Origin of the sequence: Ottowia thiooxydans DSM 14619, from assembly GCF_000422885.1 — a bacterium.
GTDB classification, from domain to species: Bacteria; Pseudomonadota; Gammaproteobacteria; order Burkholderiales; family Burkholderiaceae_C; genus Ottowia; species Ottowia thiooxydans.
Window position 1 is genome coordinate 343638 of record NZ_KE383943.1, and the last position, 56108, is coordinate 399745.

Genomic DNA, 56108 nt, shown 5'->3' on the forward strand with positions numbered 1-56108 from the left:
GCCGAACGGCTCTGATGCAGATGCCATGGTGGAGCCGCTCGCCGCCGGACTGCGTCAGTTGGTGCCCGGCGAGGCCGTGGATCTGGTGGGATTTTCCTTTGGAGGCATGACTGCAGGCTTGCTACTGGCGGCCCACCCTGAGTTGGCGAGGCGCTTCGTGCTGGTGGGTGCCCCAGCCATGGGCGTGGTGCCGGGGCGGCAATTTGAGCTGAAGGCCTGGCGCCATCTCAAAACGCCGCAGGAGCAAGCGGACATACATCGCCACAACCTGGGTGTATTGATGCTGCATGACCACGATCTGATTGACGGTCTGGCTCTGGAAGTGCATATCGCGAACGTGGTACGAGACCGTTTGCCCAGGCGCCGTTTATCTTCCACAGACATCCTGGCGCGCAGTCTGCCGAAGGTGTCGTGCCCTGTCTATGCCATTTATGGTGCGCATGACGTTCTGTATAGCAAATATCTTCCGGAGCTTGACGCTGCCTTGGCGGCCAGCGCCCCGGATTTTCGTGGCCTCACTCTGATAGAGGGTGCAGGCCACTGGGTGCAGTTCGAGGCCAGCGAAGTTTTCGATGAAACCTTGCTGCGCTCATTAAACGAGAAAGTTTGAATCTATGTCTAAACCCATAAAGATTGATTTTGTCTCCGATGTGGCCTGCCCGTGGTGCGCGGTGGGGCTGGGTTCTCTTCAGCAGGCGTTGGCCAATAGCGGCGATGCGGTGGAGGCTACGCTGCATTTCCAGCCATTCGAACTCAATCCCGATATGCCCCCGGGAGGAGAGGACGTCACCGAGCACCTGACGCGCAAATACGGCGGCACCCCCGAACAATTCGAGCGCAACCGCCAAGCCATTCGTGAACGGGGAGCAGCCGTGGGATTTGCTTTCAATCCAGAAGGTCGCAGCCGTATCTACAACACCTTCAATGCGCATCGACTGTTGCACTGGGCTGGTTTGCAGGGGCCAGCACGCCAGCTTGCGCTCAAGCGAGCGCTGCTGGAGGCCTACCACGGTAGAAGCGAGGCGGTGGAGCAAGACGAAGTGCTGTTGGCTACCGTGCAAGCGGCCGGCCTGGATGTCACGCGTGCGAAGGAAATTCTCGCTAGCGATGAGTACGCTGCGGAGGTTCGTGCGGCAGAGCGCTTCTATCAGCAAGCTGGCATTTCCTCCGTCCCGGCGGTGATCATCAACGATAAGCACCTTATCTCTGGTGGCCAGCCCCCTGAGGTTTTCGAGCGTGCTCTGCGGCAGCTTGCTGCTGAGGCCTAAACGCCCCTGCACCTGCACCTGCACCTGCACCTGCACCTGGGCTGCAAGCGGCCCAGATGCAGCTGAGCTCTGGTGTCCATCAAGGAAATGCCGGTACCCTGGTCAACTCAGGCGGCGTCAGCACACGCTCTTTGATTTCACGGTCAAACGGCAAAATCAATACCGGTGCGTACGATAAGGTCTCATCCCCAAAGCGGCCGGCGGCCTGGTAGGTCCCCAGGCTGCTCAGCCCTGCCACCAGCACCACCGAAAAGCGCTTGTTAAGGGGGTTATCGCCCGCAACCAGGAGTGCGCTTTCGGGGTGAGCGTAGAGTTCATCGCGTATCTGGAATGATCGAATTCCAAAGTCCATGGGCCACTGTGCAGTCAGGCGCTGACTGATGGCATTGGTTGCAGGGCGCCCGATCAGCAGCATGTGATGGTTGCGAAGCTCCTCTTCAGTCAAATCGCGGTCGGCTCGGATGGCAGGCTTGACGTTGTGCTCGCGTCGGCGGAGCGCCGTTTGTAGCAACCGGGCGGCTTCCTGGTTGCCGGCTTCCTCATCTTGAGTACCGTAGACGATGAGGGTTCTTTCCAACTCACTGCCCAGCGTCAGCACAGTGAAGGGCGAGCCGTTGCCACGTGAGGTGGTGCCATGCTTGTCCACCACAATCTTGAGCGGGCGTTCGCTGGTCACGATTTGAATTTGAGCGTTCGCCGCCTGGAATACTGCGCTGCGTGTCGTGCTGCCGCTGACCGTCTCCACGGTGACTGGTACCGAGAGCGCAGGGCCGAGTTGATGAGTATCCAGGGAGACCACGGTTTCCCAAGCTTGGCCTGTCCATCGTGATTCTGCACCGGTGAGCACCAACTCAGGCAATCCCGGCTGGGTAGTCCACCAGGCGAACAGCGGCGCCAGTGGATGGCTCGTACGAGTCTGCAGGAAAGATTGAAAGGCTTGTGTGGAGACCGGCAGGCCGTTGTGCTGCTGACCGAAGTCCCGCATGGCGGCATCGAAGGCCGGTGCACCCACAATCTCTCGCAAGGCATTGAAAAATAGTACGCCCTTGCCAGTAGCCACCTGATACCACGCCGTATTGCTCATGCCGGAGCGCGTGGCGGCCAGCGGGGTGTCTAGCCCAGCGCGCGCTCCAAGGCCATGGAGCGCGCGGTAGTAAGACAACTCCACGCCAAATTTTTCAGCTTCTTCGCGCGGTGTGTCAGCCAAGATTCGCTCAAATTTGGCGAATGCCGTGCTCAACCAGATATCCGCATCGCTGGCGGGCAGGAGCGTACCTTGCCAAACAGGCCTGGGGGCTGGTGCGAGCTGCGGATTTTTTGCCGCGTCGGGGGCTTCCACACCAGGTTTTGGCTTCGCAGATGGACGGTCATGCGCAGTCACCAGAGGCTTTACCGGCGGGGCCTGCAAATCGAGCAATGTCCACGGGTTGTGGATCAGCGGACGGATGGCGCTATGGTCACGGACTTCCTTCGGGGTTGGCAGCCAAAGCTGGCCCACCGGAGGGCCAAACGACGCCCAGGTCTGCAGTTTGGAGGCCAGGCCTGCGTCGGTGAATTTGGCATCGATACCGTAGGCCGATACGATCTCGGGCGTTGTCAGCGCCTCACGTGCGAACTCAAGGTTGATTCGGCCCTTGTGTTCCTTATATTTTTGTAGCCAAACCGCATCTCGCTTGGAAGGCGTGTAAACAGCAGCGGCAGAGGGCCGCCCATCAGGGTGAGCCGTGGCCCGCAGACGAGTGGCTTGGTCCTTGGTGTTGTTGTCGCTCCAGTAGAAGCCTTCGGCGCCCTCGAACCATTCCTGGCGGCTGCTTCGATGCAGGCTGCTGCGGCCGGCACCGAGCGTCAATAACGCGATCTCATTGCGTTTTAGATCGCCCATTAACCACTCAGTGGAGCAAAGGCCGTTATCGCCTTGAGTGAGCATTTCGGTGGCGCTATCGATGCTGTCGGCGTACTGCTGCGCCTGGCGTATGCGTGCGGCAAGTGAAGTGCCGCCCGGCACCATGGGACCTTGGTCGAGCGTGGTCTCCGCGAGCAGCATGCCGGCTTCATTGATCGAATAGTCCATGCTGCTGTGGATTCCGCCCGGTGTTGTTTGCATGACGAAGCGGTAGCCTGTGCTTGGCTTGATTTCCATCCAGACGTTGTAAAAACTGCCGGGATACAGGTCATACATGGTGATATGCCCGAAAACGATCTGGCCATCCGATGTGGCAGGGCCGTTCGCCAGAAAAGCATTGCAGCGTTGCGGTGGCCTTTTCTTCGTTCGAGTCACCCGCAGAAATGGAATGGCCGTGTTTTGGGTCGCTACTTTCAGTTTGGGCGCATGGGGCGTTACGGCGAGCGCGTCGCTCACAGAGTCAATTTCATTGGATGCATTCAGCGTAATGATGTCCAGCACATCGAGTCGCCGCCCGGCCACCCTGGCTCCTTCAGCTGAGGCGCCTTCGGCGATGCCCCTCATCTCTTGCATTTGCTCTTGCGAGAAACCCCGGTAGAAAAGCTGCCGCGCGACCTTGCGGTTTTGCGCCCAGGCGGCAGCGGGCGCACGCGGGCTCCAGTATTCGGAAAGAGCGTGGATATACGCAGAAATCTCCGCCGCCATCAGATGACCGTGCTGCAAACCTCGTTCATGAGGTTCCCCTTCAATATGCACCACGGTCCATCCGGCCTGCGGATAGCGCCATCCTTCGTGCAGGCCTGTCCGCCAACGCTGCACGGTCCTCGGGTCAATACTAGCTTGGGTTGCCGCTATTTCAGCGCCCAGCGCCGGAACCACAGGCCACAGAGTGGCCGCAGTGAATAGCAAGGCAGTCATCAAGCCTTGGCCGAGGGCGACCCAAGAAATAAATGAGAGAGAGGGCATCAGTTCAAGAAGGCTGAAAATGGGTGCAAAGAGCGAGGGTTGCGAAAAGCTTATCTGAACGGGTATCCGTTTTTCTTGGCACTCATCTTGGTTTTGTCACAAAACCGCCATCGTTTGGTCAAAAAATGAAGTTATGTCACATGGTTTCATAGATTCGCCTGAAGGCCTTCGATATGCGGAGCACATCAGTACCCCGTTGCGGTTGTTTGCGGGAGTGATCGGGCTGGCCATGTTGTTGATACCGGTGCCGTTTCTGCTCCATGCCCACCTGGGGCTGCCTTGGTGGCAATTAGTGCTGGTCGCTCTATGCGTGGTGTTCCCCGGTCTTGTGGGGCTGTTGTTTTTGACCATCGCTTTGGGCCGGTGCCTACGATTGCACTTTGACACGCCCAGGCGCCGTTTGACGCGAAACTCCCGCTTTCCGCTTATGACGCGCCTGGCTTTCGTTGCTTACTCACAAGTCGAGCCTCCCACTTTGCAAGAGCGCAGCTCGGAGGACGGCCCGTACTTCGTCATCCGCCTTGGCGTGCGTGGTGAACGCCCCATGCATCTGGGCAGCTTTGAACGGCGAGAGGAGGGTGAGCAATGGCGCGGTCGTATTGCTGGCCAACTGCAGGGCGAGGACTCTGCCGATAGTTTATGAATGCCAGATGGTGGGGCTTGTAGCCTCCACAAACACCTTCTTCGGCCGCTTTTGGCCTGGCTTCCCCACGTTAAAGTCGGTGAAACGGCAAAATTAAGCTAATCGCGTGACAATAGGGGCTCATGAAAACCATCATTTTTCTAATCGTGCTGCTGTTTGCAGCCAGCGCGGCCGTCATGCATTTTCGCGGCCGGGTTCGGTTGAAGGCGTCGCGCCAGGTATTCGATCATTCGACCTTCATGGCACCTATCAACGTGTTCATGTTGGCTTTTTCTGGCGTACCCCGCCAGCCCTATCTGCCGCCCGAACGCTTTCCTGAACTTGCGGTGCTTCAGGCACATTGGCAGGAAATCCGCGAAGAGGCCTTGGCGCTGGCAGAAGCGCAACGCATCCGGGCGGCCGCCAATATGGATGACGCTGGCTTCAACTCGTTCTTCAAGACCGGCTGGAAGCGCTTTTACCTCAAGTGGTACGGGCAAGCCCATCCATCCGCCACTGAGCTGTGCCCACGCACCACCGCGCTTTTAGCGGGCCTGCCCAGTATCAAGGCCGCTATGTTTGCAGAACTGCCGCATGGTGCCAAACTCGGTAAGCACCGGGATCCGTATGCGGGGTCACTGCGCTATCACCTCGGTTTGGTGGCGCCGGGCGATGAGCGTTGCTTTATTGACGTTGATGGCGAGAGATACGTCTGGCACGAAGGCGAAGGCGTTGTGTTTGACGAAACCTATATCCACTACGCGGAAAATCAGAGCGGCCAGAACCGAATCGTGCTGTTTTGCGATGTGGAGCGGCCTATGACGTTCCGCTTTGCGCAATGGCTGAACCACTGGTTCGGTCGCAACGTGGTGGCTGCCGCCAGTTCTCCCAACAGCGAGGGCGATCCAACCGGTGTGATCAGTAAGCTGTTCCGCATTTCGTTCTATGCCGGGAAAGCTCGCCGAGCGTTCAAAGCCTGGAACCCTACCGTTTACAAGCTGACCAAGGTCGGGTTGCTGGTGGGGGTCGTTGCCTTGTTCGTGTGGTGGTAATGCGCTCTGCGCTCTGCGATTAAGCTAGTTGCTCTCGCGGGTGGAAAAGCGCATCGAAAAGCCGCGTCAAGGCCGGCCACTCCTCGGTAAAGCGTGCGCGTTGCACGAAGTACGCCTCGCAGGCTACGGGGAAAAACTCCTCAATCGAAGTGGCGCCATAAGCATCAAGCCAAGGCATGGGCTGGCCAAAGCGCTCAGCCAAGCTGACTTGGTCTCGCAGGGCGAGAAATGCTGGCTCCAGCACGCTGAACCAGGCTGCACGCGCCGAGCGCGCGCTATGGGTGCCCATAAATCCGGGGGGTAGAGGAGGGCAGCCGTCGGCCTCGCCGCCCTTCATATCCATTTTGTGAATGAATTCGTGGATCACCACGCTGAGCCCCAGTCCGTCAGTGTTGCCTGCTTCTTGCACTGCGGGCCAACTGAGCATTACGGGCCCGTGGTCCATCGCTTCCCCGGTGATGACCTCCTCGTAATGGTGTACGACTCCGGCTTCGTCCATCACCTCACGCCGGGCCATCACTTCATCAGGCTGAATGACGATACCTACAAAGTCGTCATACCAGGCGAGGGCAGCTTCCGGCCGGTTTGGTGGCCCCAGGCGCAGCAGCGGAAGGCAGGCCTGTGCGGCGATGGCGAGGGCCATGGCATCTGTGACTACGAGGCCATGGGCGCCGGTGAATTCCTTTTGGTCCAGGAAGTGGGCGGCCAGCAGGCGCAGCCGCGCGTTTTCAGGCTCATAGGCCTGAGGTAAAAACGGATAGTGGGCCAGGGTGGTGAGCCAGAGCGCATCGGGCACAGAGGGTGGAGCGCCTATGCCCCGGGCCCAGCGAGAGAGGCGGCGCACCAGGCTCAGCATGAACCTGGCTGAGGCTCGTTCGGTAGGGCTTCATCCGCCTTTGCACGGGCCTCACCAAGCTCCTCAAGAGGCAAGCGGTACAGGCCGCTGGCATCCAGGCGCAGCACATCCGCACGAGGGCTCGGGTCGTCCAGATGCCAGTCGGAAAGTACCACGCGCCGCAACTGGCGACCCTGGTGGTCAGCACCTAGAGAGTGCTCCGCGGGGCGATGGGTATGCCCGTGGATCATGGTGGTGGCATTCGCGGAGCCAAGCCAGGCTTTGGCGGCGTTGGCATCCACGTCTGCGTATTCGCTTACTTCGCTTTGGCGAGCGGTGCTGGCCTCGCGCATGCCGCGGGCCATAGCCTGGCGTTCAGGCAATGAGCGCGACAGAAACGCTTGTTGCCAAGCCGGGTTGCGAACCTGGCTTCTAAAGCGCTGGTAGTCCACATCGTCCAGGCAAAGTGCGTCTCCATGCGAGAGCAGCCAGCGCTGCCCGGCGAAGTTGAGAACCGTGGGGTCGGGTAGGTCACGCGCTCCGCTGGCATTTAGAAACCGCGAGCCCACCAGGAAATCGCGGTTGCCGCGAATAAAAAAGACCGCGCACCGAGAGGCCGCTTCTCGTAGAAGTTCACCGCAGTGCGCTTCAAAGCTGCCAGGCTCGGCGGCATCATCACCTACCCATACTTCGAACAGATCGCCGAGTATGAAAACGCCGTCGGCCGGCGTATGGCGCAGGTACTGAGCAAAGGCCGCCACGGTGGCGGGCTCAGTGGCCTGCAGATGCAGATCAGAGAGAAAATCCAGCGCCCGCCACTGGGGCGGGGCAGTCAACTCAAAAGCTGCGGTCTCCAAAATTCTTGAAAGGCTATTTACAGCGCGACCGCTTTCTCGATCACCACGTCGACTTTAGGCACGTCATCATGACCGCCGTTGCGGCCAGTAGCAACGCCCTTGATGCCGTCGACCACGTCTTGGCCTTTCACAACTTTACCCACCACGGCGTAGCCCCAGCCTTGAGCAGTAGGTGATTTGAAGTTCAGGAAGTCGTTTTTGGCAACGTTGATGAAAAACTGTGCCGTGGCCGAATGCGGGTCAGAAGTACGCGCCATGGCGATGGTGTACTCGTCGTTTTTCAAGCCGTTGTCCGCTTCGTTGGTCACGGGAGCTTGGGTAGATTTTTGTTTCATACCTGGCTCAAAACCACCGCCCTGGACCATGAAGCCTGGGATGACGCGGTGGAACACCGTGTTGTCATAGTGGCCGCTCTTGACGTAGGAGAGGAAGTTGGCGGACGATTTAGGCGCTTTGGCTTCATCCAATTCAATGGTGATGACGCCGCGGCCGGCAATGTGCAGTTCGACTTGGGGGTTAGACATTTTTTTTACGTTTTCTCTTGGTTGATTCGAAAGATTATTGAATTCTCGCGGATTCAATCATCACCATCTTTTTGGGAACATCCGTTGGGAACTGGCCACCGGGGCCAGTAGGGGTATTGCGAATTTTCTCAACCGTATCCATGCCGCTCACGACTTTGCCGAACACGGTGTAGCCCCAAAGCTGCGAATGGTTGATGGCGTTCTTGCGAGGAATATCCTTGTGGATTTGGCCCTGATACTCAAAGGTGACCGGGTCACCCGCGGGAATGAGGACTGGATCAAGACGGGCGTTGTCCACCACGTTGATAAAGAATTGCGAACTGGCCGAATGCGGGTCGCCAGTGCGTGCCATGGCCACGGTGCCCACTGCGTTTCGCAGGCCCTTGGCAAGCGCATCGCGGCCTTCGTGCGCGATGGCTGGGCGCGTAGGTTTTTGCTTGTAATCCTTATCGAAGCCGCCGCCTTGCACCATGAAACTAGGAATCACGCGGTGAAAGATGGTGCCGTCGTAGAACTTGTCTTTGACGTACTGAAGGAAGTTTTCAACAGTTTTGGGTGCTTTGTCTGGGTAAACCTCGATCACGAACTCACCTTCTGAGGTGACGAACTTCACTTTCGGCGCACTGGCGGCCATTGCGGGAAGAGCCACAGACAGGGATAGGGCGGCAGCCAAGGCTGCGGTGCGCCTTCTGGAAATCAACATGTATGAACTCCTGAAAAACAGCTAAAAGATGTAGGTGTCACTTGGTTCTTTTATAGGGCCGCAAGTTCCTGCGACCGCTAAAACGAGCAGTAAGCCTTCAGCCGCCACGCAACCGCCTGTGCGGTCTTGCGGGGCTGGTTTCGGGTGCGGCCGGGGTGGCGCTGGAGCTGCCGATGCGTAGCATGGTGTCCAGCGCTTCAATCTTGGGGCCCAGGCGAGGATTGTCGCCATTGAGCTTGCGCGCCTTTTCATACGACTGGCTTGCCAGGCGAGCCTGCACGTCGCCCAGGTTTTCTAGCGCCGTGGCGTAGTTTGGATCTTGGCGCACGGCAATTTCGAGGGCTGCACGAGCCTTTTCCAATTCGCCTCGCCCCGCATGGAGCACGGCCAGATTGTTCCAGGGTTCAGCCAGTTCCGGATAGTCCTGAGTGAGTTGGGTCAGCACCGCTTCGGCGTCACCGGAGCGGCCGCTTTTCTGCAGAACCTGGCTCCTGACGAACCGCATTTGCGGATCGCGCGGGTTGGCGGCGATGTATTTGTCGGCGCGCGCGAGTGCTTCCGAGGTCTGTCCGGCATTCAGCAGCCGATTGACTTCGGTGTATTCGTCTGCCCAGGCCTGAGAACCCAGTGCGCTCAGGCAGCCGAACAGAACCATGGTGCGAAACCACCGCGGTAGGGAAGGGATAGGGGACAGCCGCGAATTCATCTCTGAGGAAATGCTGGCGATGGGCGGGTGCTTGGTATGAGCGTCCAAAATGAGCGTTCAAAGAAGTTTCACGCACCTCAGGTGCGCCTTATACTGCGGGTCATTGTAGCCATGCGGCCCGCCATGCCCGTTAGTCGCTGGCCGTACCCCCTCCCGCGCATACTTTTTTAGGCAGGTTGAGCACCTCGGTCGTGAACCGCTGTCCGCCCTGCGCTTATTTCCGATGACATTGAAGATATACGACACGCTTTCGCGTGGGTTGCAACATTTTGCGCCAATCGAACCCGGCCATGTTCGCATGTACGTGTGCGGCATAACCGTGTACGACCTCTGCCACATTGGGCACGCGCGCTCCGCAGTAGCCTTTGATGTGGCACGCCGTTGGCTCGAGGCTTCGGGGCTGCGGGTCACGTTCGTGAAAAACATCACGGATATTGAAGACAAGATCATCCGCCGCGCACTGGAAAACGGCGAGACCATTCGTGCGCTCACTGACCGCATGATCGCAGAGATGTATCGTGATTTCGATGCGCTCGGCGTTGGACGGCCTACGCATGATCCTCGCGCCACCGACTATGTGCCCCAAATGCTCAATCTGGTGCAAAAACTCCAGGATAAGGGCCTCGCGTATGTGGCCCCTAGCGGTGATGTGAACTACGCCGTGCGAAAGTTTCCGGGCTATGGAAAGCTTTCGGGGAAATCGCTGGATGAACTGCACTCAGGCGAACGAGTCGCCGTAGATGGTGACAAGCGGGATCCGCTCGATTTTGTATTGTGGAAATCTGCCAAAGCCAACGAGCCTGAAGGCGCCAAGTGGGAAAGCGCCTATGGCTTGGGGCGGCCCGGTTGGCACATTGAATGCTCAGCCATGAGTTGCGCGTTGCTCGGCGAAACCTTCGATATTCATGGTGGCGGCGCAGATTTGCAGTTTCCGCATCACGAAAACGAGATTGCCCAAAGTGAAGGTGGTCACGGAGTGCCGCTGGCTCGCCTGTGGATGCATAACGGCTTCGTGAACATCGACAACGAGAAGATGTCCAAGAGTTTGGGCAATTTTTTCACTATTCGAGAGGTTCTCGAGCAATTCGACGCCGAGACCATTCGATTTTTCATTGTTCGCAGCCACTACCGCAGCCCGCTCAATTACAGCGACACGCACTTGCAAGACGCGCGCGCAGCCTTGAGACGCCTGTATACCGCGCTGGATGGCGTGCCGCTCATCGAAGATGCACTCATCGATTGGACCAACCCCTACGCGGCGCGCTTCAAGGCAGCGATGGACGAAGATTTCGGCACACCTGAAGCGGTGGCCGTGCTGTTTGATCTGGCTGGAGAAACCAATCGCGGTAAATCAGCGCAGGATGCCGCCTTGCTCAAGGCGCTTGGCGCTTGCCTGGGCCTGTTGCAAACAGATCCCAAGGCGTACTTGCGTGCGGGCGCTGCACTGGATGAGGTCGCCATCGCTTTGCGCATTGAGGCCCGTGCGGCAGCCAAGAAAGCCAAGGATTTTGCCGCTGCGGACAACATTCGTGCTGAGTTGCTGGCAGCCGGCATCGTCTTGAAGGACTCTCCTACTGGTACCACTTGGGAGGCCGCGCCGTGATGAGCAGGAAAATTAGAAGTGCCAAGAGCGTGGCTAAGCTGGAGCTCCTATGGCGGTGAAGGCCTCAAAGAAGGAAAAAATCGGACCTAGCACGCCAGCCTACTGGGCTGAAGCTTGCGAGCATCTGGCCAAAAAAGATCGCGTGATGAAGCGACTCATTCCGCAGTTCGGCGACGCATGCCTGGAATCGCGCGGCGATGCATTTGTAACGCTGGCGCGCAGCATCGTGGGGCAGCAAATTTCAGTTAAGGCGGCCCAATCGGTATGGAACCGCTTTGAAGTCCTTCCTAAGCGTATGGCACCCGCCAGTGTTCTGAAGCTGAAAGTTGATGACATGCGCGCCGCCGGTCTTTCTGCGCGTAAAGTGGAATATTTGGTTGATTTGGCCCTGCATTTCAGCAGCGGCCAGATCCATGTCGGCCAATGGGACGAAATGGAAGACGAGGCCATCATTGCCGAGTTGGTGGCCATTCGCGGTATTGGCCGCTGGACCGCAGAAATGTTCCTGATGTTCCATTTGATGCGCCCGGATGTCCTGCCCCTGGACGACGTGGGGCTCATCAACGGTATCAGTCTTAATTATTTCTCTGGAGAGCCGGTCAGCCGCAGCGATGCACGGGAGGTGGCTGACGCCTGGCAACCATGGCGCAGTGTGGCCACCTGGTACATGTGGCGCTCCCTGGAGCCCATACCAGTGGCGTACTGATTGGAACGATAAAGTTCGCTGAACGCTGCAGTCTGCCTGGCACTCCTGTCAGGCGAGTAACCGTATCTTTAATATGGTTTTTAAGTCAGGCAGACGGGGTAAAGTAGGTTCGGTGATGGCTAGCTGAATTGGCCCTGACGCCAGACAAAAAGGCAGTTGGCGGCATCCGGTAATATTGCTGCATACAGGCAGTGGGAGAAAAATTTGGCAAAAAAGACATTTCTTGATTTTGAACAGCCGATCGCCGAGCTGGAGAACAAGATCGAAGAACTGCGCTATGTGCAGACCGAGAGCGCGGTCGATATCTCTGAGGAAATCGAGCAACTCGACAAAAAGAGCCTGCAGCTCACCAAAGATATCTACTCCGATCTGAGCCCTTGGCAGATCACCAAGATTGCACGTCACCCCGAGCGGCCTTACACGCTCGACTATGTACAAGGCATCTTCACTGATTTCGTGGAGCTGCACGGCGACCGGCATTTCGCGGATGACCAAAGTATCGTGGGCGGACTGGCCCGCTTCAACGGCAATGCTTGCGTGGTGCTGGGCCATCAGAAGGGTCGAGACACGCGTGAACGCACGCTGCGCAACTTCGGCATGACCAAGCCTGAGGGTTACCGCAAGGCGCTTCGGTTGATGAAAACCGCCGAGAAATTCAAGCTGCCAGTGTTCACCTTTGTGGATACACCGGGCGCATTCCCCGGCATTGACGCCGAGGAGCGCGGCCAGTCAGAAGCCATTGGCCGCAACATCTACGAGATGGCGCAACTGGAAGTTCCGATCATCACCACCATCATCGGCGAAGGCGGCTCCGGCGGTGCGCTGGCGATCGCTGTCGCAGATCAGGTCTTGATGCTGCAATACTCCATCTATTCGGTCATCAGCCCCGAAGGCTGCGCTTCCATTCTCTGGAAGACGAGCGACAAGGCGCAGGAGGCTGCAGATGCACTGGGCATTACTGCGCACCGCTTGAAGGCATTGGGCCTGATCGACAAGATCGTCAGTGAGCCTGTGGGCGGTGGTCACCGCGATCATCGGCAGATGGTTGCTTTCCTGAAGCGCGCTTTAGGTGACGCATGGCGTCAGGTGAGCGATCTCAAGGGCAAAGAGCTACTGGATCGCCGCTACGACCGCCTGCAAAGCTACGGGCGCTTCACAGACACGAAAGCGGAGCGCTAATTTCCGGGGCGGCTCAAGCCGCCTTGGCCTTGATTTTCGAGCTGAGGGCGGCGTGCAGATCAGCCGGGAGAAACTTGAAGGCCGCTTGCAGCAAAAGATAAGCGATCAAACCATCATCCAGCCACCCAAGGATGGGGATGAAATCGGTCACCAGATCAATGGGGCTGATCACATACACAAGAGCCAGCACAACGGTCAGTTTGGCTGCCATCGGCGAGCGCGGATCACGCAGCATGGCCCATGCCAGGAGTAGCTCCTTGCGGAACATGGCGATAATTTTTCCCAGCTTCCACATGACAAGTCCTTCGTACCGTGTATTCGGTCTGATGTACTAACGTGGGTCCTCTCATTGGGATGACAAGACCGCCCCTAGAAAATAGGCTCTTAGACCGTTTTCTATGAAACTGTTCACGCTTTTACTGCGCTATGTCCACTTCATCGTCACCTGACCACATCGCCGCTCGCGCTGTCGATGAGGCCATGGCTCGTTTCGCAGCCACCAAACCCGCATTACCGCTGGCTGTGGCGTTATCGGGAGGAGCGGACTCCACTGCGCTTTTGCTAGCCTGCGTGGAGCACTGGCCTGGCCAAGTAGTGGCCTTGCATGTGCACCATGGCTTGCAAGCCGCTGCCGATGATTTCGAGCGCCATTGCCTTGCGCTTTGCACGCATCTGGGCATACCTCTACACATTCGGCGGGTGGATGCCCGCCATGCGAGCGGTGAAAGCCCGGAAGCGGTGGCGCGCGAGTACCGCTACGAGGCATTCGATGCCCTGACCAGTGGTAGTGGAGACCTGGTGGCTGTGGGCACGGTCGTCATTGCACAGCATGCAGACGACCAGGTGGAAACCATTTTGTTGGCTCTCTCTCGGGGCGCTGGTCTCCGTGGATTGGCCGCCATGCCAGCGCGATGGACGCGCAAGGGCATTGCCTATGCCCGCCCGCTGCTCACAGTACCGGGAGCAGCTATCCGTTCATGGTTGCGGCTGCGTGAGCAGACCTGGATAGAAGACCCCAGCAATGCCAACGAGCAATTTACCCGTAATCGCATTCGTATGCGTCTTCTGCCCGTGCTGGAAGCAGCGTTCCCCCAGTTTCGGAGTACTTTCTCTCGAAGTGCTGCGCATGCGGCGCAAGCGCAGCAAGTGCTCGATGAGGTGGCTAATAATGATCTGACCAGCGCCGGCCTGCCACCGCGCATCACGGCCATTCAGGCGCTTTCACGACCACGCCAAGCTAACTTGCTGCGGTATTGGCTTTGGGGGCAGTACGCTGTTACGCCCAGCAGCGCACAATTGGGGGAGTTGCTGGACCAGATTGCAGCCTGCACCACGCGGGGCCATCGCATGCATTTGAAGGTCGGTACAGGGTTCGTCCAACGTGAGGGGGCTGCCCTGATTTGGCGCGCTCCCACGGCTATTCATGGTGGTGGTGCGCAATGACCACAGGACCTCGCCGGGAGACTTTCTCCAGTCACTTTTCTTAAGTAGCTAAAATGCTGGGTTTTGCGGGGTAAGCCCAAAACAGATTTTCCTTCGTGTCTTCTTTTTCCTTGTGCCCATGCGGGCTCGGATTTTGGAGCTCGATCATCTTATTCTTGCCATGGCATTGATTGTTCACAAATACGGCGGCACCTCAATGGGTTCGCCAGAGCGCATCCGCAATGTTGCCAAGCGCGTTGCTAAATGGGCGCGCGCCGGTCATCAGATGGTGGTAGTACCCAGCGCCATGAGCGGTGAGACCAACCGCTTGCTAGGCTTGGCCAAGGAATTGGCGCCGGGCAAGCACACTGCGGCCTATCGCCGCGAGTTGGACATGCTGGCCGCTACGGGCGAGCAAGCCTCCTCAGCGCTTTTGGCCATCGCGCTTCAAGCCGAGGGTATGCAGTCCGTCAGCTATGCTGGCTGGCAGGTACCCATCAAGACCAACAGCGCCTATACCAAGGCCCGCATTGACAGCATTGATGACAAGCGCGTACGCGCTGATCTTGACGCTGGCAAGGTGGTGGTCATCACCGGTTTCCAAGGCGTGGATGAAGGCAGCAACATCACCACACTGGGCCGGGGAGGCTCTGACACCTCAGCGGTTGCCATCGCAGCAGCCTTGAAGGCAGCTGAAGCGCTGATCTACACCGATGTCGATGGCGTCTACACCACCGACCCACGCGTTGTTCCAGAAGCGCGCCGCCTGCAGACCTTGAGCTTCGAGGAAATGCTGGAAATGGCAAGCCTGGGCAGCAAGGTTCTGCAAATCCGCTCAGTCGAATTTGCTGGCAAATACAAGGTTCCCATGCGTGTGCTGTCCAGCTTCACGCCCTGGGATATCGATCTCGCTGAAGAAGCCAAATCCGGCACCCTGATCACTTTCGAGGAAGACGAAAAAATGGAACACGCCGTTGTCTCCGGCATTGCCTTCAACCGCGACGAAGCCAAGGTTTCCGTGCTGGGCGTGCCTGACCGTCCAGGCATTGCCTACCAGATCCTGGGTACCGTGGCGGATGCCAACATTGAAGTCGATGTCATCATCCAGAACGTCAGCAAAGACGGCATCACCGATTTCAGCTTCACGGTCAATCATGCGGACTATGCCCGCACCATCGATCTGCTGAAGGAAAAAGTGCTGCCTGAACTGGGCGCCACTGAAGTGGAAGGCGACCCCCGTATCTGCAAGGTCAGCATTGTCGGTATCGGCATGCGCAGCCATGTGGGCGTGGCGGCAAAGATGTTCCGCGTGCTGAGCGAAGAGGGCATCAACATCCAGATGATCTCTACATCCGAGATCAAGACTTCCGTCGTGATCGACGAGAAGTACATGGAACTTGCCGTGAAGGCGCTGCATCGTGCATTCGATCTGGATCAGGCTCCAGCCTGAGGTCCAGAAGACGGAACAACCAAGTTCCTGAGTGATACCTGAGGAGGCCAAGGGGCCCTCAGCATCGCAGTGAGAGATGAGTTCTGTATTGGCTCGAGGCACGCCTCGGGTCTCAGCAGAAAGAAGCGGCCACTTTGGAAGTGGCCGTTTTTTTGCCCTATGCTTTATCGGGTCTAGCACGCGCTAGATTGCATTCAGGATATCTTGAATAAAAAAGCAGGGGCAGCAATATGCATCCATGGTTTGTTCGAGCATTGGCGCGGTGGCTGGCAGGAGCCTCGTTGTTACTGGCCGGCGGCTTGGCCCAAGCGCAAAACGACGGGCCCACTTGGCCTCCTGGAATCTCCCAGCTTCGCGCTGGCCCCGCAGAAAGCGCTGTCTCCGCTGAACTGCCACCGGATGTAGCTATTGAAGAGCCTGGCCCAGCCCTGCAAGGTAACCCAGCAGCGCGTTGGAGTGGGGTTTGGCGCGGCTGGGCCTGCCGGTTCGCGCAGTGCGATGTGAAGATCGCGATTGAGAAATTGTCGGTCGACGCGGCCACGGTGGTCTATGCGGGCGCCAATACCACGCAGCGCGTCACTGAACGTGGGCAAGCACAGTTCGTCAACAATGAACTTCAGATGAAACTGAGCAACGGCGCGATCTTGTTGCTTCGCCTGCGCGAGGACGGCGATGTGGATATGCCGCTCTGGAGAAATGTCACGCAACTGATCAGCTATGGTGTGTTGACGCAAAAGCCGTTTCCCTATGCGCGAACTGTCGAGCGCGTACCGACACCCTGGTCAGAGCAGGGGCGTGCACAAACCCTTGAAATGGTGGTTTACCGGCCCCCGGGCCCAGGGCCATTCCCTACCGTTGTGTTCAATCACGGCTCAACAGGGAATGGGGACAAGCCCGAATGGTTCACCTACACATGGGCCAGCCCAGAAGCGGGTCGCTACTTCACTGACAAAGGCTGGCAAGTGGTTTTCCCGCAGCGACGTGGGCGCGGCAAGTCTGATGGGCTCTACGACGAAGGCTTCGAGCCCGATCGTTCGCGCTACGCCTGCGAGGCAGAACGTTCCCTACCCGGCATGAAGCGAGCCATGGCCGATCTTGATGTTGTGATGGGATACCTGCGCACCCGTCCCGATGTGGACATGCAACGCCTGCTGATAGGAGGTGTTTCGCGTGGAGGTATTCTTTCAGTCGCCTACGCGGGTACGCGACCAGAGCTGAAATTTCTCGGTGTACTCAACTTCGTAGGAGGCTGGGTCGGTGATCGCTGCGCGGATGCTGACAAGGTCAACCCCGTATCTTTTCGTCGTGGCGCGGTATTTCCCCGCCCTATGCTTTGGCTGTACGGGTCTCAAGACCCCTTCTATTCGCTGCGCCACAGCCGTAAGAATTTCGATGCATTCATAGCGGAAGGCGGTAAGGGAAGCTTTGTGAGCTTCGATCCACTGCACGGTGCTAGCGGACACGACATCGTTGCCCAACCGGTTCTTTGGGAATCGGCGGTCAGCGATTACTTAAAAAAATTGGAACCGTATTGATCCACCACGGCGGTGTATGAACCGTTCACACCCCCTGAGCTTCCGTGGTTCCAGTCAAGCATTGAAACCGTTCGGGCTGAGCTTGTCGAAGCCTTGCGCAACGCTTCGACCCTTCGACAAGCTCAGCGCGAACGGATTTTTTGAGGTCGAAGCCTTGCACTGCGCCTCGACCTCTCGACGGGTTCAGGACAGGACAAGCTCAATGCCCTTGAAATCAAAAATTGAACCGCGCGCCCACCATCAAGCTTCGACCTCGCAGCGGTGAAGCATCCTTCACGAAGGATGTGTGGTTGAAGGCGAGTTTATCCAGAGCGTTGTTGAGGCTTGCATATAACTCGTAGCCCTGACCCGATGACAGCTGACCCCGCCAAGCCATGCGAAGGTTCACCATGTCGTAGGCGGGTGTGCGGGTCTCGAAGCTGGCCAGGCGGTTTTGAGCAAAGTTTCTATACCATTCGGCCGAAGCTGACCATGGCCCGGAGCGCCATTCCACGTTCATCCCAAAGCGATACGACGGAATGCGTGGCACATTACCGCCGCTCGAGAAGCTGGCCCTGACCAGGTCACCGGATATGCCAACGCGCCACTGCCTGTTCAACTGATGGCTCGCTCGTGCTTCGAGTCCCGTAAAGCTGGCATCACGCTGTCGGTAGTCGACCAGTCGGAAGTTTTCGTAGCGGTCCGTGGTGTCAGCGTAGATGTAGTTGCCAATACGGTTATGGAACGCTGTCAGCTCGTAGCGCGTGTCGCCGCTGGTTTTGCGCAAGCTGATGTCGAGATTGGTCGACTGCTCAGCCTTCAAACGCGCATTGCCTCGCTCCCAGGTGTTGGTCGCCAGGTGGACACCGCCGGCGAACAGTTCTTCGGCCGTAGGCGCACGTTGCGATCTCGATAGGCTCACAGCCAGCGTGTGCCCAGGGGTGAAGTTCCAGCTTGCCCCGCCTGAAATCGAACCCATGTGGTGCTTCACTGTTCCCCGCCGGGTGGTACCGTTGAGCTGGGCGTCTTGCCATTCGTAGCGTCCGCTTAACTCGAACCGCCAGTCACCCAAACGGTATTCTTCCAAGCCGAAGACCGCGTAGTTCTGAGTGACAGTGGGTTCAACAAAGGCTTCTTCTCCCACCGCGCTGAATTTGCGCCGGCTTTGCTGGGCGCCCAGCAGACCTCGCAGGGTGCCTGGGCCCAGAGTGAGCGGGTTGTGCTCCAGCTCCAGGCGGGCATCATGCGCCTTGTTCTTGAACGTTGTGCCGATTTCTCCGTGGTCGATCTCGTCGTGACGGTAGTCGGTAAGGCTGGCGCGCAGCCTGACGCGCGCAAAGCCAGGCAAGGGGTCTCGCCACTCGCCACGGATATCCCAGCGCTCGGTATCCATGTCAACCAGTGCCACTTCGTTGCTTTCGCCTTCACTACCGGTGCAGTGCAGTTCGCTGCCATGCCAGTGGCAGCCTGAAGGAGTGGGTCCTTGATCGGGGCTGTGACCGTGGTCGCTGCCGCAGTGCAGGGAGCTGCCGTGGGGGTGGCAATCTTCGTACTCGTGACTGTGGCCAGGCAGGCCATACTTGCTCCGTAACCGGCTGTAGGCAATACCCAGGTAACCGTTGGAATGAATGTAAGAGCCTCCCACGCTGCCATACCAGGTCTTCGTGGCTGAACCTGCCACACGAGGCGCCGTCCAGCCGCTACCTGTTTCGTAGTCGCCAGCTGATCGGTTCAATCCCTCCACGTGCAGCGCGATGGGGCCGCTGCCGGTGGTCAAGGAAAACAGCCCGGTTTTTTCCCGGGCGCTGGATTCGGAGCGGACCTCCACGCTACCTGTATAGCCTTTTGCCGGCACCGCCGTGGGAATGCGTTTGTCTCGCACATTGACCACGCCACCCACGATGCCTCCGCCGTAGATCAGTGTGGAGGGGCCGCGCAGAACCTCGATCTCGCTCGCGAGCATGGGCTCCAGCCCCACGGCATGGTCTGGACTGGAGGTAGAAGCATCTTGCACTTCACTGCCGTCAGAGAGGATACGTACGCGCGCGCCATCTGCGCCGCGGATCACAGGCCTTCCGGCCCCCGCGCCATAGTTGTTGTTGCGCACCCCAGGCAGGCCGTCCAGTGTTTCGCCCAGCGTGCCGCTGCGGCGCTGAAGCAGTGCCCGTTCATCCAGCAATTCAACTGGCGTGGATGACTCCTCCAGCGGAATGTCCAACGCCGTGCCGGTGATGCGCACAGTGTTGAGGGTGGGCGTAGCTGCCTCGGGGGTAGCCACGGCGTCCTGCGCGAATGCCGCAGGCGGCAACACAGCTAAGGCAATGGCCAGTGTTAGCTTGTGGTGCGGGAAAGGTGGTTTGTTCATGATCGAGTCGATGGGGTGCGGGAACAGAGAAAACGCCCGGGGTGGTGGGCGTTTTCTTAAATCGCTAAAGCCGGGTTTGAATCAGTGCGCGTGAGCCGAGATGCCCAGCCACGTCAAACCACCGGGGTTGAAATTCAGTGCGACTGAACCCTTCACGGCGGCATCGCCTATATCCACGGCGTGCAGGCGCCGCCCTTGTGGATCGCTGATCCATACCTTGTCGTCGTTGGCGCTCACGGCCAGGGCAGGGTAAGGCGCAGCCGTCGGCATGCTGGAGATCACGCTGGTCAGCGCAGCGCGCTTGCTCCAGTCCTTGGTCGAAAGGATGTGCAGCGTGCCAATATCATCGAGTACCAGCAAGCTCGCACCCTCTGCATCCAGCGCGTGCGCCCGGCGCACACGGCCCTCGGCCCAATCAATACGCTTGATTGCCCCGGCAACCGGGTCGATCTCAAACATATTGCCGCCGCTGCCTATGCCCACAAAGCTTGTCATGTGGTCATTCCCGATGATGGTGCTAATGCGCACACCGCTAGCCATACTTGCTGGGTTGGGGATTTTCTGTGCGGTGAATTCCTGGCCCGCCTGGCGTATCACTAGCACGCCATCGCTGCACCCAAATGCCGTGTAGTTGGTGTTGGAGTAGCTGCCGTGCAAGCCGGGGCATTCCTGCTCGAAGCGTTTGGCCTGGTGAAAGTGGTCGCCATGGCGCTCATACAACTCGACATGTGTAGGGGTTGTGCCCGCGGTTTCTGGCGCTTTCCATGTGGTTAGCAGCCAGTCGCCACGCGGTTCGGCAGTGCCATGCATGGGAGAGCTAAGACCCTGTGTGGCCAGCGTCACGCTGGGTTTGCCAATACTTTCATCGCTAAGCAAAGCGATCGATGCATTGGCGTTGGTGGCCGCGTTGCCATCAAAGAACACGGCGGCGAGTTCACCATGGCTCTCATAGTGCGAAGGCCGTACGCCACTGAGCCGTGTGTTCATCAACCTAGGCGACTCCTTTTTATCATCCATATGGTCTGCATGCGGTTCCTGATAGATCCCGCCGTCGACGAACTGAACCTGATTTTGCGTGGCTTGAAAAACCACGGCGTAGCGGCGATCAGGGCTGGCATAAACGGCTGAAGGTGTGCCGTCTGCAATGTAGCTCTGCATGACGCTGCCGGCGTCCAGGTCGATCACGTGTACCTGGTTGCTACCGGGCTCAAGCACCACCAGGCGGCCAGCGGTTTCTACGTGCCCGTGATCGGGATCATGGCCGTGATCTCCACCACCCACGTCTTGTACATCGCTGCTGCCCCCACCGCAGGCGGCTAGCGCTCCTGCGCAGGCCGCGACCAGAACAGCTCTTTTCCAGCGTACTAATGAACCTCTCATGTCTTATATCTCCCTTGTGTGAAATGTTATGTTATCACATCACATGTAACTTGGGGGATCAAGGAAAGTTGCCTTTTTCTTGGGCGGCCCTAGCCAAGGCATCTGCTTGAAGTCTGAAGCTGAGGCAAACTATTAACAGCAGATCGTCCGCAAACCGCTGCTGTGGCGTTCTGGCTCAAACCAGTTAGCCTCTGGGAACCCAGGGTCAATTCAACTAAACATTAGTGATCTGAATTCAGTCTATGCATATTGACTTTCTCGGTATTCAGGCGTTCTTGGCCATAGTTGAAAACGGCAGCTTTCAACTGGCAGCGGCAGAGCTCAACCTGTCGCAGACGGCCGTCAGCCACCGGATGCGCAAGCTTGAGGAATTTCTGGGAGTCAGACTGATCGCGCGGACCACGCGCGATGTCACCCTGACAGACGCAGGACGCGCCCTCTTGCCAAATGCACGCAGAGCGGTTCGCGAACTCGGGATGTCCTGCGACGCAGTGCGCCAGCACGGTCAGCACGCACCGGACTGGCTGGCATTTGCATGCCTTCCCACTTTGTGCACCAACCTCGTCAGTCCATTGCTGACTGAGGCCAGTCAAACGTGGCCGGACACGTTTGTACGCGTATTCGATACAGCCGCCCGCGAGATCGTTGAGTTGGTGGAGTCCAAGGTGGCCGCCTTTGGTATTTCGGTCATGCACCAGGGTTATGGCAATCTGTCGGTAAAGGTCATCGCCGAAGAACCTTTCGTGCTGATATGCCCACTCGGCCACCGTTTCGCGACACTGGGCAGCGTAGACTGTTCTGCGCTCGAGCACGAGCCCATGATTCGGATCAGCCTGACCACGGGCAACAGCACAACAATCGATGGCGCCCTGGGGCGAGCGCGGGAACACCTGCACTGGCGCTATGAGGCACTCCATAACTCGGTTGCAGTGGATATGGTGCGGGCCGGGTTGGGCTTGACCATCGTCCCCCGGCTGAGCTTGCCGGCGAATCCCGGCGTCGCGATTCTCCGTTTGAATTCACCTCGCATCCAAAGGACGCTATGTGCCGTGAATCGTACGGACGATCCGATCAATGAGCAGGAGAGCTGGCTTCAGGCGCGTGCTACGGATTTCCTGAAAAAACGCCTGGCAGATTGCTGAAAATCTGGCTACCGCGGTGGCCTGTCAACGGCTTGAAAGACACATGCCTGACAAGATGATTTCCATTCATCTTTTGCGACGAACTATTCATTTGTCCTCGTTCTGACAAATACCTAGACTGCCTCCTGGTTAAGAGACCCGAAACCGCAAGAAATATGCGGTCGATCCAGGAGACTGTCCCATGCCCCACGCCTTGAGTCCTTTGCCCGCCACGGCGGCCCCGCGCAGAGGGCAAACCATTGCTCAGAAAATCATTGCGCGACACGCATCGCGTGAGCACGTGGAGGTTGGCGAGTATGTCAACTGCGTGCCCGATCACGTCGTCACTCAGGAGCTCTACTGGCCCACCCACAAGAGCAACCTGGACAAGATTGGCGCCACCCGGCTGGCAAGGCCCGACAAGGCCATTATCGTCATCGACCATACGCCATCGGCAGCGGTTGGGTCGGCGCATGCTGCCACCCATAGGCTGCTCAAAGACTTGACGGCCAAGCTCGGTGTCGAGAATTTCTTTGGGCCCAATACGGGGTTGCGCCACTTGGTGCTGGTCGAACGAGGCTTCGCGCGACCTGGTTCCTTGATCTTCTCTGACGAAGGCAACATCGCCAGCATCGGCGCTGTAGGCGCGCTCAATATTCCCACGTCGGCTGACATTCTCGTGCCTCTCTTGAAAGATGAAAACTGGGTCAGAGTTCCCAAGACAGTGCGCATCAACTTACACGGAAAGTTGCAACCGGGCGTCTCTGCGCGAGACGTAGTGCAATCCATCATCAGGGACTACGGGGCAGGAGAATTCCTGCAGTGTTGCGTGGAGTACGGAGGCCCCGGTTTGCAGCACCTGACGCTGGACGACCGCCAGACAATACTGGCTTCAACATTCCACACCATGTCAGACACAGCCATCATGGATGTGGATGCGCTGGCGCTTGAGTACGTCAAGGAAAGGGCTAATGGGCGAGACTATGCCTGCGTCAGCAGTGACCCCGATGCGCAGTTCGAACAAGTCATTGAGTTGGACATGTCGCATTTGACGCCGCTAGTGACCGTACCCCCAGAGCTCACTGGCGCCACTGACGTCACTACTTTGGCAGGCACACGCGTCCACCAGGCCACTATCGGCTCCTGCGCTGGTAACCGGCTGCAAGACATGCGAGACGCGGCCACCATCCTCAAGGGGCGAACGATAGCGAGGGATGTCACCATGTACATATCTCCGGGGAGCCAGAACGTTTATGCCCAGGCTGCCCGCGAGGGCCTGCTGGAGATCTTTGCAATGGCGGGGGCGACCGTGCTATCGCCTGGTTGCAATACCTGCTGGGGATACCTCGGCGTGCTCAGCGAAGGCGAAAACTCCATCTCCACTCACCAATTCAATTACCAGGGCCGGAATGGCGCGGAAAGCGCACAGATCTACCTCGGATCGCCCATGACCGTTGCGGCGTCGGCGGTGCGTGGAGAGATCACAGATCCGAGGAAGCTGTTGGCCTCGGATCCCATGGCAGCATGTGCTGCGGAGGCTGATTGACATGAATTCAACAGCCATGACAGGAAGAGTCTGGAAGTTTGGCGATCAGGTATCAGGTGACGATGGGATTATCGATTTCTCCGCGGTACGCGATGGTTTTGGAAAGCCTTTCAATGCGCCGCTATTGAAGTCGATGTGCTTTCGGCGCCTCAATCCCCGGTTTCCTCAGGAGGTCCAGGTCGGAGATATCGTGGTGGCGGGCAGAAACTTTGCCCATCACAACCACATCGAGGTGAGCGCAGCCATCAAGCTCTCTGGCATTGCCGTGGTGGTGGTCGAATCCTGCGAGTCCGGCTTCGTGCGCCGAGCCCTGTCGCAAGGGCTCCCCATCTTGACGGTGCCAGGGATTACGGCGCACGTTGAAGACGGCGAGACCATCACCGTAGACCCTGCCACCGGGCGTATTGAGCTTTCGGACGGTAGTGCACTTCAAGCACAACACTTTTCAGATCGCATGCTGGCGATATGGCGCGCCGGTGGCTTGGTCGCCGCCTTGCAGCAGGAGTTTCAGCCCATCGATCCCGGCCACGAACCATCGCCGTAGCCACTCTCACTCTTTCACCCACGGAGACACTATGAATCAAAAAAAATCAAAGTCCACCTCTGCCAGCAGGCTTAGGATGGCCATCGGCTTGTTGTGCTGTGCCGCCATTTTTCAGCCTATCTCCGCGCTTGCGGACTACCCGGAAAAAGTGATCCGGCTCGTGCATCCGTACGCCGGGGGTGGCGCGGGCGATATGCTGACCCGTGAGCTCGCGGAAGGATTGAAGACCGCATTCAATGGTGCTGCGGTCATCACGGAAAACAAGCCCGGAGCCGGTACCATCGTCGGGGCCGTGACAGTGGCCGGCTCTCCCCCAGATGGCTATAACCTCTTGATGATCGGCCCGGCAACGCATGTGATCATGCCGCTTATCAATCCAAAAATTCCCTACAACGCCAAGAAGGACTTTGACATCATCGGTATGTGGGGCGTTATTGGCAGCATGATTTCAGTGAATGCGGCAACACCTGTGCATACGGTACGTGATCTGGTCGACTATGCAAAAAAGAACCCCGGAAAATTGAATTATTCCAGCGCAGGTGCCGGGACCGGCCCGCATCTTGGGGGGGAAATGTTCAAGGACCTGACGGGGACGCAGATCACCCACGTTCCCTATAAAGGCGCGTCTCCTGCCGTATTGGCGCTGGTGAGTGGTGAAGTGGAGGTGTCCTTCGTCAATACGCCTCCCCAGGTGCCCTTCGTCAAAAGCGGAAAAATTCGGCCTTTAGCGGTGACCACTACTCAACGTTCACCGCTTTTGCCGGACGTTCCCACGACAGCAGAAGCAGGCTTTCCAGGCATCCTTTCGGAGTCTTGGTACGGCGTTGCTGCGCCCGCAGGTACTCCTGCGGATGTAAAAGCAAAAATCCTTCGCGGCATGCGCGCTGCGGCCGCAGATCCTGTGCGTCGGGCGCGACTAAGCGCAGCGGGTATAGAGCTGCGCGTCACAGACGCCAAGGAGCTCAGCGACTACATTGATGCTGAAGAAAAACGCCTCAAGCCGGTACTCACCCGGCTTGACATCAAGATGGAGTAATCATGGGAAATACTCTGAATGATGATGCCCGACAGCGTGTGCTGGTGACCGCCAAGAGCGTAGCCAACTGCGATGCGGCTATTGCCATGATGCGCGACGCGAAACTCGACGTCGTGATAAAGAACACGCCGATGCCGATTGATGAGGCATGGCTCAAGGAGCAGGTACACGACATAGACGCTCTTGTGTTCGCAATGGAGCCTATGGGGGAGAAGGTACTTCAGGCAGCCAATCGATTGAAGCTGATCGCGCGGCCGGGGGTAGGGTACGACAACGTCGACATCGACTTTGCCACCAGGCGCGGTATTCTTGTGAGCACAGCCGCGGGAACGAATGACCAGAGCGTGGCGGATTTTACTTTTGCACTCATGCTGGAAGCTATGCGAGGGGTATCGCGAGCGTCCAATGGCGTGAACCAGGGTGGTTGGGATCGCGTTACAGGAACCGAACTCTGGAAGAAGACGATAGCGGTGATCGGCATGGGCCGTATCGGCAAGGGCGTGGCGCGGCGCGCCCGGGGGTTCGACATGGATGTCCTGGCGGTGGGCCGCGAGCCCGACCACGACTTTGAGCGTGCGTACGGTGTTCGTTATTGCTCACTGCAAGAAGCGTTGAGCAAAGCCGATATCGTCTCGCTTCATCTGCCGCTGAATCCATCTACAGAGGACTTGATAAATAGTGTCACGTTGGGGCAAATGAAACCAGGCGCTTACCTCATCAACACAGCGCGCGGCGGGTTGATAGATGAGCAAGCCCTGGTTGAAGCGGTTGGCAGTGGCCAGCTTTCTGGCGCCGCGATAGACGTGCTCCGTGAACAAGGCGCGGGCAGCAAAAGCTGCTTGATTGGGGTGGACGGAATTACGGTGACGCCCCATATGGCTACATTCACCCACGAATCTATTGAACGTGTGGCGATGTCAGTCGCTGAAAGTGTCATAGCGGGATTGCGCGGAAATATGCCAAGGCATGTAGTCAATCCCGGTGCATGGACTTCGCAGCCCTTTGTATCAGCGCCATGACTGAGACGACCACAGGTTCTCGCAACATGAAGCACTCGTGACGTAGGGCCTCAGGCTGCCTGACCTCGGCGTTGGTGCGTTCTACTGCTACGAATCAGGTCACTCTGAGCTGGTATAACTTTGCGATGTCCTTAGCGTTGTTATCCACAGCCGATTTCATTTCAATTGCATTGCGTAACCCCGTCAATGCACAACTGCTCGATCGCCTTCGTGGTCTGGATATTCCTCAGTGCTACCTGACGGCCGGATGCCTGTTCCAGGCCGTGTGGAACATTCATTCGGGCCATTCTGTGGAGTGGGGCGTCAATGACTACGACGTCTTTTACTTCGATGACTCAGACCTGACTGAGGAGGCGGAAGACCGCGTAATCGTGCGCGCGTTGAAGGCCACTGCAGATCTAGGTGTGAAGATTGAAGTGCGAAATCAGGCGCGAGTGCACCTTTGGTACGAAAGACGGTTCAAAGCCGCGTATCCCCAGTTGCGCCACGCCCGAGAGGGCATTGATCGCTACCTGGTCGCATGCACCCGCGTAGGGATCGATGTCGCTACTGGCGAGTTGTACGCACCTGATGGGTTGGATGATTTAGCAGCAGGGGTGTTGCGGCCCAATCCTCTGTACCCAGATGCCCGGCAGTTTGAGGGCAAGGCGCGTAGCTATCAGGAACGGTGGCCTTGGTTGAAGATTGACTCACCGCACGGCCAGGTACCCTAGTTGGGCCAAGCGTAATACGCACCGCCCTCAAATTTCCATTCAGGATAGGTCGCACGCACGAAGTCGGATTCAGCCTTGCTGGCTGTGTAGAAATGCACACCATTCTTAAGATGGAAGAATCTGTATACCTCCTCGGCATTGTTGCCAGCTTGAGGCTGCGCATACCAGGCGGGTCCTTCGTACTTGAACTGCGGATACGTGGTGAGAACGAAATCGCGCTCCCCGGGACTAATCGAATAAAAATGAGCGCCCGTTTGCACGTTGAAGAATCGGTAAACCGGGGCAAGGCTTGGCCCGGTCTGAGAGAACGCTTTGAACCTCGGGCCTTCGTAGATGAAGACAGGGTAGGTGGCCATTACGAAGTCTCGCTCCAACACACTGTTCGTGTAAAAGTGCGCGCCCGTTGATGGGTTGAAGAACCGAAATACCGGAGTGAGTTTGCCCTCCGGCGTCGAAGAGTTGGCCGCCCCAAGCCAGCGCTTCAAGCCTGCCTCGTAAGCAAGGTCAAAACGCCCGTACTGGCTACTGCGCGTTAGTGCGCAGATGTTCCGAGTTAGTGACTGCAATTGTCCGATCACATACTGTTTGCCATTCTTCTCCTTGAATAGCGGACTGCCGCTGCTACCGCCTTCGGTTGTCCCGGAGAGCCAGTTGATGTTCAAGAATTTTCCTGTCGATACGTTTGACTCAGTGCAAGAGACCCCCATGCTGGTTGCGGTGCAAATTAAAAAGTCCTTCAAGTATCCCTCGGAGATTTTCAGCAGATCTCCCCCGGGGTGGTGTATGCCGGTCACAGAGTCCAGGCGCTGAGGGGGAGTGGCGTCCCACTCCGCAAAATAGACTCCATCAGGAGGCGTTGAGTTCAGACGCAAGAGTACGGTGTCCGTTGAGCCGTTCACGAACAGGAGTGATGCACCGCCAACCAAGTGGCGTACTTGGGAGTTGACCACCGAAGATCCACAACTGGCGGATCTATAAAACCAGGTTGTCTCCAATGTGGAGGCAACAGCTTGGGTTGAAATACAGTGAGCGGCGCTTAAAAAATAGGGGGTACGCGTGCCCGCGGAATCTGCGATGAGGGCGCCGCTGCAATAGTAGGCGGCTCCTGCATCTATATAGCTCATGCGAGCCACCGACTTGGCAGCAGTATCAAATTCACGGCTGCAGGAGGCATCGACATGGCAGCTCGCTGTAGCTGCTTTTGTGATGTTCATATCCGGGTCGGCATCCTCGGGGAGTCTCCAAAAATGGACGAGCTGAGGAACCGACAGCACCAGCGCAGAACGCGGAATGTCTGCAGGAAGATCTATTTCCAGCGTAACGCGAGGCCCTTTGACGGTTGGCAGCCAATACAGACGCGCTTCCTGCTCTGGTGTCCCAGCATTCAGGTTGTTCTGGACAGTCTGCGCCAATATGGAGCTGTCAATTTCCACGGCACGATCATCTTGCGAACCGAACACGCGCACTACGCTGCGCATGGGAAGCATGTGTATCTGCAGGCCAAGGCGTATGCCCTGAGCAGCAGGTGATTCAATAGTGAGGCTTGCTGTTTTTTTCCCGTCAGGTCCAGATTGCCAGCTCAGCCTGGCTTGAAATTCCTGCGGCTGCATCGTCGCTTCGACGTTTCTCGCGGAGCCGATCGAAATAGCGCCTTCTTTCGCAGAAGCGTTGGTTGATTTCTCAAAAGTGCTCAGGCGCACGACGGATGAATCTGCAATGGCCGATTTAGGCCGCATGACCTCTCGGATTTGCTGGAGGCGGGGGTCCGTAGATTCCGTGAACGTGAGGCTGGAGGGTGGTGCCGCGGATACTGCGCTTGTCCTCTCAGATTCCCCGTCGCCACCACATCCTAGAACCGCCCCAAACACCAGGGCATGGGCTAACCAGGCCGCAGTCCGAACAAACCGCGCAGAAACCCTAAGGCTTGACATACTCCCCAGGATCGCTCGATAGCCTCTACGCATTACTGCCTCGCTGTATATGTATTTATTTATGGCGCTTCCGAGGGGTTTTATAACATGCTGCAAGACCTTGGTACGCGTCAAGCTGAGGTCGAGGCGAGTAGCTTCATACGCGATGTTTTTGACCGCGAACTGGGTCTTGCGCGTTCAGACTCTCCTACACGGCCACAAGTTGTGCACGGCCTTCACGCGCCAGGTGCCATTCCCATGCCGAGAAGGCAAATACAGTGAAGGCTTGAATCAAAAGGTAGGCTATTCCCAGTTTGGTAGCGCTGCTCAAACCGGCGGCTAATGCCAGGCAGGCGATCCCCCAGCTTACGTTGCCCCATACAAGAAGATGCAATACCCAGCGTTTGAAATGACTCGCGAATGCCATCCCTAATAGCAAGGCTACGTAGCCCAGGAGCAGAACGGCGCTGCCTACTAAAAGAGGTACAGCTAAGCCCAGCCAGGAACTGAGCAGTTGGGGGGCTGCCAATTGCAGCGCGGCCACCACGACACCGATAGCTGCATCCAGCAGCAATATGGCTTTCAGGCCGGGATGATTGACGACGTTTGACATATGACCTCCGTGAGCTCAGACACCGTGCCTGAGTAGGCCCACTTTAAGAAGAGCGCCGCATCCCGTCTATTACCTCAGAGGTCATGTAGTCAAGGAACGCATTACCGTCTCGCTGTCGGCATCAGCAGGGTAGAAGAGCTCGATGCACAACTCCTGCAGGGTCACATCTTGCGGAGTACCGAAACTCGTCACGGTACTGAACATCGATAGGCTCGCCATGGGCAAATCCAAGTGGCAAAGTATGAGCAGCCCTTGTCCGCTCGGGTCACGGCGAGATACTTCGCGCATCCCCGGATAGGCCAGCACCTCAGCCTCAAGGGCAATCAATTCTGGGTCGCCGCTGCCTTCCACTGCCCGGCGTAAACCGGCCAGTAGATGCGGCGCCCAATTTTCCAGATTGCGCGTGTAGCGAGCCAAGCCTTCGGGGTGAAGTGAAGCCCGGTACATATTGATCGTAGGCGTACGCAGAGATTCCGGCAGCACACTCGCCAACGCCATGGCTGCCGGATTCGCCAACACCACGTTCCAGTGCCTGTCCAGCACTATTCCAGGATAAGGATGGTGCGCTTCAAGCAATCGCGTGAGCGCAGCGTGTACAGGTCGCATATCTGGCGCATCCAGGTTCTCGTGAGCGTAGCGCGGTGCGTAACCTGCTGCCATCAACATGACATTGCGCTCCCGGAGCGGAACCTCAAGCTCGCGTGCTATGGCTATCAGTACTTCGGGGCTGGGCCTGGAACGGCCAGTTTCAATAAAGCTTAAGTGCCGTGTAGATAGCCCGGCGTCGAAAGCCAGCTGCATCTGGCTGATCCGGCGGCGCTTGCGCCACTGCTGTACTAAAAGCCCGATGGCAAGGGGAGGCGTAAAGACAGTTGGGTTGGCGGATGTCATGGCGCATAACCTTACCTCAAGGGAAGCTGAACTCCCCCGCAAACTTGTGCGCGCTTTCACGGCGCGCCCTGCTCAGAAGTAGGGAGTCCCGCCGAAGCAGGTCTCCTCTGGTTTCCATTTTTCCGCTTGGCGCTCCGAATCCGTCAACCAACCATGCGCTCATGCCCCGCCCAGTAGCGGTCTCGCACGATCTTGCGAGAGATTTTTCCGTTGGGGTTGCGTGGCAACTCCGCTACAAATTCCACAGAGCGTGGCTTCTTGAAATCCGCCAACGCGGTTTTGCAGTGGCTGATCAGCTCTGTATCGTTCGTGTTCTGGCCAGGGCGAAGCACGACCACGGCCTTCACTGATTCGCCCCAAACGTCATCGGGCACCCCCACCACACAAGCTTCATACACGGCAGGGTGCTGGTACAGGGCCTGCTCAATCTCGGTTGGATAGATATTGAACCCACCCGAGATGATCATGTCCTTGCTGCGGTCTACGATATAGACATAGCCTTCAGCGTCAACCTTGGCAAGATCGCCTGTCTTGAGCCAGCCTTGCTCGTTGAAAGCCTGCGCAGTTAGTTCGGGTTCACCCCAGTACCCGGCAAATACATCTGGCCCTCGAACCACAATCTCGCCTACGGCATCCCCACTCACCGGATTACCTTCAGCATCAGCCACGATTAGTTGCGCCTCTCCAATAGGCTGCCCACAAGAAGCTAAACGCGAAGGCACTTCGGCCAAGGCGCGTGCGTGAGATGCCGTGTCGAACAAAATCAAGCCGCCTGTGGTTTCGCCACCGCCATAACCCTGTGACAGCACTGGCCCCAGGGTTTCCCACGCTTCACGAATGCGTGCTGGGGCCATGGGCGCACCGCCATAGGCAATTTGCTTCAAGCTGCTGATGTCGTAGTTGCGAACACCGGGATGGGTGGTCAATTTGTTGAGCATGGTCGGCACCATAAAGGTGTAGCTCACCTTCCAGCGCTCTACGGCAGAAAGAAGCAAGTCAGGATCAAACCGATCTTGGATCAACAAGGTTCCGCCCTGATAGAGAAAGGGCTGCATGAACATGCCGCTCGCGTGTGTGAGCGGGCCACTTAAGCCCAGCACGTCACCCGGGCTCACACGCATGCGGTGCATCCCCACCTTTCGCAGATGCGATAGCCTATTGCCTACGGTCTGCATCGCAGCTTTCAGTTTGCCGGTAGAGCCCGAGGTGTAGTGCAACACCGCAAGATCGTTGGCCTGCATCTCTACATCGGGGCTGAGATCGCTGGCTTGGGCCAGCAGGGACTCATATTCCAGCCAGCCCCCTACCGCTGTTCCGCAAGTCACGTACTGCGACACATCCACGCGGCCCATAATCGATTGAACCAGCTCCGTGTGCGAGTCACCCACGATGAACACACGCGGCCCGCCGTTCTCGATCACATCGACCACCTCATTGGCAGACAGCCGGGCGTTCAGCGGCATCTTGACCAGGCCCGCTTTGTAGAGCGCAATCTCAATTTCCACAATCTGAGGCCTGTTGGCCATCTGGAACGCCACGCGATCACCCTTTTTTAGTCCTAACCCGATCAACGCGTTGGCCAAGCGACTGGAGCGGCGGTCCAGCTCCTGAAAGCTCATGACCTGATCTTGAAAGATCACCGCGGGTTGTTGCGGAAAATACCGTGCATTGCGTGTAACAAATCTGCCCTGATTCATAAAAGTCTCCTGAGATTGCGATGCTCAATGCTTTGTGCACATTGAATGAAGGCAATGCTAGGAGCGCGCTTCCCAACCGTTGATAAGCAGATGGCCGGGTTTGATGCCGCCACGTTATGGCGTGCTTGATTCCGCTGAGTTATCGCACAAAGAGGTTGCGCTATCAACGCAGCGGGCCATCTCAACGAAACTTGCTACGAAGCTCACACTACAACCAATAAGGAGACAACATGAACGAGAAGCCTTGCTGCCCCTCTTCTTCGCCAATCACTCGCAGAAGCGTGCTGCAACTGCTTGGTGCCGGCGCTGCCATCTCCGCACCTGTCTGGAGTTACGCCGCAGCAGCTTATCCAACCGGCCCTGTCACCCTTGTGGTGCCTTTTTCTGCGGGAGGGCAGTTCGACTCCATTGGCCGTGCCGTCGCGCTGGCCATGGCACCTGATCTGGGTAAACCCATGCTCGTAGAAAACACTGGCGGCGCAGGTGGCACCATCGCAGGCGGCAAGGTGGCAAGGGCCAAGCCTGATGGTCAAACCCTTTTGCTCTACGGCGGAAACCTCGCCACCGCTGGCGACATTTACAAATCGCTCGACTACGACCCGTTGAACGACTTCCAGGCTATCTCCCGCCTTAGCTTTGCCCCCCACGTGATCATGGCGTCACCAAGCAGCGGCATGACTACCTTCAAACAATTGAGAGACAAAGTGAACGGCGGCGCCAAACTCTCGTATGGCTCACCCGGCGTGGGCACCTCCATGCATTTGACCTTTGAGCTCGTCAAACAGCAGATGGGGCTTGACATCTTGCACGTGCCCTACAAAGGTGGCGCCAATGTCATGACGGACCTGATTGCTGGCAACATTGATCTGGGCATCATCGCCATCGGCCCTGCGCTCAATTTCATCAAGAGCAAGAAAGTCGTTCCGTTGGGCCTCACCAGCAAAGCGCGCTCTAAAGTGGCCCCTGAGATTCCGTCGCTCTCTGAATTGGGTCTCACAGATCTCGACACCGGAAGCTGGGCCGGTCTCTCAGCTCCCAAAGCCACGCCTGCCAACATTGTGGAGCGACTCAACCAGAGCGTGCTCAAAGCGCTTCAGAGCGCGGATCTAAAGCGTATGTTTGAGGAGCAGGGCTTTATCGCTACGCCCACCACGCCTGCGCAGATGAAAGAATTTGCCGTGCAAGAGGCCAAGGCCTTCAGCTCCGTCATTCGCAATCTCAAGCTTTGAAGAGGCCTGCTATGTCAACAACTCGCGGGCACGCTCACTCAGCACTTCAATGTAGCGCTGTACCAATGGGGAAAGGTAGGCGCCTTTGCGCGAAATCACTCCAATGCGGCGCGGCCAGCCAGCGTCACTTAGGTCCAGTGCCACCAAGCCACGGCCCGCGCCGGAGCGCAATGATTGTTTGCTCATCAAACCGAGCAAGTCGGTACGCCGCAAGATGGAGGGTGCCAGCGTCATAGAGGTGTCGGTCTGAAACACCACATCAGGCGCGGGTAGCCCACCGTCAGCAAAGCGCGCTTCAATCCGGCGCCGCGCCATGACTTGCGGCCCCGGCAGTGCCCACTGCTGTGCAGCCAGGTCCGCAAGCTTCAGATTCTGCTTGTTAAGCAGCGGATGGTGTTCGCGCAAAACTACTCGCAGCTCGTCGTCAAACAAAACCTGGCAGTGAAGGTCATCGGGTTCTACGTCATCAATCGCGTTGACCGTGATGTCTAAATCCCCCAGGCGCAAGGAGCTTAGCAAGGTGTCATTCAAACTGATAGTCACACGCGCCTTGGCGCCCGGTCGCTGCGCCAGCAACTGCACAAAGGCCTCAGTTACCAGGCTATCTGCAAACGGCGGCGACACACCCACGCGGATGGTGCCAATGGCGCCCAGGTGCAAATCCTCGGCCTCTTGCACTGCTTCATCAAGCCCCATGCACACCTGCTTGGCACGCTCGAAGAACACTCCGCCCACCGTCGTCAGGGTCATTCCTTTTGAGGTGCGCTCAAACAGTTGCAAGCCCAGGCTGGCCTCCAGGCGTTGCACCCCCTTGGTCAGCGCAGGTTGTGTCACCCCCAAGCGCTGCGCCGCACGACCCACGTGGCCATGCTCTGCCACCGCCACGAAGTAGCGCAAGTCATCAATTCTCATCGCCACCCCCGAACCGAGTAAACATCATGAACGCCTCTCCATCGACCCTGCAAGCCACTTCAGCTACGAATGCCAGCGAGCCGTTTGAATCGTTTCGCGCTCGATTGAACGAGTATCTTAAGTCCGAGCTGATCCCTCTGGAAAAGCGCCTGGGCCTGGGCTACCAAGATCGCTTTGAGCGTAGTCTCATCCGCTCCATCTGGCAACGCTGCCGCGAGCTAGGGTTCTATGGCGCCCAACTCCCCGTAGCGCTGGGTGGGTGCGGCTTGAGCATTGAGCAACATTGTCTGCTCAAAGACGACGCTGCCGCATCTGGCGCCATTCTGTTCCCCCACGTGCTGGGCGACTGGGGCGGCCCCTCTCGCATAGGCTCATTGGTGAAGTACCTCACACCAAGTCAACGAAGCGAATATCTGGAACCGGTGGTCCACGGTCAAAAAGGCATCTGCTTTGCCATGACCGAACCCCGCTCCGGATCTGATGCCGCCAGCATTCAGACCAGTGCCGTGCGAGACGGTGATCACTACGTTATCAATGGCCGCAAACATTTCATCACCGCATCGACCTTCGCCGACGCAGCCATCTTGATGTGCGTGACTGACCCCTCTGCAGGCGCCAAGGGTATCTCCGCCGTCTTCGTGGATCTAGACGCACCCGGTGTTCGGCTCGATTACGACTGCGTACCCATGAGCGGGCAATTCGTGGATGCAGACATCATCTTTGAAAACGTGCGTGTGCCGGTTAAGAACGTGATCGGCCAGGAGGGACAAGGCTTTCATATTGCCATGAATCGCATCAACACCAATCGTGTATTGCATTGCCCCACGATGCTGGGGCTGGCGCGCCAGACCTATGAACTCTCATTGGAGTATGCGCAACAGCGCAAGCAGTTCGGCGGGGCGATCAGCCGGTTTCAGGCCATTCAACACATGCTGGCTGATATGGCGACCAGCCTCTATGCCTGTGAACATATGATCCTGGCGACTGCGCGCAAGGCTGATAGGGGAGATGACATTCGAACCGAAGCTTCGATGTGCAAGCTCTTCGTTTCCGAGCGCTGCTTTGAGGTGGCAGACAAAGCAGTGCAGATTCACGGCAATGTTGGCGTCACTCAGGATCATCCTGTGGAATTCATCTTCCGCCGATTGCGCATGTACCGCATCGTTACCGGCACCAGCGAGATTCAACGGAACACTATTGCGAAAGGAATTCTGGCGATCGACGCCGCATAGTTTTCAGAAATGCCTGGCTGCGCAGATCAAGCAAAATGGCCTGCTTTGAAAGATAGGAATCATGAATCTATCCAACTTTGATGAACGCCGTGAACTCGACGGGGCTTGTCATTGCAAAGCTGTGCGATTTCGATTGGTTCTTACCAACGGCCTGCGCAGCGCACGACGGTGTAACTGCTCCTATTGCAGCATGCGTGGTGCCGTGGCTGTCTCTGCGAATCTGGATGACCTGCATGTCGTGCAAGGCACCGAAAAACTAACGCTCTATCAGTTCAACACGGGGCAAGCCAAGCACTATTTTTGCTCGGTGTGCGGTATCTACACTTTTCACTCGCGCCGCTCTGATCCAACTCAGTACGGCGTGAATGCCTCTTGCATAGAGGGCTTGAGCCCCTTCGATTTTGATGAAGTCCCCGTTTCGGAAGGACGAAACCACCCCAAGGATCACAACGGCGCTTCGCTGACTGCCGGCTGGCTCAGCTATCGGTCCAATACAGGCAGTTAAGCGCGACGTTGTCCATGGCCCTGGCGATGCGGCCACCTATACGGTCGGTGATGACCGGACCCACACTCTTGCAGGCGACGGTTTCTTTCTTCACGCCATAGCAGGGCTACTGCTGTGTTTCGCGCCTTTCGCTCGGAGCGCCTTCGCCAGGCATCGGGGAAGGAACCCAGGGGCCCATAGGTAACATGGCCGGGTCGGACTGATCAGTAAACCAACGCGCCCGCAGGTCGGTGGTACCAATGAGCTGAAAGCCATCACCGTCCACACGCAAGCCACTACCTTCAGGCAGGCCGAGCACTGGTATGCCAGGGTTGCATACGGCGAATTCGCGCAAGCGTTGCTGGCGCGTTTCACCGCGATGGCCTTCGGGGTGTGCGTCTGTGTAATGCGCGTTGATCTGAAACGGTAGCAGCCCCATCGTGGCGAAGCCCTCAGGGTCGACGATGGGCATGTCGTTGGTGGTGCACAGCGTGGGGCAGGTTATGTTGCTGCCGGCGCTCCAGCCCAGGTAGCGCGCGCCGCCACGCACGCGCTCGGCAATGGCTTGTAGCTGGCCACTTTGGCGCAGGTGGCGCACCAGCGCGAACGTATTGCCACCTCCTACCGCGATGTGGGTGGCTCGCGCGATGGCCTGCAGGGCAGCGCCGCGGTCCTGCACACGATGCAGCGAACGCACGCCGAGGCCAGTGGGTTCCAGAGCATCTCGAACCAGAGTTTCGTAGTCGTCCCATTGGCGGGTCACGCCGGCGTAGGGTACGAACAGCAGTTCGGCGCGGGCGGTGCCGGCCCAGGCGCGGATGTCAGGCAGGGCGTGGGTCAGGTAGCCTTCAGGACTGCTGGAGTTGCTCAGGAGTAGTAGCTGCATGGTGTGGAGGTGGGCGAAGAAGAGAGGTCAGACGCAAGCTCACAGCGCGGGCGTCCATTCGGTGTGCGGCAGAGAGGCTTTCTTTTCTAAGGCCGGTTTTTCGTTAAAGAAGTTCGAGGTTATCGAACTTAAGCTGCCTGCTCAAGCCTGCCAAACCCCGAACCCCGCCGAGCGCAGGTCGATACCGATCTCGATTTCCCGGTCAACTGCCTCGTCGTAAGCCATGGGGTTGAAGCCCTCATACAGGTCAGGTAACAGGCGCAGACCGTACTGCTGCACAAACCGGTTCGCCTGTATGCCCGATTTGTGTTTGTCAAAACGAAGATCAGGGTTCAGGCCCGTCATGCCCACGTACACGCAGGGTTTGCCCTCCACATAGCCTGGGTTGTTTTTACGAAAACGCGGCTCGTAAAGCACGTCTTTGGATAGTTCGACCACATAGACGTGGTGGTGTTTGCGGCGGGGCATGGGGTGTGCGCGGCAGGTGAAGAGGGCACGTTGGGATGGCTAGTGGCTATTTTCCTGTCAGTTTGTGCTGCAGGCATTCACAAAAGGCCGAAGACGGCAGTACTTCACGCTAGCCACCGGCCTTCCGTGCGGGTTCCCAGGGGCGGACGATATGCTCGTCTTTGCGGGCAAGAGCCCACGGTCCTCGCACCTTGCCCGACACACTAATCAAGGCATTCTCGGGCGCATTCAACCGCGGTTTCTAGCTTTAATTGTTACTGGAGTCATCTCATGCGTCGATTCACCCTGCATTCTCTGCTTGCACTATGCCTTGCCACTGGCGCAGTGGGCGCCCACGCAGCCGAAGATTGCGGTTTTCTCCCCACTGAAATGGTCGAGGAGGCTTTTGCCAAGTTTGTGCCTTGGCGCACCCTGGTTGGTGGCGCTGTCGGCCACTGCAGCTTCGCTTCAAATGCGCGTGCTGCGCCAAATATCATCAGCTTCATGCAGCAGTTCAAGCCCTCTAAAGCAGAGGCCAGCACGGTATACGACGAGATGCGCCGAGCTCTCGCGGGCGACTATATCCAGAAGGAGATGAAAGGCCTTGGTGACCGCGCTTTCCGCTATGACCCAAAAGACAGCGGCCAACAAGGCTCACGCACCAGCATCATCGTCACGCAAAAAGATAAGCTGGTGATGACCGTTACGCTGTCTCTTCAGGCCGCCGTGACCGAAGACGACCTGCGCGCCGCTGCCCAACTGGGGCAATTTGCCCTGCGCGGCGCAAACGACCCGGAGACACTGCGCAAAGCTTCGACCTGCCCGTGGTTTGATGAAGGGGGCCTCAAGCGGCTGTTTGGTGGAAAGGCCTACGAGGTTCAGGTGCATGGCGAAAACAGTTGCATGGCGACGGACAAGCAGTCGCGGGTGTTGCTGCTGTCGGCGCTCAAAGCACGTGGCACTGAAATGCAGGATACCTTGCATGCTGGCGACTGCCAAATTCGTAGCGTGCCCGAACTCGCCAGCGATGCGAAGCTCTCGTATGCGTGCAAAGGCGGAAACCCCCGCGCCGCAACCGGTTTTGCGGTCAACGGCACGGTGATCCAGCTGACATGGGCCCCAGCAGGCGTCGAACCAAGTGAAGCAGACAGGGCTGCATTGGTTGAGTTGGCGAAGTCGGCCCGCGCGCTGCAAGCCGCGAGGTAGAGCGGGCCGAGCGTTTGCGTTAACTGTGGCGTAGGGCGACGCGTTTGGTATCGGCGTGAGACTGCGCAAGAAATTAGCGATGAGCGCCAGAGAAATGGCCGCTTATCGCTAATAAAAAAGTGGCATTTACTGCTCAGCAATCACATCTATAAAAACAAGCGGCACCGTGCCCGTGTTGACCAGACCATGTGACTCATTTTTGCGCACGATGGTTACGTCACCGGCTTTGACGGGGTAGTCCTTACCGTCCTTGTCGCGGAACATGCCGGTACCAGACACAATGATGTAGGTGTCTTCGTTGGTCGTGTGTTTGTGGTAGCCAATCGAATCGCCTGGTTGCAACGTGAGCCAGCTGATTTCCTTGATGGCCTGGTCTTTGGTGGGTTGGTCGCGGGTGAACGCGTATTCGCCCGAAAGCGTGCCCTTGCCGCCACCGGCTTCTTTCTTGTCTACCTTGACGAGCTTCTCTTTGGAATACACCTCGGCCTGCGTTGCTGTGGTAGTCACCAGGGAGAAAGCTGCAGCCAGTGTCAGTGCCAATGCGTGGGAATTTTGCATATATGAAAGGCCTCGTAACCGATGTTGAAGTTTGGGCACGGGAGCGGTTGACCACGTGTTCAGCCTGAGAAGGTGTGAACGAATCCCTCATGCCCGCCAAGGTGATGCTAAATGGGCGGCTTGGCGATGCGCCAGCGCGTTTACCCACCCCCCTTTTTAGCTACCGGCTCTTGATAGCCACCAGCGCTATCCCCATAAGCCCGACACCCGTCAATTGAACGGCGTCCAGGGTTCTGCCATACACGACCCAATCCAGCAGCACCGCCGTGAGCGGGTACACATACTGGAGCACGGCCACCCGTCCTAGTGTCATGCAGGTCATGCCCGCAAACAGGATCGCATAGGCCAGTCCTGTGTGTAAGACGCCCAGACCCGCCAGCCAAGCCCATGATGAAACCTGCGTTGGCCAACCGTAAGTGATTGGCGTCCAGGCCAGCACCAGTATGCCTACGGCACATTGCCACCACGCCATGGCGAACGAGGTCACCACTTTCTCTCGCTTGGCAAGGATCGTCACTGCAGCGTAGCTCAGAGAGCCTCCCAGGCAAAGAAGCAAGCCCACCACATAGTCGTGGCCGGACTTTATGTCGTTCACGCTGCCGCTCCACAGCCCAGTCGTGAGGACAAGGCCACCCAGCGCTACGGCGGTAGCAACCTGCTGCCGGCGTGGCACAGCCTCGTGCAATACCACCGCGCTATAGAAAATGAGCCACACCGGCTGGATGTGGAACACGATGGTGGCCACGCCGATGGATGTCAGCGGAATGGCTGCAAAGAACAGTGCCCAGTTCAGCACCATGAAGCCTCCGGCTGCGAGCACGATCCACCAGCTTCGCCCACGAATTCGCAATTCCGCCACCCTGCCCGTCGCCAAACCCCAAACCAGCAAAGCCAACGCACCGAATACGCAGCGGAACCAGACCGTAACAAGCGCAGGCTGATTCGCTTCTTCTGCAAATACCCCCACCGTGCCCAGTATCAGCCCGCCGGCGATGAGCAACCGCTGGCCCTGCTTCTCGCCGGAACGGCCTTGGCCACGGCTGCTCGCTGAGGCGAGTGGGCGGCTTTGAACTCGGTTTTGCATGCGGTGATGCTCGCGGAGCTGAATGGTTTGGTAAAGCAAATAATTCGTAGATGTACTATTCGGTAATCGAATGAGTGGGCGACAATGAAATATCCTGACTTGCAGATTGACTGGTTGCGTGCTCTGGTGGCCGTGGTGGATGCAGGCTCGCTTTCGGCTGCTGCTCCGCTCGTACATCGCTCCCAGGCGGCGGTCAGCATGCAGATCAAGAAACTTGAGGCGGCACTGGGCAAGCCCGTGTTGTTGCGCGGGCCTCGCCATCTGCAATTAACACCGGCTGGCGCGGAGCTGCTCGGCTATGCGCGGCGCATGCTCGCTTTGCAAAGCGAAGCGCAAACAGCGTTGTTCGGCCCGGATCTGTCAGGGCGCGTACGGCTGGGCGTTCCGGATGATTACGCCTCTCGCTACCTCACACCCATGCTGCGCAGCTTCGCTGGGCGCTATCTGGGCGTAGAGATTGAGCTGACCTGTGAGCAATCTACCTCTCTCATACCCAAGGTCGTGCGGGGTGAGTTGGACTTGGCCCTGATCTCCCGAGACAAGCCCCAGCGAGGGCGTTTACTGTTTCACGAGCCGCTGGTTTGGGTGGGCGCACCTCAGCACGAGATATGGCGAAAAAGCCCGATGCCCATCGCTGTCTATGAAGCAGGAAGCATGGCCAGAACAGCCGCTCTTTCCAGCTTGGCCGCGCAGGGCAGGGAGCACCGTGTCGTGTACCACAGCTCCAGTCTGGCCGGGCAGTTGGCGGCGGTGGAGAGCGGCCTTGCCGTCGCGGTGTTTACGCGTTGCAGCGTGCCACCGCATCTGCAAGTACTGAACAACCTTCCCATGGGGTTTGAGCTGCCTGCGCTGGTCTCCATGGAAGTGGCTGCGCTGCGCAGCAAGGAATCACAGCGTTCAGCCGCCGTGGATGCCATGTATGACCAAATGCTGAAGACTTTGAGCAATGCTGGTGGCTCGGTAGAGGTTGAGCGCTAAGTGTGTGCGACCGCACCGGGTATTATTTCGGTATTCTATGGATGAATAACGATGCCGCTGGCGTAGAGCATGAGATGCTTTCCGCTGCGGCGAAAAGGTACCCGCCATGCTGAAACGCCGCTCATTCGCCACGAAGCTAGCTTTTGCCCTTGGTGGATGGCTGCTTGCCACCTCCGCCTGGGCGGACCGAATGGTCGCGGACCAGATTGGCCGCCAGGTTCGTATTCCCGATCACGTGACCCGTGTGGTCGTCCTGCAGCATCAGACTCTCAACATTGCCGTGCAACTGGGCGCCGTGGATAAAGTAGTTGGTGTGCTCGATGAGTGGAAAAAGCAACTCGGTTCAAGGTACGTGAGGCTGGCTCCCAGACTGCAGGATTTGCCAATGCCGGGTGGCCTGACCAAGGTCAACATAGAGGAGATTTTGAAGCTCAAGCCGGATGTGGTGTTCGTCACCAGCTATGCACCAGCGGACATGATTCAGCAAATGGAGCGCGCGGGCGTTGCCGTTGTTGCCATCTCGTTGATTGACGTGCCGCCGCAGGAAGCGGTGAAGTTAAACCCGATCGTCAAGGACGAACCGAAGGCGATCGATGCTGGCTTCGCCACAGCCGTGCGGTTGATTGCCGACATTCTCGATCGCAAGAAGCAGGGCGAGGAGATGATTGCGGTAACAACGAAGAGCCGCGCCCTCATCGCCAAACGCCTGGTTGATATCCCGGATAGCAAGCGGGTGGCCGTTTACATGGCTAACCCGAATCTGGTGACCTATGGCCGTGGTAAATACACCGGCCTGATGATGGAGCGGGCCGGAGCACGCAATGTCGCGCAGGAAATCATTGGCTTCAAGCAGGTGACCATGGAAGACGTTCTCAAGTGGAACCCGACCGTCATTTTTGTGCAAGAACGTTATCCCACCGTGGTGGATGAGATCCAATCAACGGCTTCCTGGCGGACGATTGATGCGGTTAAGAATGGCCGCGTCTTGCTGATGCCTGAATATGCCAAGGCTTGGGGTCACCCTATGCCGGAGGCCATGGCGCTCGGTGAGCTCTGGATGGCGAAAGAGCTGTATCCGGAGCGCTTCAAAGATATCGACATGCAGAAAGAAGCGGACGCCTACTACAGGGAGTTTTACCGCGTCGACTATCGCGCTCCCCAATGAGTAGTGAGGGAGTCAGTGTGGATCAGGTTGCGGGGCGCTCTGCCCGAGCGACGATCGCCGTCCTCCTGATAATTCTGTTGGTCATGGCGGTCGCCTCGCTTGGGATCGGTCGCTACGATATTTCTTTTGCGCGAGTGGTGGAAATTCTTCTCTCGCCCATTCGCCAGCCGGGCATGGCGGTGACGCCCACAGAGGCCAATGTGATTTTTACCGTACGCATGCCGCGCATTCTTTTGGCGCTCGCGGCTGGGGCTGGTCTGGCTTTGTCGGGTGCGGCGCTTCAAGGGGTTTTTAGGAATCCGCTGGTCGGCCCACAGGTCGTTGGCGTGTCGTCAGGGGCTGCATTCGGCGGAACGCTCGCCATTCTCCTTAACTTACCGCAATATGGCCTGTTGGGATCTGCCTTTGTTTTCGGGTTATCCGCGCTTGTACTGGTCTATGCCTTGAACGGCATTGTGGCGCGCCGAAATATATTGGCGCTGGTGTTGGCCGGGGTTGTCATCTCAGGTTTTTTCGGTGCGCTGGTGAGCCTTTTGCAATACCTTGCCGATACCGAAGACAAGCTGCCCGCCATGGTGTTCTGGCTGCTTGGCAGCTTTGCCACCGCAAACTGGGAGAGGTTCTCTTTGGTAGCAGCTCCGGTCTTGCTGGGCGGCTTGCTGGTCCTCGGCCTGCGTTGGCGCATCAATCTTCTGTCCATGGGCGATGAAGACGCGCATTCGCTCGGTATCAATGCCCCTCAGTTGCGCTGGATAGTGCTTGTGCTCGTTTCCTGCATCGTCGCCGCTCAGGTGGCGGTGAGCGGGATCATCGGATGGGTGGGGCTGGTCGTGCCGCACATGGCTCGCATGCTCGTAGGGCCCGATCACCGGGTCATGATGCCAGCGTCGTTGATCATCGGAGCCATCTATCTGTTGATGATCGATACAGTGGCACGCAGCGCCACGGCCACGGAAATCCCGCTTGGTATTTTGACCGCATTGATCGGCACGCCCGTTTTCGCGCTGGTCCTGAGGAAGACACAGCGGAGCTCGAATGGTTTCTGATCCGGCTATGCTGCACTTGAGGGACGCTGGTCACTCTTACGACGGTAAGCGCTGGCAGTTTCGCGCGCTCGATCTCGAACTGCGGGCGGGTGAGATCACGGCGATCCTTGGCCCCAACGGACGTGGAAAATCGACTCTGCTTCGCGTGCTGGCTGGATTGTTGAAACCCACCACCGGCCTTGCCCAAGTCAACCCGCGTACCGGTTTCGTGCCGCAAGATTTTTCCGGCTCCTTTCCCTATTCGGTGTTAGATGTGGTGCTGATGGGGCGCGCCCGGCATATTGCGCTCTTTGGGACGCCTGGCAAAGCAGATGTTGGCAAAGCGCTGGAAGCTTTGAAAGCTACCGGTATGGCTGGTTACGCCAAGCGCAGTATTGCTTCCTTGTCGGGCGGAGAACGCCAACTCGTACTGATTGCTCGGGCACTGGCTGGCGAAAATGACGTGTTACTGCTGGATGAGCCCGCGTCCGCACTGGATCTGAAAAATCAGGACGTTGTTCTGACCTTGCTCGGCAGACTGGCTGACAGCGGAAAACTGGCCATTGCCTTCACAACCCATCAACCCAATCACGCAGCGGCGATGGCCGACAAGGTGCTTCTGATGTTGCCTACCGCGCAAACGCTTTTTGGCGCAACCGATGAGGTCATGACAGAAACCCACCTGGAAGCGCTTTATGGCTTGCCGGTACGCGCCGTGCCGTTCTCCGGAAGTACGCCAAGTCAAACCGCTTTCATTCCACTGTTTCGGCAAAGACGAAGAGAGGAAAACACCCGTGGATGACAGTGTTCAGCTTTTCTCAGCCGGCAGCTTGCGGCACGCCATTCCCGAGATTACCGAGGCTTTCACGCAGGCTACCGGTATCCATGTATCCGTCGTGCTCGGTCCAGCCGGGCTGCTGCGCGAACGGATCGAGGCGGGGGAGCGGTTTGATCTTTTCACGTCGGCCAACATGGCGCATCCTCAGCGCTTAGTAGACAGCGGGTTGGTTGAAGAAGCCGTGTGCTTCGCCCGCAATCGGTTGTGTGTGCTCACACGCGCAGGCTTTGGACTTGGCAGCGAAAACTTCGTGGACGTTTTGTCAGATCCGGCCATCTCGGTCGGCATCTCCACGCCGAAAGATGACCCTTCAGGAGACTATGCATTCGAAATGTTCGATCTTCTGGGAGAGCGGCATCCGGGTCTCGCCCAGGCCCTCAAGGCCCGAGCCCTGCAACTGGTGGGTGGTCGTCATTCGCCGGTGGGAAAGAGCGCGGTTGATCTGATTACGGAGGGCGCCGCCGATCTTTTCATAGGCTACGCAACGTACTCACATTTATACGAGACCAACCCTGCGGTCAGCATGGTGGAGCTACCTGCAGAGTTTTCACCAAAAATCAAGTATGGGTTGGCCTTGCGCGAGGGGGCCCCACAGACGACGCGTACGCTGCGAGACTTTATTCTTTCCGAGCCAGGGCAAGCCATTCTGCAGAGGAACGGCTTCCTGTCTGCCAAGCCGGGGGCTCTGTACCCCGCTACGTCTCAGAATCGTTCCAAGCGCTAGTGTCGTGAGTAGGAAGTTCGCTGAAGATACTAATCTGTCGAAATCGGAGTCAGGCAAGGAGCAAACCGCAGGGATACCGAGTGGTATCGCGAGGAGTTGTGACGCCGCATGGCGTTGATTCTCGACGGATTTGTTCAGCGAACTTCTAATTCACGACACTAAGGACGCTCGGCGTAACTCCTCGCGGCGTGTGATATCGCGGGCTCGAGCCGTCTGCCGCGTTGTATTTCCTGCCAATAGCCGTGCTATTGGCCGCAAAACGCGCCTTGCATCCCATCCCGACCCGCACTACCCACGAGCGTCGAGTTTTGCAGAGCATCCCTAGTCGCTTTGAGTTTTGCACAGGACTCGGCTGAGTGTCGTGATTTCTACGCCTTGATTTATTGTCATACAATTTAATGAAATTGTCATATACTAATTTTGTGATCAAAAAAGCCCCCACATCTGCTGCCCAGGTAACGCATGAGCCCGTACCCGCACAGGTGCGTCAGCAAGTTGCCGGTGCATTGCGCAACTCCCTGGAGGGCGGAAAGTTCACCCCGGGTGAACGCCTGATTGAGCGAGACCTTTGTGTGCAGATGGGGGTGTCACGCCCCTCGCTGCGCGAGGCCCTGCGCGAACTGGAAAGTGAAGGCCTTGTGACGAGCATCGCGAATCGGGGTGTCTTCGTCAGCGTTCTCAGTGTCCGGGACGTTCGCGAGATCTACGAGGTACGCGAGCAACTCGAGGGATTGATTGCAGCGCGCTTCGCGCAATTTGCTTCACGCACGCAACTCGCGCGCTTTGAGTCTGCGGCCCACTGCCTCTTTGACGCGTATGAGTGCCCGGAAGAACTTATCTCTGCAAGGCGGGACTTCTATGAGGCTCTCTGGGACGGGGCTGACCACGACCTGGCGACCTCCATGCTGCGTGGCATCCAACTGCGAGCCAATCAACTGCGCCGTATGACTCTCGCAGACCCTGATCGCATGCAGGAAAGCGTCCTTGAAACGAAGGAGCTTGTCGCGGCAATTCGCGCCCGCGACCCAGGCGCTGCTGCGGAGGTTGCAAAACTGCACGTGCGCAAGGCGGCGACTACCGCGCTGCGTTTGATGGAGCGCGACGCCGTATCCGTACACGCGCGCATCGCTTAGCGAAGACCCTGCCGTCCTCCGAATTTCCTGGGTTCACCGTATTTTTGTTCCACTCAATCTGGAGTTCACCGTGCTTTCAAGACTCTTTCGGAACGGCGCTACTGCGCTTTCACTGGTAGTTGCCGCGGCCACAAGCGCACCATCCATGGCACAGAGTTTTCCGGATCGTCCACTCAAACTGATCGTCCCGTTCGCCGCTGGCGGCGGGACGGATGTCGTAGGGCGTGGGATAGCGGTTGCATTGGGTAGCGAATTGGGGCAACCGGTCATCGTTGACAACCGCGGAGGGGCAGGCACCGCTATTGGTTCGGATGCAGTTGCCAAGTCTCCGCCTGATGGTTACACGATGCTCCTGAATGGGGGCTCCTTGTCCTACCTCCACGCCTTCGTCGCCAAGCTTCCGTTCGACACGGAAAAGGACTTCCGCCGCATCTCCACTGTTTCAGAACAACCCTTTGTTCTGACGGTGAGCAAAAGCCTTCCGGTGCGGAGTGTCGCCGAATTCGTGGCACTCGCAAAATCCAAACCGAAGACGTTGAACTTCGTGAGCGCAGGAGTCGGAAGCACCACCCACATGGAGTCCGAATTGCTTTGGCGCGAAATGGGAGTAAGCCTCATACATGTACCCTACAGAGGCACGGCCCCGGCGGTTGCCGATTTGTTAGCTGGGCATGTCAACGTGATGTACACGACCCTAGCTGCCGCAGCCGAACTGATCCGAACTGACAAGATCAAGGCACTCGCAGTCAGTTCTGCCACAAGGAGCAACGCTTTTCCTGATATTCCGACGATTGGAGAAGCTCTGAGGAATAAGTTCTCTCAGGCCAGCACGCTTTCGCTTTTCGTGCCGGCTGCCACACCCACGCCGGTTGCAGAGCGCCTCTTCGCCGCTACCCGCGCTGCATTGGCAGACCCCGCGCTCGTCTCACGCTTCAAGGAACAGGGCCTTACACCGATATCCTCCAAAACCCTCGCGGACGCAGAGGCGCACCAGAAGGCCGAGATGGCGCGCTGGGGAGCTATCGCCAAGGCGTTGGATATCAAGCCGGAGTGAACTTGACATGACGACGTTGCTGAAGAGTCGCGAATTCACGGTCAATGGATTGCGCGCACGTGTTCAAGGCCAAGGCCGGCGAGTGGTCTTTGTACACGGCGTCGGCTCTTACCTCGAGAGCTGGGATGGTGTGATGGCGGAGATGGGCGCGGGTACGGAGGGACTGGCCTTCGATCTGCGCGGCCACGGCAGATCGGAACGCACTCCCGGTCCTTATAGCCTGACGGGTTTCTGCGAAGACCTGAGGAGCCTCGTCGATCATTGTGCTTGGGATCAATTCGATCTGGTCGGCTTCTCCCTTGGTGGCCTGATTGCACAAGCCTGTGCGCTGCAAATGCCTGATCGCCTTGCCACGCTGACCATTGTTAGCTCGGTGGCTGGTCGAACTCCCGAAGAAGCCGAGCGTGCACGCCAGCGCTCGCAAAGCCTCGCAGACCTTGGCCCACTGGCGCACTTGTCGGGGTCCGTGGATCGCTGGTTCTCGGACGACTTTCGCCGGCAGCATCCAGAGGTGGTTGAGGAGCGCATAGCGCGTTCCAAGGACATGGATGGGCGTTGCTTCTCCGATGCCTACGAAGTACTCGCGAACAACGACCTCATCGATCGCTTGCACGAGATTCACATCCCCACGCTGGTGATGACTGGTGAACACGACGTGGGATCTAACCCGCGGATGGCAAAACGCATGGGTGAGTCGATTCGGGGCGCAGAGGTCCACATCCTTGCGGGGTTGCGGCACAGCGTACTTATCGAGGCACCCCACCTGGTGGGTGGATTGCTGCGCGAGTTCCATGCCCGGCATCCGCGCTGAACACTGGCCACCGACCTTCATCATTCAACAGGAGAAACCCAATTGCCATTTCATGTTCGCAAAATCGTGACCTTCAAGGAACTCATGCTCGTGGAAGGAGGTCGCGCACTCGCGAAGCCCATCGAGTTGATCGCAGTGGCTGCGATCATTCGGAATCCGTGGTCTGGCCGTGGTTTCGTCGAGGATCTTCGCCCCGAGCAACTCGATGGATGCGCGCAACTCGGTCGCACGATGGCGGAGCATATGGTGCGTGAGGTGGGTGATGTGTCGCGTGTGGAGTCATACGGAAAAGCGGCAGCTGTGGGCATGGATGGAGAGGTCGAGCACGCTTCTGCCGTGATCCACAACCTGCGATTTGGAAACCAGTACCGCAACGCGATGAAGGCAGAGAGCTACCTGTCGTTCACCAATAAGCGTGGCGGACCCAATACCTCGATTCAGATCCCGATGAAACATCTGCACGAGACCTCGGCCCGCTCGCACTTCGTGACCTTCGAGTTCTCGGTGCCTGACGCACCGCACCAGGACGAGATCCTCGTCGCTATTGGTGCCGCGACGGGCGGTCGCGCACATCCGCGCATAGGGGATAGGCATCTCGATAACGAAGAACTGCGATCGGAAAGTGCAGCGGTAGCTGCGTAAAAGCGGATTGCACTTTCTATTGGCAGCGGTAGGGTCCTGCGCGGTACGTCAGGGCCCTGTTCCAACTCACGACACTAGAGTTCGTGCTCTTGCGGAGTCAAGCCGCCTGAGTGTTCCCGACCATTATGAGGTGCGTTAAATCATCCGCCGTCAGATTGCCCAACGGCCGGTCGACAAACTTGCGGCCTGCACCCATGATGACCACGCGGTCGGCTAAGGCCACTACATCGCGCATGTTGTGGCTGATCAGCAGCACAGTACGGCCATCTGTTTTCAGTTTGCGGATAAGGTCCAAAACCAGCGCTGTTTCCTTGACCCCTAGTGCGGCTGTGGGCTCATCCATGATGATGATTTCGGCGTTCCAGCGCAGGGCGCGCGCAATAGCCACTGCCTGGCGTTGCCCGCCGGAAAATCGTTCAACCGGGCGCGTCATGTCAGTCACGCCTGCCGACAATCCGGACAAGTAGCGCTGTGATTCGGAGATCATCTTGGCCTTGTCGAGCACGCGCAGAAAAGGCAAGCCGAAGGGCTTGGTCAGCTCTGAGCCCATGAACACATTGGCTGCGATGGAGAGGCGGGGGGCGAGTGCGAGATCCTGGTAGATCGTGGCCACGCCTTTTTCCAGCGCATCATGGGGAGACCTGAACCTGACGGTTTCCCCGCGCAAGCTCATGGAGCCTGAGGTGGCTTCTTCGGCACCAGAGATGACCTTGATCAGGCTGGATTTTCCGGCACCGTTGTCACCGCAGAGCGCGACCACCTCTCCGGGATAAATGTCGAGGTCAACGTCGCGCACGGCCACGACCGCGCCGTAGCTCTTGCCGATACCGCGCAGCGAGAGTAGGGGAGTGGGAGCGGTCATGGGTGTTTTTCAGTTCAGAAGGTGGGTATGAGGGATTCGTTCACACCTTCTCAGGTGATTACTTCTTGCCCAGGAACTGTTGGACGTTGCTCTTGTCGACCAGCACGGATTCCAGGAACAGGTAAGGCCCGGAGGTGATGGCTGTCTTGGGCTGTTTCTTCACCACGATGGTGTCAATGGCATCCACGGCTTTTTGGCCCATCTGCTCGAAAGGCACGGACACAGTGGCCAGCAGGGACGAGGCGGGGTCTGCAATACGGCGATAGGTTTCAGGACCACCGTCTACCGATACCAGGGGAATCTGGCCTTTTTTGACGCCTTGCGCTTTCAGCAGATCGTCGATCACGTAGGCTTGGCCGTCAAAAGAAGCCCAGATACCTTGCACCTTGCCTTGGTTCTTCAGCAGCAGGGCTTGCATGCCGTTGCGCACATCGTCGCGCCAACTTTGGGTACGCGACATCGAAAACTTGCCAATCTCTTTCACGGCCTTGTTTTCGGAGAGCACGTCGTCCAGGATCTTGCCGCGAATGCGGGTGGCGAGGTTGAGGTCGAAGCGGGCGGTCAGGATGTCGCCTCTATAGTTCATCAGGCCCATTAGGTACAGCGCGGCATCGGCACCGATCTTGTATTCGTTGGTCTGAATGTCGAAGAGCGTGTAGGGGCTGGTGCCCGACATGATGGTGATCACCGGAATGCCCGCGGTTTTGGCGGCCTTGAACTGGGCATCGGCTTCCACAGGTTTGCCCATGGCCACGATGATGGCGTCGACTTTTTTGGAGATCAACGCATCAAACTGTTCAGCGTGCTTGGGCAAAGCGCCTTCGGAATTGAGCAGTGTGACGCCCCAGCCTTTGGCCTTTGCGGCCTGGGCGGCGGCGTTGGCCGCGCGGGCATGAGTTTCTGAAGCAAACTGGAAGCCAACGATGCCCACTTCAAAAGCTTGCGCTGCAGGAATGAATGCGACCGCGGCGGCCAGCGCCAAAAGCACTTTCTTCAAACTCTTCATCTCATGACTCCTTGGGTAATTTTTTGCTTGACGGAAAAAGACGTTAGACCTTGAAGGCAGCCTTTTTCAGCACACTGGCTGAGAAAGCTACCGAACCAATGATGATCGCGCCCAGCATGATGTCTTGAATGTAGTAAGGCGCGCCCAGCAGCACCAGGCCATTGCCCAGCACCTTCAGCACCAGCGCCGCAAAAACGGTGCCCGCGATATTGGGCTTGCCCGGCTCAAACATGGTCATGCCCAGCAGCACGGCGGCAATTGCATAGAGAAAATAGTCGCCGGCCATATTGGGGGCAGCTGAAGATAGGTTCGCGGCCAGCAGCATGGCCGTGACACCAGCCAGTGCACCCGACAACAACAGACCGATGCGTTTCATGCGAGCGGTGAGAATGCCTGATAGACGCGCGGCCTCTTCAGCCTCTCCTGTAGCGACCATATGGGCACCTGTACGCGTCCATTTGACCAAGCCCCAGGCAAAGGCTGTGACCACGATGAGCCAGAGAATCAGATGTGGAATACCACCCGTGCGGCCACGGGCCAGGCCGGTAAACGCTTCGGGCCAGCTACCTACAAAGGCCACCCCTCCAGTGATCATGAAACTCAGGCCCTTGGCAATGGCCGCAGTGCCCAGGGTCATGATGAGTGAGGGCACGTGCAGCCGGGTGACTCCAAAACCGTTGAAAACCCCCAGCACCGTACCCACACCAATCGCAGCAAGTGCGGCCATGGCTGGGTGGTATTCCTGTTGGATCAGCAAGCCGCAAACCACGGCAGCCAGGCTGGCGACTTCGGCCAGGGACAGGTCAAGTTCGGCAATCGTGAGTGCCAGCGCAAACCCCATCGAAAGAATGGCCAGGGTGCTGGTGTCTTTCAGAATATTGATGAGGTTGCCACTGCTCGCAAAATTGGGGGCAAAGATGGCAAAAAAGAGGATCAGCAAAAGACCGGCCATAGCCGTGCCGTAGCGGCTAATCAACTCTTGCCGTTGGAGGTTTCCCATGCGTTACTTATTTTTTGCGAAGGCGGAGAGACGCACCTGAATGTCGATTCCTGGAGGAGCGCGACGTTGCGCGTTCTAGATCTAGTCGATGCCCAGAGAGCGGCCAATGATAACTGTTGCTGAATTGGCCGTTTAGCGCCCAGGCAGGGAATTGGTTTGGGGTGTCAAAGCCACCAAACCAGCGGAGATAGGCGCCAAAGCTGCCTCACTGCGCTTGAACAATTGAAAGAGCGCGTCGTACGCCCCCCGGCGCGCGGAACGCGGCTCATACCGGGTGGCCACCGTGGCAAGTTGGTCTTGCGCCTCAGCCAACGAGGAAAAATGTCCTGCCCCGGTCCAGGCAATGATGGCCGCACCCAGCAGACCTGACTCCTTGGCCTCGCCCACCACCACCGGGCGGTTGCAGATGTCGGCTTTGATTTGGGCCCAAATGGGGTTAGCGGAAGCTCCCCCGCCGAAGCGGATTTCACTAACAGGCTGACCAAGGGCGCTTTCTGCCCGCTCCAACACGATCCGATTAAGAAACGCCACGCCTTCCAGCACCGCATAGGCCAGATCGGTGGCAGTGTGTTGTCGCTCCAGGCCGATGAAGGCGCCGCGCAGATCCGGGTTCCAGTAGGGCACCCGCTCCCCTTGCAGATAGGGTAAGAACAAGACTGGTTGAGGATGCCGGGGCAGGGTAGTTAAGTGGTCAATGCCCTGGGCTACGCCCTCAAAGCCACGTTCCGCACCACCCAGCACGCTCATTAGCCAGGCGGCTGTGTCGGCGCCGTTCTGGCTGGGGCCGCCGAGTTGCCAAAGCCCGCACCAATCGACGCTCATGAGCCCCTCTGCGGTGGCGGCCGTGGGGCCGACCACGCCGAGCACCTCGGTCGTTCCTGAGATGTTGTACGCATAACCGGCTCGCATGGCACCCAGACCTGTCACAGCCGCCCAAGTGTCATTGGAGGCGCAAAACACCGGTACGTCTTGCAAGCGGCCAAGGGCACCGGGTAGACCCGATTGAACCTGGGCAACCTGGGCGCAAGGGTCCATGGTGCCCGGGATAAGCGTTGGCTTCAGCCCGACCACCTCGAAGGGGCTTGGCCCGCCGGAAGGTTCTGTACAGGCGCACAGGCGCGCCATTGAGACCGGATCGCTCGCTCTCTGCCCCGTTAAACGGAAGTTGAGCCAATCCTTGGGTTCCAGCACGCAATCGATCACCTCAAAATGATGCCGTTCCTCCTCAGCCATCCACGCCAGGCGGGCGAGCGGGTGAAATGCGTTGATATGTTCGGCTTCTGGGTGATGGGCCAGTTGCGCCTTAAGGCGGGTGGCCACGGCGCCCGCGCGTGTATCTTTCCAGGTGATGGCCGGTCGGATGGCCTGACCTGCCGAGTTGAGAAGCACCTGGGTCCGCGTGAAGCCGCAAATGGCTATGCCTTCAATGCGGTCAAAAAGCTCAGGCGCTGAACTGGCGAGCCGGTCAGCGGCCTCTATCAAGTTGGTCCACCAGATGTCAGCATCAAACTCAGAGCGCCCCTGAGGGTCTACCGGAATGGAGCCCGCAATGATGGCTTCAGCTTGTGTGTTGCCTTGCGCATCGATAAGCGCAGCACGAAAACTGGTGCCGCCCAGATCGCAAGCCAGGACCACTTTCATGCTCATACTTTTTCAAACCGCAGGTTAAGCAGAACTTGACGTCCGGGGCGGTAGCAGGGGGATCTCAGCATCATGAAACGGGTCGCGTCGAAGCAGTTTGGGGGCAGGGGAACTGACTGGGTTACCCATTTTCGTTGATGGCGCGAACGAGTGGGACGCAGACGTCAACGACCGCGAGCTCACTGTGCTACCCCATTGCTGCCAATGGCAACAACAAATTCGCTCATCCGGATATATGAAGCACAGCTAGCTCGCGCTCAGCGCGCCTCTGCCAAAAAGGCCAGCAGCCGCGCGGTGGCGTCCTGGGTGATCTGCGGATCGTAGGTGTAACCGAGCGAAGTGAGCCCGGGCTTGTCCCAGCCGTGAGTAGCATTCGGGAACACGTGCCATTGCACCGGCTTACCCGCGGCTTTCATCTCGTCCAAAAGCGGGAAGCAGGGCGAGGGTGGCACCTCAGTGTCGCGCCCAGCCAGCAGCATCAGTACCGGGCGATCGATGTCCTTCAGCAGCAACGTGTAATTCTTGTATGCGCAACTCCCGTAGTTGGCCACCGTAGCGGCAAAGCGCGCTTCGGAGCCCACGAGTTGCGCGCTCTGCGGGGAGGCCAGCAGCGCTGACATGAAGGCACCCCAGCTGTAGCCCACCTGATAGATGCGCGCCTTGTCCACGAAAGGCTTCGACGCCAAGAATGCCAGCGCCGCATAGGCGTCTGCGATGCCGGTCGATGAGGTGGGAGTCCGCGCGCGGCAGTCGTCAAAGCCTCGTGGGCCGAAGCTATCCACCACGAGCACCACATGGCCTGCGGCCAGCAGCGACTGCGCGTGCCGCTTCATGTGGACGTTGGGCGCGCCTTTCAATCCACCGCAGGTGTGCATCAATACTGTGGCAGGAAAGGGCCCTTCGCCTGCCGGTTTGAATACCGTGTTGGCTACGTCAGTGAAAATGCCAATGGAGTCCTTTGCTTCAGCAGCGAAGGTCACTGGCTTCAGGTCAATCGATGCTCCCAGTTGCGCGCGCAGATCCTGCGCGTGAGCCGGCATCAAGGCCGCGGTGAGCCACAGGGTCACCAGTGCAGCTATTTGGTCATATCTTGGGTGCAGCCGCATAGAGTGCCTTATCTGGGTACATTGACATGCAGGCATTATTGTTAGCGGCGCTACGTTGTACAACCCCACAATCAGGGGGAGTGCCGGACGAATCAGCGAGATGACACGAGTGCTAGCCAGGCGGATGGCCACGCCGTGAGAAGCCCTATCCCTGATTTGGAACCCATCGCCCGTTAGTGCGTGAGGCCATTGCAACTCTGCCCTTGCCGTCGTCTGAGTTTCTGTACTTTGTATTGAAATGTAAGTATTATCCATTAACGTGTTCTCCGCTGAGCAACGCGCATTACAGGAGGAATTTCATGGGATGGGTGAACGTATTTCGCGTGCGTCAGTTGCGCTGGGCATTGGTTGCCATGCTTTCGTGTGGGCTATTGCCAGCATGGGGGGCCATCAATGTCATTGCACACTACTCTCTGGGTGAGGCGGACAGTGGTGCGGCCAACAATGCCGTCGTCGCGTCTGGCACACAGCCCACGACTGGAGCGACTACTCTTCCCGTGATCGGCGCCCCACAGTACTCAAACGCCGGGGCACCGCAACCTCGTCCGTCGCGGCTCAGCGTGCAATTCAATGGCAGCACCGATGGGTTTCGCGCTCCATCCGTGCTTACGACTGCCTCGGATAATTTTGGCATTGAGGCCTGGGTTCGAGCAAGTTCTACTGCAGGCAGCAGCCAAGTGGTTTACAACGGCGATTCCTCCACCAGCGGTGGGGGAATTTTTCGCAATGGTGCCTATTGGGGCTTTCTGTACGGCGGTCAGACATTGGAGCTGACGGCCACTCCCAGTGTCGATTTGAATACCTGGACTCACCTTGCCTTGGTCGTGAGTGGTGGCACCTCGACACTTTACAAGAATGGAGTAGCGGTTCATACCTACGCGGGACCACCTGCTGTGCCCGATGGCGCGTTCTCAATCGGCGTCGGAGCTACTTCGAACGGGGAGTTCTTCGCGGGCAATGTCGACGAGGTTCGCGTATTCACCTTTGCCGCAGGCGAGTTCATGACATCTGACTTGCTGTCTGGTTTGGCATACACCGATCCAGTCGCTGCGCCGGTCGTTGCGCCGGTAGCGGTGCCGGTCAATGCGCCGGTTTGGTTACTCGCTATGGCGCTGGCATTGTTCGCAGTCGGTGCCGCCGCCGTCCGTTCCCGTCGCTGAAGCTGATCTTGCTTGCCATGGCGTCCCTTGGACCGCCATGGCAAGCGCTTGCGTGGTGCCTCCGTCCACACTCGGCACACCAAGCGCGGAACGGGGTATCGCGCCCTCAGTGGACATTCGCACCCACCCAGCGACTATCTGATTCTCCAATTCGTGGCCATTGCAGAAAAGCGTATGCCAAGGCCATGACCGGAATCACATCCGACTGAACCACCCCATTTGCCTGTACCCTTGGGTAGATGACATCTGATACCCAAGAGCCTATTCAAGAAGCACGCCTGTGGAGCGACGAGCACTGGACCGCCCGTGTCATCAAGAACGATGACGATGATGGCTGGGCCGTGGCTATGTACCTGGACGGTGAGGCCGAACCCGCATTAGTAGGGCCCTGGACCATGGGCCGCGACAAGAAGAACCCCAAACCGCTGGATAAGTCGGCTTTCGACACCTTGGTGAAGACTGCCAAGGAAGTGATTCGCCGCTCCGAGCAGCATCTGCACGCGCAGTTGAACAAGAACGTTACCGTCACCGTGGAAGGCCAGCGCATTCGGGTGGCCTTGGGCATCGTGCCGGACGAGGAGGGCGCCACTGCCACACTGCGCGCTCTGGACGAATTCGGCGACGAACTGGCCTGTGTACCCGTTCCACCCACCTTTAAACTGACCGTGGACAGCGCACAGGCCTGGATAGCCGCCGGCTACGAGAAACCCTCACGATAGTCAACAAGGCTGTGACTGCGGTTGCTATGTTGTTACCTTCCGTAGGAACACCGTGCACCGC

Annotated in this window: 54 protein-coding genes (1 of these 54 only partly in view); 31 read left to right on the plus strand and 23 right to left on the minus strand. The window is 58.1% G+C overall.

Translation table 11 applies throughout. From position 1 onward, the window contains the following. Together G518_RS0130815 and G518_RS0130820 are read left to right on the plus strand one after the other, a co-directional pair. A protein-coding gene (locus G518_RS0130815) for an alpha/beta fold hydrolase (protein WP_028605756.1) crosses the window boundary here: on the plus strand, window positions 1-610 show its 3' portion. Its footprint begins 275 nt before the window's first position; the window shows 610 of its 885 coding nt (coding positions 276-885); its start codon lies off the left edge, out of view; its stop codon occupies window positions 608-610. A 4-nt stretch (window positions 611-614) separates the two neighbouring features. Continuing rightward, window positions 615-1268 carry a DsbA family oxidoreductase gene (locus G518_RS0130820; RefSeq protein ID WP_028605757.1) on the plus strand — a complete coding sequence of 218 codons (654 nt, stop codon included), beginning with the start codon at window positions 615-617 and terminating at the stop codon, window positions 1266-1268. A gap of 79 nt (window positions 1269-1347) precedes the next feature. Here the strand turns inward: G518_RS0130820 and G518_RS0130825 are convergent, their stop codons facing one another. After that, window positions 1348-4137, minus strand: coding sequence for a C45 family autoproteolytic acyltransferase/hydrolase (locus tag G518_RS0130825; RefSeq protein WP_028605758.1), 2790 nt, complete (start codon window positions 4135-4137; stop codon window positions 1348-1350). Window positions 4138-4270: 133 nt separating this feature from the next. Here G518_RS0130825 and G518_RS0130830 point away from each other — a divergent pair, with 133 nt between their 5' ends. Both G518_RS0130830 and G518_RS0130835 read left to right on the plus strand, forming a co-directional pair. After that, window positions 4271-4780, plus strand: a complete 510-nt coding sequence (locus tag G518_RS0130830; RefSeq protein ID WP_028605759.1) for a hypothetical protein — start codon at window positions 4271-4273, stop codon at window positions 4778-4780. Between the two features lie 122 nt (window positions 4781-4902). Continuing rightward, window positions 4903-5811, plus strand: a complete 909-nt coding sequence (locus G518_RS0130835) for an aspartyl/asparaginyl beta-hydroxylase domain-containing protein (protein WP_036596629.1) — start codon at window positions 4903-4905, stop codon at window positions 5809-5811. Between the two features lie 19 nt (window positions 5812-5830). Here G518_RS0130835 and G518_RS0130840 read toward each other — a convergent pair whose 3' ends face one another. From G518_RS0130840 to G518_RS0130860, 5 genes are all read right to left on the minus strand, one after another. Beyond that, on the minus strand, window positions 5831-6667 hold the full coding sequence (locus G518_RS0130840; RefSeq protein WP_028605761.1) for a M90 family metallopeptidase: 837 nt from the start codon (window positions 6665-6667) through the stop codon (window positions 5831-5833). Further along, the gene (locus G518_RS37780) at window positions 6661-7482 is read right to left on the minus strand and encodes a UDP-2,3-diacylglucosamine diphosphatase (protein ID WP_245598209.1); all 822 of its coding nucleotides are present in this window, start codon (window positions 7480-7482) and stop codon (window positions 6661-6663) included. The genes G518_RS0130840 and G518_RS37780 overlap by 7 nt, the downstream gene beginning before the upstream one ends. A 38-nt stretch (window positions 7483-7520) precedes the next feature. Further along, window positions 7521-8027: a peptidylprolyl isomerase gene (locus G518_RS0130850; RefSeq protein ID WP_028605762.1), complete on the minus strand. Its 507-nt coding sequence runs from the start codon at window positions 8025-8027 to the stop codon at window positions 7521-7523. Between the two features lie 34 nt (window positions 8028-8061). After that, window positions 8062-8730: a peptidylprolyl isomerase gene (locus tag G518_RS0130855; protein ID WP_036596633.1), complete on the minus strand. Its 669-nt coding sequence runs from the start codon at window positions 8728-8730 to the stop codon at window positions 8062-8064. A gap of 97 nt (window positions 8731-8827) precedes the next feature. Continuing rightward, window positions 8828-9385, minus strand: coding sequence for a tetratricopeptide repeat protein (locus tag G518_RS0130860; RefSeq protein ID WP_028605764.1), 558 nt, complete (start codon window positions 9383-9385; stop codon window positions 8828-8830). Window positions 9386-9659: 274 nt separating this feature from the next. Between G518_RS0130860 and cysS the strand changes: the two genes are divergently transcribed. The 3 genes from cysS to G518_RS0130875 all read left to right on the plus strand — a co-directional run bounded on the left by cysS (window position 9660) and on the right by G518_RS0130875 (window position 12924). Further along, window positions 9660-11039, plus strand: a complete 1380-nt coding sequence (gene cysS / locus G518_RS0130865) for a cysteine--tRNA ligase (RefSeq protein ID WP_028605765.1) — start codon at window positions 9660-9662, stop codon at window positions 11037-11039. Between the two features lie 49 nt (window positions 11040-11088). Next, a complete protein-coding gene (locus tag G518_RS0130870) occupies window positions 11089-11745 on the plus strand; it encodes a DNA-3-methyladenine glycosylase family protein (RefSeq protein ID WP_211231779.1) in 657 nt (218 codons plus the stop codon). 204 nt (window positions 11746-11949) lie between these two features. Next, entirely contained in the window at window positions 11950-12924 is a 975-nt protein-coding gene (locus G518_RS0130875) for an acetyl-CoA carboxylase carboxyltransferase subunit alpha (protein ID WP_028605767.1), read from the plus strand. A 13-nt stretch (window positions 12925-12937) separates the two neighbouring features. Here G518_RS0130875 and G518_RS0130880 read toward each other — a convergent pair whose 3' ends face one another. Then, window positions 12938-13192 (minus strand): YkvA family protein, encoded by a 255-nt coding sequence (locus G518_RS0130880; RefSeq protein ID WP_245598211.1) that lies wholly within the window; start codon window positions 13190-13192, stop codon window positions 12938-12940. A gap of 158 nt (window positions 13193-13350) precedes the next feature. On the opposite strand from G518_RS0130880, the gene tilS reads away from it, so the two are divergent. The 3 genes from tilS (at window position 13351) to G518_RS38955 (ending at window position 17331) form a co-directional block, all read left to right on the plus strand. Then, window positions 13351-14367 (plus strand): tRNA lysidine(34) synthetase TilS, encoded by a 1017-nt coding sequence (gene tilS, locus G518_RS0130885; protein ID WP_051237587.1) that lies wholly within the window; start codon window positions 13351-13353, stop codon window positions 14365-14367. A 160-nt stretch (window positions 14368-14527) separates the two neighbouring features. After that, entirely contained in the window at window positions 14528-15796 is a 1269-nt protein-coding gene (locus G518_RS0130890) for an aspartate kinase (RefSeq protein WP_028605770.1), read from the plus strand. Window positions 15797-16026: 230 nt separating this feature from the next. Beyond that, window positions 16027-17331: an alpha/beta hydrolase family protein gene (locus G518_RS38955; RefSeq protein ID WP_051237588.1), complete on the plus strand. Its 1305-nt coding sequence runs from the start codon at window positions 16027-16029 to the stop codon at window positions 17329-17331. 214 nt (window positions 17332-17545) lie between these two features. Here the strand turns inward: G518_RS38955 and G518_RS37790 are convergent, their stop codons facing one another. Together G518_RS37790 and G518_RS37795 are read right to left on the minus strand one after the other, a co-directional pair. Beyond that, the gene (locus G518_RS37790; protein ID WP_036596635.1) at window positions 17546-19675 is read right to left on the minus strand and encodes a TonB-dependent receptor domain-containing protein; all 2130 of its coding nucleotides are present in this window, start codon (window positions 19673-19675) and stop codon (window positions 17546-17548) included. 81 nt (window positions 19676-19756) lie between these two features. After that, window positions 19757-21055 carry a hypothetical protein gene (locus tag G518_RS37795; protein WP_051237589.1) on the minus strand — a complete coding sequence of 433 codons (1299 nt, stop codon included), beginning with the start codon at window positions 21053-21055 and terminating at the stop codon, window positions 19757-19759. Window positions 21056-21297: 242 nt separating this feature from the next. On the opposite strand from G518_RS37795, the gene G518_RS37800 reads away from it, so the two are divergent. From G518_RS37800 to G518_RS0130935, 6 genes are all read left to right on the plus strand, one after another. Next, complete coding sequence (locus tag G518_RS37800) at window positions 21298-22197, plus strand: LysR family transcriptional regulator (RefSeq protein WP_051237590.1); 900 nt, start codon at window positions 21298-21300, stop codon at window positions 22195-22197. A 181-nt stretch (window positions 22198-22378) separates the two neighbouring features. Beyond that, on the plus strand, window positions 22379-23722 hold the full coding sequence (locus G518_RS0130915) for a 3-isopropylmalate dehydratase large subunit (protein ID WP_028605771.1): 1344 nt from the start codon (window positions 22379-22381) through the stop codon (window positions 23720-23722). Between the two features lies 1 nt (window position 23723). After that, window positions 23724-24266 carry a 3-isopropylmalate dehydratase small subunit gene (locus tag G518_RS38960; protein ID WP_156909611.1) on the plus strand — a complete coding sequence of 181 codons (543 nt, stop codon included), beginning with the start codon at window positions 23724-23726 and terminating at the stop codon, window positions 24264-24266. Window positions 24267-24297: 31 nt separating this feature from the next. Further along, window positions 24298-25302, plus strand: coding sequence for a Bug family tripartite tricarboxylate transporter substrate binding protein (locus G518_RS0130925; RefSeq protein WP_028605772.1), 1005 nt, complete (start codon window positions 24298-24300; stop codon window positions 25300-25302). A 2-nt stretch (window positions 25303-25304) separates the two neighbouring features. Further along, the gene (locus G518_RS0130930; protein ID WP_036596638.1) at window positions 25305-26321 is read left to right on the plus strand and encodes a phosphoglycerate dehydrogenase; all 1017 of its coding nucleotides are present in this window, start codon (window positions 25305-25307) and stop codon (window positions 26319-26321) included. Window positions 26322-26446: 125 nt separating this feature from the next. Beyond that, window positions 26447-27034: a nucleotidyltransferase family protein gene (locus G518_RS0130935; RefSeq protein WP_028605774.1), complete on the plus strand. Its 588-nt coding sequence runs from the start codon at window positions 26447-26449 to the stop codon at window positions 27032-27034. Here the strand turns inward: G518_RS0130935 and G518_RS0130940 are convergent. From G518_RS0130940 to G518_RS0130955, 4 genes are all read right to left on the minus strand, one after another. Next, window positions 27031-28770: a trypsin-like peptidase domain-containing protein gene (locus tag G518_RS0130940; RefSeq protein WP_051237593.1), complete on the minus strand. Its 1740-nt coding sequence runs from the start codon at window positions 28768-28770 to the stop codon at window positions 27031-27033. The genes G518_RS0130935 and G518_RS0130940 overlap by 4 nt on opposite strands. Before the next feature lie 382 nt (window positions 28771-29152). Next, window positions 29153-29557: a hypothetical protein gene (locus tag G518_RS0130945; protein WP_028605776.1), complete on the minus strand. Its 405-nt coding sequence runs from the start codon at window positions 29555-29557 to the stop codon at window positions 29153-29155. 81 nt (window positions 29558-29638) lie between these two features. Then, on the minus strand, window positions 29639-30448 hold the full coding sequence (locus G518_RS0130950) for a helix-turn-helix domain-containing protein (RefSeq protein WP_051237594.1): 810 nt from the start codon (window positions 30446-30448) through the stop codon (window positions 29639-29641). Between the two features lie 143 nt (window positions 30449-30591). Further along, window positions 30592-32145, minus strand: coding sequence for a class I adenylate-forming enzyme family protein (locus G518_RS0130955; protein WP_028605778.1), 1554 nt, complete (start codon window positions 32143-32145; stop codon window positions 30592-30594). A gap of 230 nt (window positions 32146-32375) precedes the next feature. Here G518_RS0130955 and G518_RS0130960 point away from each other — a divergent pair, with 230 nt between their 5' ends. After that, window positions 32376-33374, plus strand: a complete 999-nt coding sequence (locus G518_RS0130960) for a Bug family tripartite tricarboxylate transporter substrate binding protein (protein WP_051237595.1) — start codon at window positions 32376-32378, stop codon at window positions 33372-33374. A 9-nt stretch (window positions 33375-33383) separates the two neighbouring features. On the opposite strand, the gene G518_RS0130965 is transcribed toward G518_RS0130960, so the two are convergent. Continuing rightward, window positions 33384-34286, minus strand: coding sequence for a LysR family transcriptional regulator (locus G518_RS0130965; RefSeq protein WP_028605780.1), 903 nt, complete (start codon window positions 34284-34286; stop codon window positions 33384-33386). 26 nt (window positions 34287-34312) lie between these two features. Here G518_RS0130965 and G518_RS0130970 point away from each other — a divergent pair, with 26 nt between their 5' ends. Together G518_RS0130970 and G518_RS0130975 are read left to right on the plus strand one after the other, a co-directional pair. Next, the gene (locus tag G518_RS0130970) at window positions 34313-35518 is read left to right on the plus strand and encodes an acyl-CoA dehydrogenase family protein (protein WP_084652407.1); all 1206 of its coding nucleotides are present in this window, start codon (window positions 34313-34315) and stop codon (window positions 35516-35518) included. A gap of 61 nt (window positions 35519-35579) precedes the next feature. After that, window positions 35580-36023, plus strand: coding sequence for a GFA family protein (locus tag G518_RS0130975; protein WP_028605782.1), 444 nt, complete (start codon window positions 35580-35582; stop codon window positions 36021-36023). Window positions 36024-36129: 106 nt separating this feature from the next. Here the strand turns inward: G518_RS0130975 and pepE are convergent, their stop codons facing one another. After that, complete coding sequence (gene pepE, locus G518_RS0130980) at window positions 36130-36888, minus strand: dipeptidase PepE (protein ID WP_028605783.1); 759 nt, start codon at window positions 36886-36888, stop codon at window positions 36130-36132. A gap of 141 nt (window positions 36889-37029) precedes the next feature. Beyond that, window positions 37030-37356 (minus strand): hypothetical protein, encoded by a 327-nt coding sequence (locus tag G518_RS0130985; RefSeq protein ID WP_028605784.1) that lies wholly within the window; start codon window positions 37354-37356, stop codon window positions 37030-37032. Window positions 37357-37626: 270 nt separating this feature from the next. On the opposite strand from G518_RS0130985, the gene G518_RS0130990 reads away from it, so the two are divergent. After that, complete coding sequence (locus G518_RS0130990; protein WP_028605785.1) at window positions 37627-38541, plus strand: hypothetical protein; 915 nt, start codon at window positions 37627-37629, stop codon at window positions 38539-38541. 126 nt (window positions 38542-38667) lie between these two features. On the opposite strand, the gene G518_RS0130995 is transcribed toward G518_RS0130990, so the two are convergent. Further along, on the minus strand, window positions 38668-39099 hold the full coding sequence (locus G518_RS0130995; RefSeq protein WP_245598213.1) for a cupin domain-containing protein: 432 nt from the start codon (window positions 39097-39099) through the stop codon (window positions 38668-38670). Window positions 39100-39259: 160 nt separating this feature from the next. Further along, entirely contained in the window at window positions 39260-40183 is a 924-nt protein-coding gene (locus tag G518_RS0131000; protein WP_028605787.1) for a DMT family transporter, read from the minus strand. An 84-nt stretch (window positions 40184-40267) separates the two neighbouring features. Between G518_RS0131000 and G518_RS0131005 the strand changes: the two genes are divergently transcribed. The 9 genes from G518_RS0131005 (at window position 40268) to G518_RS0131045 (ending at window position 48553) form a co-directional block, all read left to right on the plus strand. Further along, a complete protein-coding gene (locus G518_RS0131005) occupies window positions 40268-41161 on the plus strand; it encodes a LysR family transcriptional regulator (RefSeq protein WP_028605788.1) in 894 nt (297 codons plus the stop codon). A 106-nt stretch (window positions 41162-41267) separates the two neighbouring features. Next, complete coding sequence (locus tag G518_RS0131010) at window positions 41268-42326, plus strand: ABC transporter substrate-binding protein (RefSeq protein ID WP_028605789.1); 1059 nt, start codon at window positions 41268-41270, stop codon at window positions 42324-42326. Then, on the plus strand, window positions 42323-43372 hold the full coding sequence (locus tag G518_RS0131015; RefSeq protein ID WP_051237597.1) for a FecCD family ABC transporter permease: 1050 nt from the start codon (window positions 42323-42325) through the stop codon (window positions 43370-43372). Before G518_RS0131010 ends, G518_RS0131015 begins: the two co-directional genes overlap by 4 nt. After that, window positions 43362-44153 (plus strand): ABC transporter ATP-binding protein, encoded by a 792-nt coding sequence (locus G518_RS0131020; RefSeq protein WP_028605791.1) that lies wholly within the window; start codon window positions 43362-43364, stop codon window positions 44151-44153. The genes G518_RS0131015 and G518_RS0131020 overlap by 11 nt, the downstream gene beginning before the upstream one ends. Beyond that, window positions 44146-44913, plus strand: a complete 768-nt coding sequence (locus G518_RS37810; protein WP_051237598.1) for a molybdate ABC transporter substrate-binding protein — start codon at window positions 44146-44148, stop codon at window positions 44911-44913. The genes G518_RS0131020 and G518_RS37810 overlap by 8 nt, the downstream gene beginning before the upstream one ends. Window positions 44914-45335: 422 nt before the next feature. After that, window positions 45336-46046: a GntR family transcriptional regulator gene (locus tag G518_RS37815; RefSeq protein WP_051237599.1), complete on the plus strand. Its 711-nt coding sequence runs from the start codon at window positions 45336-45338 to the stop codon at window positions 46044-46046. A gap of 70 nt (window positions 46047-46116) precedes the next feature. After that, window positions 46117-47100, plus strand: coding sequence for a Bug family tripartite tricarboxylate transporter substrate binding protein (locus tag G518_RS0131035; RefSeq protein ID WP_028605792.1), 984 nt, complete (start codon window positions 46117-46119; stop codon window positions 47098-47100). 7 nt (window positions 47101-47107) lie between these two features. Continuing rightward, the gene (locus tag G518_RS0131040) at window positions 47108-47911 is read left to right on the plus strand and encodes an alpha/beta fold hydrolase (protein WP_036596640.1); all 804 of its coding nucleotides are present in this window, start codon (window positions 47108-47110) and stop codon (window positions 47909-47911) included. A 42-nt stretch (window positions 47912-47953) separates the two neighbouring features. Beyond that, the gene (locus G518_RS0131045) at window positions 47954-48553 is read left to right on the plus strand and encodes an amino acid synthesis family protein (protein WP_028605794.1); all 600 of its coding nucleotides are present in this window, start codon (window positions 47954-47956) and stop codon (window positions 48551-48553) included. Window positions 48554-48650: 97 nt separating this feature from the next. On the opposite strand, the gene G518_RS0131050 is transcribed toward G518_RS0131045, so the two are convergent. The 5 genes from G518_RS0131050 to G518_RS0131070 all read right to left on the minus strand — a co-directional run bounded on the left by G518_RS0131050 (window position 48651) and on the right by G518_RS0131070 (window position 54168). Beyond that, window positions 48651-49415 (minus strand): ATP-binding cassette domain-containing protein, encoded by a 765-nt coding sequence (locus G518_RS0131050; protein ID WP_028605795.1) that lies wholly within the window; start codon window positions 49413-49415, stop codon window positions 48651-48653. 58 nt (window positions 49416-49473) lie between these two features. Continuing rightward, window positions 49474-50421 (minus strand): sugar ABC transporter substrate-binding protein, encoded by a 948-nt coding sequence (locus tag G518_RS0131055; RefSeq protein WP_036596643.1) that lies wholly within the window; start codon window positions 50419-50421, stop codon window positions 49474-49476. 43 nt (window positions 50422-50464) lie between these two features. Then, complete coding sequence (locus G518_RS0131060; RefSeq protein WP_036596645.1) at window positions 50465-51421, minus strand: ABC transporter permease; 957 nt, start codon at window positions 51419-51421, stop codon at window positions 50465-50467. Between the two features lie 132 nt (window positions 51422-51553). Continuing rightward, complete coding sequence (locus G518_RS0131065) at window positions 51554-53068, minus strand: xylulokinase (RefSeq protein ID WP_245598215.1); 1515 nt, start codon at window positions 53066-53068, stop codon at window positions 51554-51556. Window positions 53069-53319: 251 nt separating this feature from the next. Then, window positions 53320-54168 carry a dienelactone hydrolase family protein gene (locus tag G518_RS0131070; RefSeq protein WP_028605799.1) on the minus strand — a complete coding sequence of 283 codons (849 nt, stop codon included), beginning with the start codon at window positions 54166-54168 and terminating at the stop codon, window positions 53320-53322. 299 nt (window positions 54169-54467) lie between these two features. On the opposite strand from G518_RS0131070, the gene G518_RS0131075 reads away from it, so the two are divergent. Next, window positions 54468-55328 carry a LamG domain-containing protein gene (locus tag G518_RS0131075; protein WP_028605800.1) on the plus strand — a complete coding sequence of 287 codons (861 nt, stop codon included), beginning with the start codon at window positions 54468-54470 and terminating at the stop codon, window positions 55326-55328. Between the two features lie 239 nt (window positions 55329-55567). Beyond that, complete coding sequence (locus G518_RS0131080) at window positions 55568-56047, plus strand: hypothetical protein (RefSeq protein WP_028605801.1); 480 nt, start codon at window positions 55568-55570, stop codon at window positions 56045-56047. Window positions 56048-56108: the final 61 nt, after the last annotated feature.

Excerpts from the sequence above, each read along its gene's own strand:
- G518_RS0130990 (WP_028605785.1), top strand. The coding sequence starts at position 37,627 with ATGCGTCGATTCACCCTGCATTCTCTGCTTGCACTATGCCTTGCCACT.
- G518_RS0131040 (WP_036596640.1), top strand. The coding sequence starts at position 47,108 with ATGACGACGTTGCTGAAGAGTCGCGAATTCACGGTCAATGGATTGCGC.
- G518_RS0130945 (WP_028605776.1), bottom strand. The coding sequence starts at position 29,557 with ATGTCAAACGTCGTCAATCATCCCGGCCTGAAAGCCATATTGCTGCTG.
- pepE (WP_028605783.1), bottom strand. The coding sequence starts at position 36,888 with ATGCAGCTACTACTCCTGAGCAACTCCAGCAGTCCTGAAGGCTACCTG.
- G518_RS0131000 (WP_028605787.1), bottom strand. The coding sequence starts at position 40,183 with ATGCAAAACCGAGTTCAAAGCCGCCCACTCGCCTCAGCGAGCAGCCGT.
- G518_RS0130915 (WP_028605771.1), top strand. The coding sequence starts at position 22,379 with ATGCCCCACGCCTTGAGTCCTTTGCCCGCCACGGCGGCCCCGCGCAGA.
- G518_RS0130840 (WP_028605761.1), bottom strand. The coding sequence starts at position 6,667 with ATGCTGAGCCTGGTGCGCCGCCTCTCTCGCTGGGCCCGGGGCATAGGC.
- G518_RS0131060 (WP_036596645.1), bottom strand. The coding sequence starts at position 51,421 with ATGGGAAACCTCCAACGGCAAGAGTTGATTAGCCGCTACGGCACGGCT.
- G518_RS0130860 (WP_028605764.1), bottom strand. The coding sequence starts at position 9,385 with ATGGTTCTGTTCGGCTGCCTGAGCGCACTGGGTTCTCAGGCCTGGGCA.
- G518_RS0130925 (WP_028605772.1), top strand. The coding sequence starts at position 24,298 with ATGAATCAAAAAAAATCAAAGTCCACCTCTGCCAGCAGGCTTAGGATG.
- G518_RS0130835 (WP_036596629.1), top strand. The coding sequence starts at position 4,903 with ATGAAAACCATCATTTTTCTAATCGTGCTGCTGTTTGCAGCCAGCGCG.
- G518_RS0130965 (WP_028605780.1), bottom strand. The coding sequence starts at position 34,286 with ATGAGAATTGATGACTTGCGCTACTTCGTGGCGGTGGCAGAGCATGGC.
- G518_RS0131070 (WP_028605799.1), bottom strand. The coding sequence starts at position 54,168 with ATGCGGCTGCACCCAAGATATGACCAAATAGCTGCACTGGTGACCCTG.
- G518_RS38960 (WP_156909611.1), top strand. The coding sequence starts at position 23,724 with ATGAATTCAACAGCCATGACAGGAAGAGTCTGGAAGTTTGGCGATCAG.
- tilS (WP_051237587.1), top strand. The coding sequence starts at position 13,351 with ATGTCCACTTCATCGTCACCTGACCACATCGCCGCTCGCGCTGTCGAT.
- G518_RS0130940 (WP_051237593.1), bottom strand. The coding sequence starts at position 28,770 with ATGCGGCCTAAATCGGCCATTGCAGATTCATCCGTCGTGCGCCTGAGC.
- G518_RS0131080 (WP_028605801.1), top strand. The coding sequence starts at position 55,568 with ATGACATCTGATACCCAAGAGCCTATTCAAGAAGCACGCCTGTGGAGC.
- G518_RS0130930 (WP_036596638.1), top strand. The coding sequence starts at position 25,305 with ATGGGAAATACTCTGAATGATGATGCCCGACAGCGTGTGCTGGTGACC.
- G518_RS0130820 (WP_028605757.1), top strand. The coding sequence starts at position 615 with ATGTCTAAACCCATAAAGATTGATTTTGTCTCCGATGTGGCCTGCCCG.
- G518_RS0130960 (WP_051237595.1), top strand. The coding sequence starts at position 32,376 with ATGAACGAGAAGCCTTGCTGCCCCTCTTCTTCGCCAATCACTCGCAGA.
- G518_RS0130825 (WP_028605758.1), bottom strand. The coding sequence starts at position 4,137 with ATGCCCTCTCTCTCATTTATTTCTTGGGTCGCCCTCGGCCAAGGCTTG.
- G518_RS0131065 (WP_245598215.1), bottom strand. The coding sequence starts at position 53,068 with ATGAGCATGAAAGTGGTCCTGGCTTGCGATCTGGGCGGCACCAGTTTT.
- G518_RS0130975 (WP_028605782.1), top strand. The coding sequence starts at position 35,580 with ATGAATCTATCCAACTTTGATGAACGCCGTGAACTCGACGGGGCTTGT.
- cysS (WP_028605765.1), top strand. The coding sequence starts at position 9,660 with ATGACATTGAAGATATACGACACGCTTTCGCGTGGGTTGCAACATTTT.
- G518_RS38955 (WP_051237588.1), top strand. The coding sequence starts at position 16,027 with ATGCATCCATGGTTTGTTCGAGCATTGGCGCGGTGGCTGGCAGGAGCC.
- G518_RS0130935 (WP_028605774.1), top strand. The coding sequence starts at position 26,447 with ATGTCCTTAGCGTTGTTATCCACAGCCGATTTCATTTCAATTGCATTG.
- G518_RS0130880 (WP_245598211.1), bottom strand. The coding sequence starts at position 13,192 with ATGTTCCGCAAGGAGCTACTCCTGGCATGGGCCATGCTGCGTGATCCG.
- G518_RS0130870 (WP_211231779.1), top strand. The coding sequence starts at position 11,089 with ATGGCGGTGAAGGCCTCAAAGAAGGAAAAAATCGGACCTAGCACGCCA.
- G518_RS37790 (WP_036596635.1), bottom strand. The coding sequence starts at position 19,675 with ATGAACAAACCACCTTTCCCGCACCACAAGCTAACACTGGCCATTGCC.
- G518_RS0130970 (WP_084652407.1), top strand. The coding sequence starts at position 34,313 with ATGAACGCCTCTCCATCGACCCTGCAAGCCACTTCAGCTACGAATGCC.
- G518_RS0131015 (WP_051237597.1), top strand. The coding sequence starts at position 42,323 with ATGAGTAGTGAGGGAGTCAGTGTGGATCAGGTTGCGGGGCGCTCTGCC.
- G518_RS0130955 (WP_028605778.1), bottom strand. The coding sequence starts at position 32,145 with ATGAATCAGGGCAGATTTGTTACACGCAATGCACGGTATTTTCCGCAA.
- G518_RS0130850 (WP_028605762.1), bottom strand. The coding sequence starts at position 8,027 with ATGTCTAACCCCCAAGTCGAACTGCACATTGCCGGCCGCGGCGTCATC.
- G518_RS0130830 (WP_028605759.1), top strand. The coding sequence starts at position 4,271 with ATGTCACATGGTTTCATAGATTCGCCTGAAGGCCTTCGATATGCGGAG.
- G518_RS0130855 (WP_036596633.1), bottom strand. The coding sequence starts at position 8,730 with ATGTTGATTTCCAGAAGGCGCACCGCAGCCTTGGCTGCCGCCCTATCC.
- G518_RS0131075 (WP_028605800.1), top strand. The coding sequence starts at position 54,468 with ATGGGATGGGTGAACGTATTTCGCGTGCGTCAGTTGCGCTGGGCATTG.
- G518_RS0130950 (WP_051237594.1), bottom strand. The coding sequence starts at position 30,448 with ATGACATCCGCCAACCCAACTGTCTTTACGCCTCCCCTTGCCATCGGG.
- G518_RS0131050 (WP_028605795.1), bottom strand. The coding sequence starts at position 49,415 with ATGACCGCTCCCACTCCCCTACTCTCGCTGCGCGGTATCGGCAAGAGC.
- G518_RS0130890 (WP_028605770.1), top strand. The coding sequence starts at position 14,528 with ATGGCATTGATTGTTCACAAATACGGCGGCACCTCAATGGGTTCGCCA.
- G518_RS0131020 (WP_028605791.1), top strand. The coding sequence starts at position 43,362 with ATGGTTTCTGATCCGGCTATGCTGCACTTGAGGGACGCTGGTCACTCT.
- G518_RS0131005 (WP_028605788.1), top strand. The coding sequence starts at position 40,268 with ATGAAATATCCTGACTTGCAGATTGACTGGTTGCGTGCTCTGGTGGCC.
- G518_RS0131055 (WP_036596643.1), bottom strand. The coding sequence starts at position 50,421 with ATGAAGAGTTTGAAGAAAGTGCTTTTGGCGCTGGCCGCCGCGGTCGCA.
- G518_RS0130985 (WP_028605784.1), bottom strand. The coding sequence starts at position 37,356 with ATGCCCCGCCGCAAACACCACCACGTCTATGTGGTCGAACTATCCAAA.
- G518_RS37795 (WP_051237589.1), bottom strand. The coding sequence starts at position 21,055 with ATGAGAGGTTCATTAGTACGCTGGAAAAGAGCTGTTCTGGTCGCGGCC.
- G518_RS0131010 (WP_028605789.1), top strand. The coding sequence starts at position 41,268 with ATGCTGAAACGCCGCTCATTCGCCACGAAGCTAGCTTTTGCCCTTGGT.
- G518_RS37800 (WP_051237590.1), top strand. The coding sequence starts at position 21,298 with ATGCATATTGACTTTCTCGGTATTCAGGCGTTCTTGGCCATAGTTGAA.
- G518_RS0130995 (WP_245598213.1), bottom strand. The coding sequence starts at position 39,099 with ATGCAAAATTCCCACGCATTGGCACTGACACTGGCTGCAGCTTTCTCC.